This window comes from Glycomyces artemisiae, from assembly GCF_003002955.1.
GTDB classification, from domain to species: domain Bacteria; phylum Actinomycetota; class Actinomycetes; order Mycobacteriales; family Micromonosporaceae; genus Glycomyces; species Glycomyces artemisiae.
The window spans coordinates 228858-286528 of sequence record NZ_PVTJ01000005.1 but is presented as its reverse complement, the minus strand read 5'-3'; the positions used below and the strand labels follow the sequence as shown (position 1 = coordinate 286528).

Sequence of the window (57671 nt, the reverse complement as noted above, 5' to 3'; positions counted from 1 at the left end):
GGGGACGTAGACGCTCACGGCCACCACGTACTGCGGATCCTCGGCCGGCGCGAACCCCACGAACGAGGCCACGTTGCCCGGCGCGTACTCGCCGTCGACCACGAGCCCGCCCGTGCCGGTCTTCCCGGCCAGGTGGTAGTTCTCCAGCTCCGCGTTGCGGCCCGTGCCCGTCTCGGCCGCGATGGGCGCCTGGAGGAGGTACTGGAGCTGCTGCGCGGTCTCGGTCGAGATGACCCGCCGCGTCTCCGGCTCCTCCTGCTCCACCACGGTGCCGTCGGCCTCGATCTTGTGGTCGATGACCGTCGGCTGCACGTACACGCCGTCGTTCGCGATGGCCGCGTACAGGGCCGCCATCTGGATGATCGTCGCCGTGCCCTCGTGGCCGATCGGGACCGAGCCGTACGAGGTGCCCGACCAGTTCTCCGGCTCCTGGAGGATGCCCGTGGCCTCGCCCGCGACGCCCACGCCGGTGATCTCGCCGAGGCCGAACGCCCGCTGGTACTCGTACAGCTTCTCCTTGCCGATGCAGTCGGCGAGCTCGATCGTGCCCACGTTCGAGGACTGCGCGATGATCCCGGCCAGGCTCAGCACGGCGTCGCCGTGCTGGTAGGTGTCGTGGTACTCCTGGTCGCCCTTGGTGATCGTCTGGTCCACCTGCATCGTCCCGTCGGGGGTGATGCACCCTTCTTCGAGCGCCGCGGCGAACACGATCGCCTTGTGGATCGAGCCGGGGTCCACAGTGGCCTGCGTGCCGTAGTCGCGGTACGCCTCGTCGCTGTCGACCTCGAACGGGTTGGCCGCGTCGTACGTCGGCGTCGAGGCCATCGCCAGCATCTCGCCGGAGTGGACGTCCATGACCATCGCCGAGCCGAACGTCGCGTCGTGGTCGGTCACCGTCTGCTCCAGGATCTTCTGCACCTGGAACTGGAGGTCGGCGTCGATCGTCAGCTGGAGGTCGTTGCCCGGCTCCGGCGGCTCCTCCCGGTAGAACGCGCCCGGGATCGGCTGCCCGGACTGGCTGCGCTCGTACGAGACCTCGCCGTCGGTGCCCCGCAGCCACTCGTCGTACTCGGCCTCCATGCCGGTGAGGCCCTCGCCCTGGTCGCCGCCGGTGAAGCCGAGGAGGTTCGCGGCCAGGTCGTGGCCGGGGACCACGCGCCGCTCGTCGTCGCCGACGATCAGCCCGGGGTTCTTCAGGTCCTCGATCTGGTTCCCGACCGCGATGTCGACGCCGCGCTGAAGGTACGCGAACCGGATCGCGTCGCCCTGCGCGGACTCCTTCGTCGCGATGATCGGCTCGATCTCCGACGCCTTGCGGCCCAGGAGCGGCGCGAGCAGCGCGGCCAGCTCCGCCGGGTCGCCCTCGACCATGCCCGGGTCGACCGCGATGTAGTTCGACTCGATCGAGTAGGCGAGGCGGTTCCCGTTGCGGTCCAGGATCGCCCCGCGCTCGGCCGGGAGCGGCTCGGTCGTCAGCCGCTGGTTCAGCGCCTCCGCCGCGTACGCCGCGGAATCGGTGACCTGGAGCTGGATCAGGCGCGTGCCCGAGAGCACGAGCAGGATCATGACGAACGCCGCGGCCATGCGCAGGCGCCGCCGCGGGCTCCCCAGCTTCGGGAGCCTCGGCAGCGGCTTGACGGCGACCGGCCCGGTCTCGCGCGACAGCGGACGGCGCTGAGGGCCGACGTTCTCGGTGCGGCGGGTCGCGGTCGAGCGCACGGTCCCGGTGCGGCGCACCGGTTCCGAGCGCGCGGTCCGGCGGGTGCTCTGGGGGGCGGGGCGGGACTCGGTGCGGGCCTCGGGGATCTCGCCGGTCTCGCGCTGGCGCCGCTCGCGGGAGCGGGCCGCGGCCTCGCGGCGGCGCTTCGCCGCGAGGTCCTCGGTCCCGCTCTCCTGCTGCGCGGCCCGGTTGCGCTCGCGGCGCGCGGCCTCGCGGTCGCGCGCCCCGTTCTCCCTGGCCCGGTTGTCCTCTCCCGCCTCCGCCGCCTCGCGGACGGTGCGTCCGCGAGGCGTGTACCGGCGCGCCCGGCTGATCGAGGAGGGGTCGCGCCGGCGCGGGGGATCGGCTTCGGTCATCGAACTCCTAGTCCTCGTTCCAGGGCAGCTCGACGGTCTCGCCGCCCGGCAGGTACAGGTACGTCACCTTGTCGGGGCGGACCATCCCGAACAGCGAGGCCTGGGCCTCCAGGTTGTTCGGCGAGTTCAGGTTCGTCAGCTCGTCCGACAGCGCCTGCTCGGTCTGGTCCAGCTCGCCCGACCGGTTCCGCAGGTCCTGGAGGTGGTAGGCGTCCTCGTTGATGACCGAGTTGAGCAGCAGCAGGCCCACGATGCCCGCCACGACGAGGCCGACGATGCCGCCGACGAACGCCGGGCGCGGCACCTCGACCGGCTCGGGGGCCGGCTTCGCGGAGGTGCGCTCGCTCGTCTTCGTCCGCGGGATGACGACGGTCTCGCGCTGCGGCGCGGCCGGGGCCGCGGGGGCCTCGGCCGGCGCCTCGGCGGGCGCGGGCTGGACCGCGAGGTTCCCGTCGAAGGCAGGGGCGTCGGAGGCGTCGCCGACGAGGCCGCGGCGCCGCGAGGACGCGGCGCGGGCCCGGCGGCGGGCGGCCTTGATGATCTCCTCGGGGTCGGCCTGAGCGCGACGGTACTGGTCGCTCATGTTGCGCCTCCTGCTCCTGTGGACGGTGCGATGCGTTCGGCCGCGCGGAGCCGGGCGGGCGCCGATCGCGGGTTCCGGTCGAGTTCGGTCTGGGTCGGTTGCTGGGCCTTCTTCGTAAGGAGTCGAAAGGTGGGCTCGGTGCCGGGGAGGTCGACGGGCAGTCCGGCGGGGCTGTTGGACCTGGCGCGCTTCGCCAGCTCCTGCTTGGTGATGCGGTCTTCGAGCGAGTGGTACGAGAGGACGACGATCCGCCCGCCCGGGTTCATCACGTCGAGGGCGGCGGGCAGCGCCCGCTCCCACGTGTCGAGCTCGCCGTTGACCTCGATCCGGAGCGCCTGGAAGGTGCGCTTCGCGGGATTGCCCCCGGTCCGCTTGCCCGCCTGCGGGATGGCGTCCTTGACGAGCTCGGCGAGCGCGCTGCTGGAGGTGATCCGGGCCCGGTCGCGGGCCTTGACGATCGCCGAGACGACGCGGGTCGCGAACTTCTCCTCGCCGTAGGTGCGCAGGATCCTGACGAGCTCGCCGGGCTCGTAGGTGTTGACCACGATCTCGGCGGTGAGCTCGTCGTCGGGGTTCATGCGCATGTCGAGCGGCGCGTCCTGGCTGTAGGCGAAGCCGCGGTCGCGCTGGTCGAGCTGCATCGAGGAGACGCCGAGGTCGAACAGGACCGCGTCGAGCGCCTTGAAGCCGTTGTCGCGCAGCACGTCCGGGATCGCGTCGTAGACGGCGCGGGCCGGGACGAACCGGTCGCCGAACCCGGCGAGGCGCTTGGACGCGAGGTCGAGGGCGTTCGGGTCGCGGTCGACGCCGATGACGGTGAGTCCGGGGTGCGCGGTGAGCATCGCCTCGGCGTGGCCGCCGGCGCCGAGGGTGGCGTCGACGTACACGGCCCCCGGCCGGGACGCGGCGGGCGCGAGGTAGCCGAGCACCTCGTCCAGCATGACGGGCACGTGCGGGGCGTCGTTCATTCCGCTCACCTCCTTCTCACATTCCTTCGGGCAGGTCGCCCTCTTCGATGTCGGCGAAGGCCTCCTCGGAGGCCTCCAGGTACTCGTCCCAGGTCGGGGCGTTCCAGATCTCGACGCGGTTCGAGGCGCCGATGACGACCAGGTCGCGGTCGAGTCCGGCGTAGTCGCGGAGCCGCTGCGGGATGGTGACGCGGCCCTGCTTGTCGGGGATCTCGTCGTGGGCCGAGGCGAAGAACACGCGGCTGTAGGCGCGCGCGGTCTTGCTCGACATGGGGGCCTGCTGGAGGTTCTCGGCGATGCGGGTGAACTCCGCTTCGGGGAACACGTAGAGGCACCGCTCCTGGCCCTTGGTGATCACGACTCCTTCCGCCAGTCCTTCCCGGAATTTGGCGGGAAGGATGACGCGGCCCTTGTCGTCCAGGCGCGGGGTATGGGTGCCGAGGAACATCGGCGCCACCCCCCGTGACTCTCAGACTGCGCGGCCTCCCCGACCGCTCCGGCGGGTCACCTGCCCCGCCATTGCGCCCCACCTTACTCCACTCTCCCCCACCTTTGGGGGTTGTTTCCGCGTGGCATCCGTGTTGGGCGCGGCGTCGGGGCTGGTCAGAGGTGGTGGAGGGGAGTGGAGTGACGCTTGCGCAACAGGGGGGCCAAGAGGTGAGTTTCATTCATTGTTCACCCGTCCGAGTGGCCTGGGCCGCAAGGGTTCCGACGGTGCGCGACGCGATGCGCACGTTCCGTCGCCGATCCCGCGCACGGATCGTCCCCGATCGGTCACAGTGGAGGGCGGCGGCGGGCGGGCTCCGCCGGCGCGGGGCGCCTCACGCTTCACCGCCGCTCGTCACGCCTGCGCCGAGCCGTGTGACAAACTCTTCTCAGCAGTCGCCGTGTCCGTTCAAGCCGAAAGCGAGCCCGCATGAGCGCGAATCTGACCCCACGCGCGAAATTCGCCACCACGCTCCTCAGGACCGCGGCGGCGCTCTCGCGCGCCACGGGCCGGGGCGACGGCTCGGTGATCGGCGGCCGGGTCGGGTTGATCGTCGAACCCCGGCTGCTCGAACTCCTCGCCGAGGGGCGGCACGTCGTGCTCATCTCCGGCACCAACGGCAAGACCACGACCACGCGGTTCACGACGGCCGCGCTGGAGGCGATCGGGAAGGTCGCCACGAACTCGTTCGGCGCGAACATGCCGACCGGGCACACGACGGCGCTCGCGAAGGCCCCGAAGGCCGAGTACGCGGCGCTCGAATGCGACGAGCACTACCTGGGGCAGCTGCTCGACGCGGCGAACCCGAAGGTCGTGGCCCTGCTCAACCTCTCCCGTGACCAGCTGGACCGGGCCATGGAGGTGACCGCGCTCGCCGCGAAGTGGCGCCAGACGCTCCAGGCGTCGGGCGCGCAGTCGACGATCGTGGCGAACGCCGACGACCCGCTCATCGTGTGGGCCGCGTCGGTGTGCCCGCGGGTGGTGTGGGTCGCGGCGGGCCAGAGCTGGACCGCGGACTCGGCGATCTGCCCGAACTGCGGCGCGCACCTGGACCGGTTCGGCGAGTTCTGGCGCTGCACGAACTGCGGCCTGAACCGGCCGAGCCCGCAGTGGTCGGTCGCCCACCAGGGCGAGGCCGTGGTGGGCCCGGACGGGCGCCGCTACGACCTGAACCTCCAGCTCCCGGGCCGGGTGAACCGCGCGAACGCGGCGACCGCGCTCGCGGTGGCGAGCCTGTTCGGGGTGGACCCGGCGCAGGCGGCGCCGCGGCTGTCGGAGGTCGCGTCGGTCGCGGGCCGGTACGCGAAGGTCGAGCGGGACGGGCGGCACCTGCGGCTGCTGCTGGCGAAGAACCCGGCGGGCTGGCTGGAGTCGTTCGACATGATCGACCCGGTGCCGCCGGTGGTGCTGTCGCTGAACGCGCGCGAGGTCGACGGCTTCGACACGTCGTGGATCTACGACGTGGACTTCACGTCGCTGGCGGGCCGGAAGGTCGTGGTCACGGGCGACCGGCGCACCGACCTGGCCGTGCGCTTGGAGGTCGACGGGGTCGACTTCCTGGTCGTGGACGACATCAGGGCCGCCATCGCGGCGGTGCCGCCGGGCCCGGTGGAGGTCGTCGCGAACTACACGGCGTTCCAGGACATCCGCGCCGAATTCAACCGGGTCAACTAGCGAGAAGAGAGCGACCGACCGTGGCAATCAGCACCCTGCGCATCGTCTGGCTCTACCCCGACCTCCTGTCGACCTACGGGGACCGGGGGAACCTCCTCGTGCTCGCGCACCGGGCCCGCGCCCGCGGGATCGACGTGGAGCCCATGCAGATCCGCAGCGACCAGCACATCCCGCACACCGCGGACATGTACCTCATCGGCGGCGGCGAGGACGGCCCGCAGGCCGTGGCGGCCGACCGGCTCCTCCAGGACGGCGCGCTCTCCCGCGCCGCCGAGGCCGGGAAGCCGATCCTCGCGATCTGCGCGGGCTACCAGCTCCTCGGCTCCTCGTTCTACGCGAACGGCCGGGCCTACGAGGGCCTGAACATCCTCGACCTGCGCTCGGACCGGGGCCCGTCGCGGGCCGTCGGCGAGATCGCGGGCGACGCCCACCCGCAGCTGGGCATCGGCCCGATCACCGGGTTCGAGAACCACGGCGGGCGCACCCACCTCGGCGAGGCCGTGCAGCCGCTCGCGCGGGTCACCGCGGGCGTCGGCAACGACGGCGCGACCGAGGGCGCCTGGGCGGGGCACGTCATCGGCACGTACATGCACGGCCCGGGCCTGGCCCGGAACCCGAAGCTCGCGGACCTGCTGCTGGCGTGGGCGGTCGGCACCGATCCGGCGCAGCTCCCGCCGCTCGACGACACGTGGCCCGAGCGGCTGCGATTCGAGCGCTTCCAGGCGCTCCAGGCCGCGGCGCAGTAGCGGGCCGGGGGCACTGACCGGGACCTGTCGCGTGGTCCACTCGCATTAGGCTGGGCAAAACACCCGAAGCCAGTTAGTTTTGTGTGGCAACTAACTGACCCCTTGATGCGCGGAGGACCCATGGACTGGCCCCGAGGACTCGACGGCCTGAGCTACGGCGGCGACTACAACCCCGAGCAGTGGCCCGAGGAGGTCTGGGACGACGACGTCCTCCTCATGCGCGAAGCCGGGGTCAACCTCGTCACCGTCGGCGTGTTCTCCTGGGCGCGACTGGAACCGCGCGAAGGCGAGTACGACTTCGCATGGCTCGACACCGTCCTCGACAAGCTCCACGCCGGCGGCGTCCGCGTCAACCTCGCCACCCCGACCGCCTCCCCGCCGCCGTGGTTCACCCTCGCGCACCCCGACGCCCTGAACACGCGCCCCGACGGGGTCCGGCAGGTCCACGGCTCGCGCGACACGTACGACGTCTGCGCGCCCGCGTACCGGGAGGCGTCCCGGCGCATCGCCGCCGCCCTCGCCGAGCGGTACGCCGAGCACCCCGCGCTCGCGATGTGGCACGTCCACAACGAGTACGGGTCGGCGTCGTTCTCCGAGCACGCCGAGCGGGCCTTCCGCGAATGGCTCGAAGCGAAGTACGGGACGCTCGACGCGCTCAACGCCGCCTGGTGGGGCTCGTTCTGGAGCCAGCACTACGGGGAGTGGGACCAGATCCTCGCCCCGCGCGCCACCCAGTACCTCGCCAACCCCGCCCACGAGCTCGACTTCAAGCGGTTCACCTCGGACGCGATGCTGGAGCACTACAAGGAGCAGCGCGACCTCCTGCGCGAGGCGAACCCCGAGGTCCCGATCACCACGAACTTCGTGTTCGGCCAATGGGTCCCGGTCGACCCGTGGAAGTGGGCGGAGGAGGTCGACCTCGTCGCGTTCGACTCCTACCCGTCCCACCCCGACGAGCGCGCCGAGCAGCAGAGCGCCCTCCACGCCGACCTGTCCCGGTCCTGGGCCGGGGGCGGCGACTGGCTCCTCATGGAGCAGGCCGCGGCCACCGTGCACTCCAAGGACGGCAGCGTCGCCAAGTCCCCCGGGCGCATGGCCCGCCACTCGATGATCCACATCAGCCGCGGCTCCAAGGGCGCCCTGTTCTTCCAGTGGCGGGCCGGGCGCGGCGGCGCCGAGCAGTGGCACTCCGCGCTCGTCCCCCACGCGGGCAAGAACACCCGCATGTTCCGCGAGGTGGTGGACTTCGGGAACACGCTGCCGGGCATCGCCCACACCGTCGAAGCGCCCGTGGAGGCCACCGTGGCGATCCTGTGGAGCACCGAGTCCTGGTGGGCCACGGCCCGGCCGCACCTGCCCGCGCCCGTCGACTACCTGGAGAACGTCGCCCAGATCCACCGCGTCCTGCGCGACCGCGGCGTCGTGGTCGACTTCGCGTCCCCCGAAGGGGACCTGTCGAAGTACTCGACGGTGATCGCGCCGACCACGTACGTGCTCTCCAAGGCCGCGGCCGAGAACCTCCGCTGGTTCACCGCCGGGGGCGGGCGACTCGTCGCGTCCTACCTCACCGGCGCCGTCGATGAGCACTGCCAGGTGTGGCTCGACGGGTACCTGGGCGGGCTCACGGACCTGTTCGGCATCCGCGTCACCGAGCACCTCCCCCAGCCCGCCGGGGAGCGGCGCGCCCTGTGGAACTTCGGCGCCGCCGAGCGGTTCTGCGAGCTCGTGGAGCTGCGCGGCGCGCAGTGCGTCACCCAGTACGCCACCGGCGAGCTCATCGAGGGCCAGCCCGCCGTCACCGTCAATCCGTTCGGCGAGGGCGAGGCCTGGTACGTCTCGTGCAAGCTCGCCGACGACGCCTGGGACCGCCTCTTCGAGGAGCTCGAACTCGCCGGGCCCGGCGGGCGCGGCGTCGACGTCGTCGACCGCGGCGAGTGGCGGTTCATCGTCAACCACACCGAGAGCGAAGCGCAGGTCGGGCACGTCATCGTCCCGGCCGGATCGTGGGCGGTCGACAAGAAGCCCCAATAGGCCCGTTTCGGCCCGCCTCCGCGGAGGCGGGCCATACGCTCGGAACCATGGGCGACGAACGGCCGAGCGCTGCGGGCATGGGCAAGAGAGAGCTGTACACGCTCTTCGGCGCGCTCATGCTCACGATGCTCCTCGCGTCCCTCGACCAGACCATCGTCGGCACCGCGCTCCCCACGATCGTCGGCGACCTCGACGGCATGGGCGACTACACGTGGGTCGTCACCGCGTACCTGATCGCGACCACCGCTTCGACGCCGCTGTACGGGAAGCTCTCGGACCTGTACGGGCGGCGGCCGGTCATCCTCGTCGCCATCGTCATCTTCCTCACCGCGTCGGCGCTCGCGGGCCTGTCGCAGAACATGCTCCAGCTCATCGTCTTCCGCGGCCTCCAGGGCCTCGGCGGCGGCGGGCTCATCTCCCTCGCGTTCACCGTCGTCTCCGACGTCGTCTCCCCGCGCGAGAGGGGCAAGTACCAGGGGTTCTTCGGCGCGGTCTTCGGGATCTCCTCGGTCGCCGGGCCCGTGCTCGGCGGCTGGCTCTCCGAAGTGGACTGGCGCTGGATCTTCTACATCAACCTGCCGCTCGGCCTCGCCGCGATGATCGCCGTCGACCAGGTGCTGCGCCGCCACACCTTCCCGACCCGGCCGCGGCGCATCGACTACCTCGGCGCGGCGTGCCTCGTGCCCGCGGTCGTGTGCCTGCTCCTGGCCGTGACGTGGGGAGGCAATGACTACGCGTGGAAATCGGGCGTCATCATCGGGCTGTTCGCGGTGTCGGCGATCCTCACGGTGGTGTTCGTGGTGGTCGAGACCCGCGCGGAGGAGCCGATCCTGCCGCTGCGGATGTTCCGGCAGGGCACGTTCGCGCTCGCCAGCGTCATCGCGCTCGTCTTCGGCGTCGGCATGTTCTCGGGGATCGTGTACATCCCGCTGTTCTTCCAGATGGTCCGCGGCTACTCCCCGACCGCGTCGGGCCTGCTCATGATCCCGATGATGGCCGGGATGGTCCTCACCTCGGTGTCCTCGGGGTTCGTGATCTCCCGGATCGGGCGCTACAAGTGGTTCCTCGTCGCCGGGTCGGTCGTCATCACGACCGGGCTCGGGCTGTTCACGCAGCTCCACGTCGAGACGCCGCTGTGGCTCTCCGGCCTGTACCTGCTGGTCCTCGGCATCGGCATGGGCATGTTCATGCAGCCCTTGGTGCTCGCGATGCAGAACATCGTGCGGATCGAGGACCTCGGCGCGGGCACGAGCACCAACAACTTCGCCCGCTCGCTCGGCGGCGCGGTCGGCACCGCGGTGCTCGGCGCCGTCATGACCTCGAAGCTGAACGACGAGCTCGCCGCGAACCTGCCCGGCGCGCTCGCGGAGCTGACGCCGCAGGAGGCCGCCGGATTCGGGAAGACTGACCTGTCGGCGGTCATGGAGTCCCCCACGGTGGTCGCGAACCTGCCCGAGCCGGTGCGGCTCGTCGTGCGGCAGGCGTTCACCGACGGCCTCGACCTGGTGTTCGTCGTCGCGGCCGCCATCGCCGCCGTCACGATCGTGCTCACGCTGTTCCTGCCGAACCTGACGCTGCGCGGCGCGAAGCCGCCCATGGACGACGACGCTACGGCGTGCGAAGTGCGCGCCGAGACCGCCCCCTGACACCCCGCCTGGATGTCCCTACCGGACGAATTGAGGAGGAGACACGCATGGAAGTCCTGATCGTGGGCTCGGGCAACATGGCGCGCGGCATCGGGCTGCGCCTCGTGCGCGGCGGGCACCGCGTCCGCATCGCCGACCGCGAACCCGACAAGGCCGCCGACCTGGCCGCCGAACTCGGCGACAGCGCCGCGGGCGAGCCGCTGAACAACGCCGCCGGAGCCGAGGTCGTCGTGCTGGCGACCCCGTACGAGGGCAGCAAGGAGGTCGCCTCGATGTGGGCGGCGGACCTCGCCGGGAAGACCGTCATCGACATCTGCAACCCGGTCGACTTCAGCACCTTCGACGGGCTCGTCACGCCCGAGGGGAAGTCCGCGGCCGAGGAGATCGCCGCGGCCGCGCCCGGCGCGCGGGTCGTCAAGGCGTTCAACACGACGTTCGCGTCGCGCCTCGCCGAGACCGTCCCGCTCGACGTCTTCATCGCGGCCGACGACCCGGACGCCAAGAAGACCGTCACCGGCCTGTGCCTCGACGCCGACCTGCGCCCGATCGACGTCGGCGGCCTCAAGCACGCCCGCGCGCTCGAAGCGTTCCAGCTGCTGCACATGAAGGTCCAGGACCAGATCCAAGGCGGCTGGTCCACATCCCTCACCTTCGCCGCGGCCTGACCGCACCGCCGCGCGAGGCCCTCGCGCATTGCGCGGGGGCCTCGCGCGCTACACGGTCGAATCGACGACGAAGTCGCGGCCGAGGCCGAGCAGCACGGCGTCGGCGGTCAGCAGGGTCAGCCGGTGCTGGTACGCCTGCGAGATGATGAGCCGGTCGAAGGGGTCGTGGCGCAGAAGCTCCGGGAAGTCGCGGAGCCCTTCGGCGTGGTCCGCCGAGATTTCGAGGAGTTCGAGGCCGCTGGACTCGACCCGGTCGGCGAAGTCGTCAGGGATCTTCAGCTTGCCGAGCATGGACTTGATGGTCAGCTCCCAGACGGTCGCTACCGAGACGTGCACCGCCGACGCCGCCTCGATCCGCTGCCGGGCCCGGTCGCCGAGTCGGGGGTTGTCGTCCATCACCCACAGCGCGGTCTGGCTGTCAAGCAGGAGCATCGGTGTCCCCGTAGAACATCGACTGGATGTCGGGGTCGACGTCGAACACGGACTCGTCGTACTCGACCTGCCCCTTCAGACCGCCGAAGAGCACCGGCCGGTCGCGGTGCGGAATGAGGTCGACGACCGGCTTCCCCGCTTTCGCAATGACGATGTGCTCGCCCCGGGCAGCCCGCTCGATCAGCCGAGACAATTGGGTCTTGGCCTCGTGGATGTTCACGACGTACGCCATCACTCGATGATAGCCGACTAGACCAGACTTAGCTAAGTCTTCTGACTGCCGGTCGCAGTGCATTGGCACCGCGACCGGCGGGGTTCAGAGGATGGCGGTGACGCCGCCGTCGACGGCGAGGGTCTGGCCGGTGATGAAGGAGGCGGCGTCGCTGGCGAGGAAGACCACGGCGCCGGCGATCTCGGGCGGTCGGCCCCAGCGGCCGAGGGCGGAGCGGGTGCGGATCCAGTTGTCCCACTTGGGGTCGGCGACGAGGGCGGCGTTGACCTCGGTGGCGAAGGGGCCGGGGGCCACGGCGTTGACGGTGGTGCCGGTGGGGCCGAGGTCGGCGGCGAGGGCCCTGGTGAGGCCGTCGAGGCCGGCTTTGGCGGTGGCGTAGGAGACGTCGCCGACGCGGCCGAGCTGGCCGATCACGGAGGAGACGTTGATGATGCGGCCGGGGCTGCCGCGCTCGGCCAGGCCCGCGGCCACGCGCTGGGCGAGGGCGTAGGCGGAGACGAGGTGGACGTCGATCATGCGGGCGAGCTCGGTCGGGGTCACCTCGTCGAGGCCGCGGCGGTCGCGGTGGCCGACGTTGTTGACGAGGACGTCGACCGGGCCGAGGCGGTCGAGCGCGCGCCCGGCGGCCTCTTGGTCGGTCACGTCGAAGGGGGCGGCGACGACGTCGAGCCCTTCGTCGCGCAGGCCCGCGGCGACCGGTTCGACCGTGTCCGGGTCGCGGCCGTTGACCGCCACCCGCGCGCCCGCGGCCGCGAGGCTGCGGGCCATCTCGAACCCGAGCCCTCGAACAGAACCGGTCACCAGGGCGCTGCGCCCCGAGAGTGAGAAATCCGTGGGGTCGACCATCGCATCGCTCCTTGCTGAAACAGTCGTTTCAGTAAGGCTAGCGCGGCGGGATCAGGGGCGCGCCGGTCGGGGTCTCCTTGTGGCCCTTGAGCAGCCAGGTGCCGTAGGCGAGGAGGGTGAGCGTGATGACGATGTGCATGGCGAAGGGGACGGGCTCGGTGGTGAGGATCTGGGTGAAGTCGCTGGCGGCGTGGACGAGGATGAGCGGGAGGACCCACGCGAAGCGGACCTGGAAGGCGCCCAGGGAGAAGCCGTAGACGCTGGTGAGGACCAGGATGGTGAGGAGGTCCTCGGTGGAGGGGCTGCCGGTCGCCAGGAGCGAGAGGTGCTGGAGGCCGAACATGACCCCGGCGATGACGACGGCCCAGGTCGAGGAGAAGGCCGTGCGGAGGGTCTGGAGGACCGCGACGCGGGAGGTCAGCTCCTCGTTGACGCCGACGAGGAGGAGCGTCAGGGCCCAGAGGCCGATCCCCGGGGCTTGCGAGGCGAACCCGCCGGGGTAGGCGAGCCAGACCAGCGCCTCGATCACGAAGGGCAGCAGGAGGAGCGGCGCCTTCCCGGACTTCCAGAGCACGAACAGGCCCGAGTGGCGCCAGAGTTTGAGCCAGGTGACCACCCCGATGGCGAAGGCCGCGCACACGGCGTTCGCGAACAGGCCCTGGTACCAGCCGTGAATACCCAGATCCGGGGCGATTTCGAGGGCGCCGATGATGAGGCCGAAGCGGACGAGTTGGATCGCGGTCGCAAGGAGGATCGCGCGGACGGGCGAGGTGCGCAAGGCGGCGTCCTTCGTGGAGGGGGACGGGACGCCTCAGTGTAAGTCGACGCCGCCCGGGACGACGCGGATGCGGAAGGCTATGGCGCGGTAGGCGGTCTCGGTGAGGAGGGACTGCTTGGGTTCGGCGATGTCGCCGAAGTGGGCCGCCGGTTTGAGGTGGGCGAGGCGCGGGTCTTCGAGGATGCCGTCCACGACGCCGCCGGTGACGAGGAAGTCGAAGCGGGCGCTGCCGAGGACGGCGAAGACGGCGTCGCGGGCGCGCTTCTCGGCGGCCTGGGCCTGGCCTTCGCGGCGGCGTGCGAAGCGCTGCTGGGACTGGCCGCCCGCCTTGGTCTTGCCCTGGACGTAGGCGGTGTCGGTCTTGGAGACCTTCACGCGGCCGTCTTCGAGGATGCCGACCGAGTACGCGCCTTTCCTCGCGAGGAGCACGGCGATGCGCCGCGGTTCGAGGGCGTAGGCGCTCAGACGTTCGGCGGCCGTGAGCGGGTCGTCGTCGAGGAGCCAGCCGGCGGGGAGGCCGTCGGCCAGTGCCCACTGGGCACTGGCCGACGTTCCCTCGTTCGATTCGATCGTCCAGGCGTTGCCTTCGGCGTGGTGGGCGGCGATGCCGCCGTTCCTCGCGGCGAAGTTCTCGACCCAGCGCCTGAGGCGCTCGGGTTCGATCTCGACGATCCGGCCCCCGCCGGGGGCCGGGCGGGCCCTAGACGTTGAAGCCAAGTGCCCGGAGCTGGTCGCGGCCGTCGTCGGTGATCTTGTCCGGGCCCCACGGCGGGATCCACACCCAGTTGATCCGCAGGTCGGAGACGATGCCGCCTTCGGCGCCGGAGCACAGGGCGGAGCGGGACTGGTCCTCGATGACGTCGGTCAGCGGGCAGGCGGCCGAGGTCAGGGTCATGTCGAGGGTCGCCACGTTCGACTCGTCCACGTGCACGCCGTAGATGAGGCCGAGGTCGACGACGTTGATGCCCAGCTCGGGGTCGACGACGTCCTTCATCGCTTCGAGGATGTCGTCCTCTTTGGCCTTCACGGTGTTGTCGGTCATGCGTCGGTCCTTCCCGGGATCGAGGCTTCGGCGCGGACCAGGGCGTCCTTGAACGCCATCCAGCCCAGGAGCGCGCATTTGACGCGCATCGGGTATTTCGAGACGCCCGCGAACGCGACGGCGTCCTCCAGGGTCTCCTCGTCGCCCTCGCCCTGGCCCTTGGAGTTCATGAGCTCGGTGAACTCGGCCAGGCGGGCCAGCGCGTCGTCGACGGTGGCGCCGCTGACGAGCTCGTAGAGCACGGAGGCGGAGGCCTTGGAGATGGAGCAGCCGACGTTCTCGTAGGAGACGTCCCCGATCTTGTCGCCGTCCACGTGGACCCGGAGGGTGATCTCGTCGCCGCAGGTCGGGTTGACCTGGTGGGACTCGCCCTCGTAGGGTTCACGCAGGCCGGCGCCGCGCGGGTGCTTGTAGTGGTCCAGGATGACTTCCTGGTACAGCTCGTCGAGATTCATCAGGTGAACACCTTTCGCACCTTGCCCAACGCGTCCACGAGCCGGTCTATTTCCTCGTGCGTGTTGTACACGTACGCGGAGGCGCGGGTGGTGGCGTTGACGCCGAAGCGGTCGCAGGTGGGCTTGGCGCAGTGGTGGCCGACGCGGACGGCGACGGCCTCGGCGTCGAGGACCTGGCCGACGTCGTGCGGGTGGACGCCTTCGAGCGTGAAGGAGACGGTGGCGGAGCGGCCGATCGGGACGCGGGGCCCGATGATCGCGAGGCCGTCGACGGTCTCCAGGCGTTCGAGCATGTACCCGGCGAGTTCCTTCTCGTGGGCGCGCACGTTCTCCATGCCGAGCGCGTCGAGGTAGTCGACGGCGGCGGCGAGGCCGACGGCTTCGGCGATCGGCGGCGTGCCCGCTTCGAACTTGGCGGGCGCGTCGGCGAAGGTCGTCTGCTCCATGGTGACGGTCTTGATCATGGAGCCGCCCGTGAGGAACGGCGGCATGGCGTCGAGGAGGTCCGCTTTCGCCCAGAGGACGCCGATGCCGGTGGGCCCGAGCATCTTGTGTCCGGTGAAGGCGATGAAGTCGACGCCGAGTTCGGCCACGTTCACCGGGAGGTGCGGGACGGACTGGGAGGCGTCGAGGCCGACCAGGGCCCCCACTTCGCGGGCGCGGGCGGTGATCTGCGAGGTCGGGTTGACGGTGCCGAGCAGGTTCGCGACGTGGGTGAACGACACGAGTTTCGTGCGTTCGGTGATGACGTCGGGGACCGATTCGAGGTCGAGGCGGCCGTGGTCGGTGATGCCGATCCACTTGAGCGTCGCGCCGGTGCGCTGGGCGAGCTGCTGCCACGGGATCAGGTTCGCGTGGTGCTCCATCTCGGTCACGACGATCTCGTCGCCGGGGGCGAGGCGGAGCCTCGGGTCGGCGTGCGGGTCGAGCGTGGCGTTCTGGAACGCGTAGGCGAGCAGGTTGATCGCTTCGGTGGAGTTCTTGGTGAACACGACCTCGTCGGCGCTGGGCGCGCCGATGAAGGCGGCGACGCGGGCGCGGGCGCCCTCGTAGGCCTCGGTCGCTTCGGCGCCGAGGGTGTGCACGGAGCGCGAGATGTTCGCGTTCGAGTGCTCGGTGAACCGGCGCATGGCGTCGACGACCTGGACGGGCTTCTGCGAGGTCGCAGCGGAGTCCAGGTAGGCCAGGGTCCGGTCCCCGATGGTGCGCTTGAGGATCGGGAAGTCGGCCCGGATGGCCTCGACGTCGAGCTTGGTGACAGCCTCCACGGGCTCCTCCTGGTCTAGGCGGCCTTCGAGCCGACGTAGGACTCGTAGCCTTCGGCTTCGAGCTTCTCGGCGAGTTCGGAGCCGCCTTCTTCGGCGATCCGGCCGTCGACGAAGACGTGCACGAAGTCGGGCTTCACGTACCGCAGGATGCGGGTGTAGTGGGTGATGAGGAGGACGCCGGAGTTGGTGGTCTCCTTGGCGTGGTTGATGCCTTCGGAGACGACGCGGAGGGCGTCGACGTCGAGGCCGGAGTCGGTCTCGTCGAGGATCGCGAACTTGGGCTTGAGGAGCTCCATCTGGACGATCTCGTGGCGCTTCTTCTCGCCGCCGGAGAAGCCCTCGTTGACGTTGCGGTTGATGAACGCCTCGTCCATCTTCAGCTCGGCCATGGCGCCCTTGAGGTCCTTCATCCAGGTGCGGAGCTTGGGGGCCTCGCCGTCGACGGCGGTCTTGGCGGTGCGCAGGAAGTTGGAGACGCTGACGCCGGGGACCTCGACCGGGTACTGCATGGCGAGGAAGAGGCCGGCGCGGGCGCGCTCGTCGACGGTCATGGCGAGGACGTCGTCGCCGTCGAGGAGGACCGCGCCGCCGGTGATCTCGTACTTCGGGTGCCCGGCCAGCGAGTAGGCCAGGGTGGACTTGCCGGACCCGTTGGGGCCCATGATGGCGTGGGTCTCCCCGGAGTTGATGGTCAGGTCGACGCCGTGCAGGATCGGCTTGGCGCCCTCGTCGGTGTTGACCGAGACGTGCAGGTCGCGGATCTCAAGCTTGCTCATCGGTACTGGTTTCCTCTAGGCGGTTTCGCTGGTGGTCTTGGGCTTCAGGCTGAGGTAGACGTCGCCGTCGCGCAGCTCGACCGGGTAGGTCGGGACGGGCGTGGTGGCGGGCGGCCCGGACGGCTTGCCGGTGCGCAGGTCGAACATGGATCCGTGCAGCCAGCATTCGATCGAGCAGTCGTCGATGTCGCCTTCGGAGAGCGCCACGGCGGCGTGGGAGCACTCGTCGTAGAGGGCGAACACCTCGTCTGATTTGCGCACGAGCACGATCGACGTGCCGTGGATGTCGGCCGCGACGGGCTCGGACTCCGGCAGGTCGTCGAGCGCGCACACGCGCAGGAAGTCGGCGTCCGTCATGCCGCCGCCGCTCCGGCGTCGAGGCGGGCGACGACGAGTTCGGTGAGCTCCTCGCGGAGGGCCTCGTCGGGGACCTTCGCGACGATCTCGTTGAAGAAGCCCTTGACGACGAGGCGGCGGGCCTCGGCCTCGGGGATGCCGCGGGACTGGAGGTAGAACAGGTGCTCCTCGTCGAAGCGGCCGGTCGTGGACGCGTGGCCGGCGCCGGCGATCTCGCCGGTCTCGATCTCCAGGTTGGGGACCGAGACGGCGCGGGCGCCGTCGGACAGGACGAGGTTGCGGTTGATCTCGTACGTGTCGGTGCCGGTGGCGGCGTCCTGGATGAGGATGTCGCCGACCCAGACGGTGCGCGCGGTGTCGCCCTGGAGGGCGCCGCGGTAGTTCACGTTCGAGCGGCAGTCGGGGACGGAGTGGTCCACGAGCTGGCGCTGCTCCAGGTGCTGGCCGGTGTCGGCGAAGTACAGGCCGTACGCGTCGACGGAACCGCCGCGGCCCGCGTAGTCGACGGACAGGTACTGGCGGACCAGGTCGCCGCCGAGCGTGACCGCGATGTGGTCGAGCTTCGCGTCGGTGCCGAGGCGGGCCTTCTGGTGCTCGACGTGGGTGGACTCGCGGTCCCATTCGGCGAGGACGACGAGGCGCAGGTGCGCGCCGTCGCCGACGGAGACCTCGACGTTGTCGCCGAGGCGGGCGGCGCCGGTGTGGCGCACGATCAGGGTCGCGTCGGCGTGGTGCCCGATCTCGATGTACGTGTGGGCCCAGGTGGCGCCGTCGAGGCCGCCGCCGGTGACGTCGATCCAGACGGGCTCGGACACGGCGGTCTCGGGCGCGACGGACACGAGGAGGGCCTTCTCGGTCTTGGCCCAGGCGACCGCGCTGGGGCGGTCGAACGGGGTCAGGATCGAGCCGAGCCGCTGGTCGTCCTTGCCGACGGCCTGGGCGGTGACCCCTTCGGGCAGGCTGCGCACGGCGTACTCGGCGGCCTTCGCCGCCGGGGCGGTGCCGGTGTCGTCGAGCCCGGCGAGGCGCTTGACGGGCGTGTAGCGCCAGTCCTCCTCGCGGCCGTTCAGCGCCGGGAACTCGTCCGGCTCGAACGAGCGCAGGAGCTGCGACTTCGTCTTCGGGGGCACCTCGCCGAGGCCGTGGGTGTGCGGCTTCGGGGCCACTTCAATGCTCATAGAAAACTCTGGTTCCTAGTCTCCGGGCCGGGTCGCTTAACCGACCGCGCCTTCCATCTGCAGCTCGATCAGGCGGTTGAGCTCCAGGGCGTACTCCATCGGCAGCTCCTTGGCGATCGGCTCGATGAAGCCGCGCACGATCATGGCGGCCGCCTCGTCCTCGGTGAGCCCGCGGCTCATGAGGTAGAACATCTGGTCCTCGCCGATCTTGGAGACCGTCGCCTCGTGACCCATGTCGACGTCGTCCTCGCGGATGTCGACGTACGGGTACGTGTCGGAGCGGGAGATGGTGTCGACCAGGAGCGCGTCGCACTTGACGGTGGACTTCGCGTGGTGGGAGCCCTCGTCGACCTGGACCAGGCCGCGGTAGGAGGTGCGCCCGCCGCCGCGGGAGATCGACTTCGACACGATGGTCGAGGAGGTGTGCGGCGCGGCGTGCGTCATCTTCGCGCCGGTGTCCTGGTGCTGGCCCTCGCCGGCCATGGCGACCGACAGGACCTCGCCCTTGGCGTGCTCGCCGACCATGACCACGGCCGGGTACTTCATGGTGACCTTCGAGCCGAGGTTGCCGTCGACCCACTCCATGGTGGCGCCCTGCTCGGCGACCGCGCGCTTGGTGACCAGGTTGTACACGTTCGAGGACCAGTTCTGGATCGTCGTGTAGCGGACGCGCGCGTCCTTCTTCACGATGATCTCCACGACCGCGGAGTGCAGCGAGTCGGAGGAGTACACCGGGGCGGTGCAGCCCTCGATGTAGTGCACGAACGAGCCCTCGTCGGCGATGATGAGCGTGCGCTCGAACTGGCCCATGTTCTCGGTGTTGATCCGGAAGTAGGCCTGGAGCGGGATCTCGACGTGGACGCCCTTGGGGACGTAGATGAACGAGCCGCCCGACCAGGTCGCGGTGTTGAGCGCGGCGAACTTGTTGTCGCCCACCGGGATCACGGAGCCGAAGTACTCCTTGAAGATCTCCGGGTGCTCGCGCAGGCCCGTGTCGGTGTCCATGAAGACGACGCCCTGCTGCTCCAGGTCCTCGCGGATGGAGTGGTAGAGCACCGTGGACTCGTACTGGGCGGCGACGCCGGAGACGAGCTGCTGGCGCTCGGCCTCGGGAATCCCCAGCTTGTCGTAGGTCTTCTTGATGTCCTCGGGCAGGTCCTCCCAGGACTCGGCCTGCTTCTCGGACGCCTCGACGTAGTACTTGATGTTGTCGAAGTCGATGCCCGAGAGGTCGGCGCCCCAGTTCGGCATGGGCTTGCGGCCGAACAGCTTGAGGCCCTTGAGGCGCAGGTCGAGCATCCATTCGGGCTCGTTCTTGCGCGCGGAGATGTCGCGGACGACCTCCTCGGTCAGGCCGCGGCGCGCGTTCGCCCCGGCGACGTCCGAGTCGGCCCAGCCGTACTCGTACCGCTCCAGGGAGGCGAGCGCCTCTTCCTGGCTCAGGGGTTCGCTCTTCTGCGTGTCGGTCATCTGAAGTCTCACCTTCGACCTGTCGGGTTGTCGGTCTGGGCACGCTCGGGGGCGGGCAGCGGAACGGGTCCGCGTCCTCCGGCGCCGTGCGCGGCCCTGGGGCCGCTCTTGCCGGGCACGTGGGTGGTGCACACCCCGTCCCCGTTGGCGATCGTCGCCAGCCGCTGGACGTGGACGCCCAGCAGGCGGCTCATCACCCGCGTCTCCGCCTCGCACAGCTGCGGGAACTCCGCGGCCACGCCCGCCACCGGGCAGTGGTGCTGGCAGATCTGCCCGCCCGAGGCGATGACCGACGCCGTGGCGGCGTAGCCCTCGCTCGACATGGCGGTGGCCAGCGCCTGCGCGCGGGCCATCGGGTCGTCCGAGTCGACCGCGTCCATGGCGGCCCGGCAGCGGGCCTCCAGGCGCGCGACCTGCTCGGCGGCGAAGCCGCTGACGGCGCCTTCGCCTTCGAAGCGGCGGATCCACCGGAGCGCCTCCATCGCGAGGTCGTCGTAGGTGTGGCCGAAGGAGGTGCGGGCGGCGGGCGTGAGCTGGTAGCTCCTGGCGGGCCGTCCGCGTCCGGCGGTCTTGACCACGCGGGTCTCGACCTGGCCTTCGGCCTCCATCGCGTCGAGATGGCGGCGGGTGGCGGTGGCGGTGATGCCGAGGTCCCGCGCGAGGTCGGCGGCCGTGGCGTGGCCGCGTTCGAGCAGGAGGCGGGTCACTCGGCGGCGGGTGTCCCCGTCCGTCGAGTGGCTGGTCGCCCTCGTCACCATTTCCACAAGATAAATGTTACTTAATTCGCCGGGAACCGTCGAGACGGGCGATCGTGAGACGGGGCACGCAGGGTTGCCTAACCTCACACCAGGAGGGGACGGTCCGGCCCACACCGGGAGACCCGGACGGCGCCTGGGTATACCCAGCGGGTTAGGTTCGCCGGGTGAACCTGTTGCAGCGGTGGTTCAGCAAGCCGGGCGCGGTGCGCCGGTGGGCGCTGGCCAGTGTGATCGCGAATGTCGGCATCATCGTGACCGGCGGCGCGGTGCGCCTGACCGAGTCGGGCCTGGGCTGCCCGGAGTGGCCCAAGTGCACCGAGGACTCGCTCGTGGCGACCCCCGAGATGGGGATCTACGGCGCGATCGAGTTCGGGAACCGGGTCCTGACGTGGGTGCTCGTGGCGATCGCGGTCGCCGCGCTGCTCGCGGCGTGGCTGCGGGTGCCGCGGCGGTCGTCGCTGGTGAAGCTGGCGTTCGGGGCGTGCCTGTACGTGCCGGTGCAGGCGGTCATCGGCGGGATCACCGTGTGGACCGGCCTGAACCCGTGGGTCGTGGGCCTGCACTTCCTGGCGTCGATCCCGCTCGTGGCGCTCTCGTTCGCGCTGTACGTGCGCTCGGGCGAGCCAGACGGCGAGATCATTCCGCTGGTCCCCCGCCCGGTGGTCCTGCTGGGCCGCGGCCTGGTCGCGGTGGCGGCCGCGGTGATCGTGCTCGGCGCGATCGTGACCGGCTCGGGCCCGCACGCGGGCGACGCCGACACGCCGCGCAACGGCCTCGACCCGGCGCTGATGTCGCAGTTCCACGCGGACCTGGTGTGGCTGCTGGTCGGCCTGACGGTGGCCCTCATCGCGGCCCTGCACGCGGTGAAGGCCCCGCAGCACGCGATCCGCACGGCCTACGCGCTCCTCGCGATCGAGCTCCTCCAGGGCGTCATCGGCTACACGCAGTACTACCTGGACCTGCCGGTCCTGCTCGTGGGCCTGCACATGCTCGGCGCGGGCGTCCTCTGGGTGGCCGCGGTCGCGGTCCCCTTCAGCCTCCGCAAACGCGCCCCCCACGCCGACGCGGTCCCGCTCCACTACGAGATCCACGGCGAGCGCGAAGGCGACGTCATCCTCGAACGCGACACCGAACCCGCCGCGACAAGCTAGACGCGACACGCCTTCAAATGCACGGAAACGCGCCTCACCTCTGATATCATGATGATGTCCAACCCCGATGGATATTATGTGAGGTGCGAATGTCGCTGACGCAAGTCGACATCAACGACGAAGCGCTGGCCGAGGCCATGCAGCTGATGGGCACGAAGACCAAGAAGGAGACCATCAACCGCGCGCTTGAGGAGTACGCCGCTCGAACGAAGCGCCTTCAAGCGTTGAGGGAACTCGCCGAGATGGGGGCGCGAGGCGATTTCGACGCCGCCGCCGAGGCGCACCGAGCGGCCAAGGAAGCTTGGAAGGCCGCGTTCGCCGAGGAAGAGCAGGACGCATAGCCGACAGATGGTCTATCTCATCGATACCTCCGCAGTCTGGGAACTCCTTCGAGTGCCGTCCACAAGGGAAGTCTGGGAACAGGAGATCTCCGCGAAGACCGTGGGCATCTGCGATGCCACCAGAACCGAGATCCTCTACTCCGCTAGGAGTTCCCGGCACCGGGACCAGATGGCGGAGCGGCTCGACCTGTCGTTCGGCCACATTCCGGTGCCGAAGCGGGCCTGGGCCTGGATCGAATCCACGCAGTACAAGCTCACCCAGGTCGGCCAGCACCGCAGTGCGGACGTCGTCGACCTGCTCGTGTGCGCGACCGCGGCGCACCACGATCTGACGATCCTGCATGTCGACAACGACTACCGCGCGGTCGCATCGGTGATACCCGAAGTCCGACAACGGGACATCCGGCCCTAATGCACGACGGCCCCGGGCACTCGCCCGGGGCCGTGCGCTTTCCCGAGCGGCGCCCGCGGAAGAGGGCGGTGCGGCGGGGGCGCTTTAGAATTCCGGCGTGACAGAAGCGCTTTCGCGGTACGACCGCGTTCTCGGGTGTCTGGTCGGCGGGGCGGTCGGGGATGCCCTCGGGTATCAGGTGGAGTTCGACGCATGGCGGTTCATCGAGGAGGAGTTCGGACCCGGCGGGGTCACCGAGATGCGGTACAACCGGGTCTCGGACGACACGCAGATGACGCTGTTCACCGTCGAGGGGCTGCTGCTGGCGCAGCCGGGCGGGGAGGTCGAGTCGGTGCGGGAGGCGTACCTGCGGTGGCTGGAGACGCAGCGGGAGCCCATGCCGCCCTTGGCGTCCGAGGGCCTCGCGGCGCAGCCGTGGCTGTACGCGCGGCGCGCGCCGGGGAACGCGTGCATCTCCGGGCTCGCCCACGGCGCGAGGCCCGGGGTCAACCCGAACTCGAAGGGCTGCGGCACGGTCATGCGGTCGGCGCCGTTCGGGCTGCGCTTCTCCCCCGCCGAGGCGTACCGGCTCGCCGAGGAGTGCTCGATGCTCACGCACGGGCACCCGACGGCCGGGTCCTCCGCGGGCGCGTTCGCGATGATCACCGCGCACCTGATGAACGGGGAGGCCCCGCAGAAGGCCGTCTCCGAGACGATGCTGCACCTGCGCCGCACCCTCGACCGGTCCGAGACCGCCGACGCGCTCCAGCAGGCGTACGCGCTCGCCGGGACCGTCCCGCCCGGGCCGAACACGTGCGCACCGCTCGGGGAGGGCTGGGTGGCGGAGGAGGCGCTCGCCATCGCCGTGTACTGCCTGCTCGGGACCGACGAGGTGCGGGACGGGCTCGTCGCGTCGGTGAGCCACGGCGGCGACTCCGACTCGACCGGCGCGATCCTCGGGAACCTGTACGGCGCCGCGTACGGCCACGCGGCCCTGCCGCGGGAGTGGGCCTCGCAGGTGGAGGGCCGCGAGGTGATCACGGCACTCGCGGGGCTGCTCGCCGAGGCGTGAAGCGGAAACGGCTGCGCCGCATCCGAAGCGCCGATGTGCCAAGCTGACACGATGACCGCACATCCCCTCCGGGCCCGGCGCGAGGTGCTGTTCGCGCTCGGGTTCGCCCTCGTCCTCGGCGGGCTCTACTCGTGCTACGGGGCCCTGAACCACGGCCCCGCCGACTGGATCCCGCGCACGCCGCTCGACGAGCACATCCCGTTCGTGCCCGCGTTCGCGATCCCGTACCTCTCGGCGTTCCTCCTCGCGGTCCTCACCGCCGTCGTGTTCGCCGTCAAGTCCGCGGATCTGGCGCTGAGCACGCTGCTGGCGGGGATCATCCTGCTGCTCATCGCGTACACGTGCTACCTCACGGTGCAGACCTATGTGGAGCGTCCGGTCGAGATCGGGGAGGGGTTCCTGCCGGACCTGGTCCGGTTCGTGTACGGCAACGACGAGCCGTACAACGCGTTCCCGAGCCTCCACACCGGGTTCTCCACGGTGTTCGCGATCCACTGGCTCCGCTACGGCGGCAAGGCGGGCGTCCTCTGCACGGCCTGGTGCGCGCTCATCGTGCTCTCGACGCTGTTCATGCACCAGCACTACCTCGCCGACCTCGCCTCCGGGATCGCGGCCGGGACGATCGCCTCGCTCATCTCATGGCGCGCAAGGGGACTGTGGGCCCCGAAGGCGCCCGCCGAGTGAACCCGGCCGCCGCCCAGGGACCGCGCCCGACCGGCGGGAACGCCGTGGAGTTCCTGGTGGACAACGAGGACGCGTGGGGACGCCTGGCCGATGCCGTCGGGTCGGCGCGGGAGTCGGTGCGCTGCATGCTGTTCATGCTCGACGTGCCGCACGTGCGCATGGGCTTCGGGGAGCCGGTCGAGGGCCGGCCCGGCGCGCCCTGGAGCGTCAGGCTGGAGGAGCGGCTCGCGCAGGCCGCCGCGAACGGCGCCGAGGTGAGCGTCCTGCTCAACCACGTGCTCCCGGTCTGGTCCCCCGCGAACACCTCGCGGCAGGTGGAGCGGTTCTTCGAGCGGTACGGCAAGCGCTGCAAGGCGGAGGTGCGGATCAGGCGGCTGCGCACGCCGCAGGCCGTGCCGGTGCACGCGAAGCTGTTCGTCATCGACGGGGCCGTCGCGTTCTCGATCGGGTCGATCTTCGCGCAGGAGTACTTCGACGGGACCGGGCACCTCGTGGACGATCCCCGGCGCGGGCACCTGCGGTGGCGCAGTTCGGTCCTGGCGCCGACGCACGACGTGAGCGCGGTCGTGCGCGGCCCCGCCGTCGCCGACGTCGACGCCGCGTTCCTGCTCCACTGGGGACACGCCGGGCCCGCGGACCTGCCTCCGGCCGAGCCGCCCGGACCCGCGGGAACCCTTCAGGTGCAGGTGACCCGCACGCTCCACGGCGCCCGGTACCGCGGCCTGCCGGAGGGCGAGACGGGGATCTTCGAGTCGTACCGGCGGGCGCTGGAGCAGGCCGAGGACTTCGTGTACCTGGAGAACCAGTACCTGACGTCGGTGGAGGTCGCCGACGCCGTCGCCGCGGCGCTGCGCGGCAGCGAACGGCTGCAGGTGATCGCGCTGCTCAACGCCAGGCCCGACATCCCCGGGTACCCGCAGTGGCAGCGCGACGCGCTGGAGCGGCTGTTCCGCAGGGCCGGGGACGCCGCGGAGCGGCTCGGGGTGTTCACCGCGTGGAGCCACCAGGGCCGCTCGGTGATCCGCACCCACATCCACTCCAAAGTGGCCGTCGCCGACGACGCGTGGGCCACGGTCGGCTCGGCGAACCTCGACGGGCTCTCGCAGCTCGCGTCCGAGCACCTGGCGCGGGCCCCGTGGCCGGTGCGCCTGGGCGGCAGGCTCATCGGGGCGTTCGGGCCCGGCGAGGCCCGCCACGCGCGGGCCACGGAGGTGAACCTGTCGATCGCCGACTTCGACGGCACCGGAGCGAAGACGACGAACGCGCAGATCGGGGCGCTGCGGCGGCGGCTGTGGGCCGAGCACCTCGGGGTCGGCGCGGAGGAGCTGCGCGAGCGCCCCGCGGGCGGGTGGCTCGCTCTGTGGCGCGAACGCGCGGAGGCGAAGCGGCGCATGCTCGTCGAGGCGCCGGACCGTCCCGTGCCCTGCCGGGTGCTGCCGTTCCCCGGGGACGCGGGCGGGTTCCCCGGCGGGACCCAGGACTCGGCGGCGTACCTGCGGGCGCTCGGGGTCGACCCCGGATCACTCGACGTGCGGAAGCGGCTGCGCTCCTTCTCGTTCGCCACGGGGGCCTGGCAGAACTGAGGGCGGCGCCCACGCCTCGATCGCCGCGGCGACGCTCTCGTGGCGGAACACGTACGCGCCCCCGGCCTGACGGCGCAGCACGCCGCGGTGGTGGGCCTCTTCGAGGAACCGCATGACGTGCCACGGCAGGTGGCCCCGGGGCGCCAGCGCGAGCACCGCGAGTCCGAGGTGGACGAACGCCGCGGCGCCCGCCTTGCCTCCCTGGAGGGCGAAGAACCACTGGAGGCCGTAGAGCATCGCGCCCGCGAGGGCGGCGGCGAGCCCGAAGACCGCGCCCAGCAGCCAGTCGCCGGACATGAGGAGGCCGACGAGGAACGCGGGGAGGCCGTAGGCGGCGCCGAAGACGTAGCCGACGCGCAGGTCGCGGCGCAGGAGCAGCCGCGGGTTGGTGGCGGTCGGCTCGGCGTCGGGGGCGACCATCGCGTACATGGCGGCGATGGGGACGGCGAACGCGAAGCCGACGATGGGGCCGCGGGTCACGCCGATCATGGCGATCCCGGCGGCGGTGGCGAAGATGAAGATGGGGACGCCGCTCTTCAACGCGGCCATGAGGTGCTGCCCGTCCACCTGCACCTGGGTCTCGGCGGGGGCGGGCGGCTGGTTGCGGTAGCAGGCGGTGCCGAGGGCGACGGCGGCGACGACGGCGAGGAGCGCGGCGACCGCCATGGCCGCGGGCGTGCCGAGGCCGGTGCGGGGGAAGCCGATCGCGCCGCCCATGAAGACCGAGGCGAAGCTGAGGGCCGCGCCGACGGCGCATGCGGCGATACGGGTGGGGCGGCGCGCGAGGAGCGAGAGGCGCCACCAGCGGATCGGCTCGCGGTCGTCGCCGCGGGCGGTCCCGCCGGCGATGAACGCGAGCCAGCGCATGGCGTCCTCGCGGGCGACGCGGCCGTGGCGGCGGTCGTCTTCGCTGGGGGCCAGGGCGAAGCGGGTGGGGGCGAACTCGCGCAGGACGTGGGCCTTGAGGGTCTCGGGGTCGGTGAAGCCGGTGAGGCGGGCGGGGTCGGCGTCCGGGCTCGCACCGTCGAAGACCTTGGGCGTCAGGGCGAGGACGAGGGGCGTGGCGAGGGCGTCGGCGAGGGGCCCGCCGCCGTCGAGGGCGGCGAAGACGCCTTCCCAGCGGGGGCGTTCGCCGTCGAGGAGCGCGGCGTCGAGGTAGGCGCGGATCTGCTCGGTGTCGAGCCGCTGGAGTTCGATGACGACGGCGCCCGGGCGGCGGGCGTGCCGTTCGGCCTCCCAGTATTCGGCGCGGCGGGAGGAGACGACGACGCCGGGGAGGTGCCGGGAGTCCTTGACCGCTTCGATGAGCGCGGCGCGGCTGTGCACGGCGGTGCGCGGGGCCTTGGCGGGGGCCTCGTCGAGGGCGTCGAGGACGGGCAGGATGAGGCCGCCGCGGACGAGGCGCCGGGGCAGGTCGCGGCCGTGCTCGTCGGCGCCGAGCCAGGCGTGCTGGTCGGCGAGGCGGCGCACGACCCAGTCTTCAAGGCTCATGTCGGGGTCCCAGTCGGCGAGGGGGAAGAGGACGGGGACGGGCGCGTCGGAGTCGGCGGGGCGGGCGTCGAGGAGGGCGAGGGTCAGGTTGACCATGGACGCGGTCTTGCCGGACTCGGGGTCGCCGAGGACGACGAGGGTGTGGTGGTCGGTCTGGTCGTACAGCTCCTGGAGTTCGGAGAGGGCGCCGGTCTGGTCGCCCCAGGCGCCGCCGCGGCCGGGGGCGGTGCGCCAGCGGACGTCGATGAGGGCGTCGGCGCCGGGGGCGAGGTCGAGGCGGACCGCTTCGGGGGACCATTCCTCTTCGACCGCGGCGGCGAGGAGCACGAGCGCGTCGTGGAGGTCGGCGCGGTCCTCGGCGGCGCGGGGGGCGGTGCGCCGGAGGCGGAGGCTGCGGAGGCCGATGAACGCGCCGGGGACGACGAGGGCGACGGCGATGAGGAGGCGCAGGGTGAGGTTGCCCTGGAAGAGGGGTTCGGCGGCGGGCAGCACCAAGGGGATCGCGACGACGGCGAGGAGGCCGGTGGAGACGCGGGTGCGCAGGTTCGGGGGTTTGGGCTCCGCCACTGCTCGTCTCCTTCCGGGGAGGGTTCAGTGCGGTGTCTGGGGCACGTCTTCGCAGTATGACAGCTGGCGGCCACTCCGTGTTCCCTTGCGCCCGAGCGCGAGAACGGCCCGGCGGAGGCCGCCGGGCCGTTTCTCTCGGTGGTTCAGGCCGCGGCCTTGACGGCGGCGGCGACCGCGGGGGCCACCCGCGGGTCGAGCGGCGAGGGGACGATGCGGTCGGCGGCGAGGTCCTCGGCGGCGATGTCGGCGATGGCCTGGGCCGCCGCGAGCTTCATCGCCTCGGTGATCTCGGAGGCCCCGGCGTCGAGGGCGCCGCGGAAGATCCCCGGGAACGCGAGGACGTTGTTGATCTGGTTCGGGTAGTCGCTGCGGCCGGTGGCGACGATCGCGGCGTGCCCCCGCGCGATCTCGGGGTCGATCTCCGGCGTCGGGTTCGCGAGGGCGAACACGATCGCCTCGGGCGCCATGCCTTCGAGCGCTGATTCGGGGATCGATCCGCCGGAGACGCCGACGAGGACGTCGGCGCCGCGGAGGGCCTCGGTGACGTCGCCGCGGCGGCCGCCGCGGTTGGTGACCGCGGCGAGGCGGGCCTTCACGGAGTTGAGGCGGCCGCGTCCTTCGTGGATGATGCCGGTGGAGTCGCACACGACGACGTCGCCGACGCCGGCCTCGGTGAGGATCTTGGTGATCGCGACGCCCGCGGCCCCGGCGCCGACGACGGCGACCGTGAGGTCCTCGGCGCGGCGCTCCTGGAGGCGCAGGGCGTTGGTGAGCGCGGCGAGGACGACGACCGCGGTGCCGTGCTGGTCGTCGTGGAACACCGGGATGTCGAGCAGCGCCTTGAGGCGGTCCTCGATGTCGAAGCAGCGCGGCGCGGCGATGTCCTCCAGGTTGATGCCGCCGAAGGACGGCGCGATGGCGGCGACCGCGGCGACGATCTCGTCGGGGTCCTTGGTGTCCAGGCAGATCGGGACGGCGTCGACGTCGGCGAACTGGCGGAACAGCGCGGCCTTGCCCTCCATGACCGGGAGGGACGCGGCGGGGCCGATGTCGCCGAGGCCGAGGACGGCGGTGCCGTCGGTGACGACGGCGACCACGTTGGAGCGCCAGGTGTGCGTGCGCGCCAGGGACTCGTCGGCGGCGATGGCCTCGCACACGCGGGCCACGCCGGGCGTGTAGGCCACGGAGAGGTCCTCGCGGCTGTCGAGGGGGACGGTGGTCGAAGTGCGGAGCTTGCCGCCGCGGTGGGCGAGGAAGATCGGGTCTTGCAGGTCGATCACGGTGTGTGATGGCACGGGAAAAGCCTCATTGCTTTGCTTCGCGGTGGATCGCCGACTCTGCGGAGGGGACGGATGGTCCCGGTGGTGTCCGAGTGGCTGGTGTTGTGGCTGGGGATCTTCCCAAGAGACGGCTAGTGTAGCTCAGCGGTGACCAGCATGCGGACGGCGGCGGCGGTCCACGCGGCGCTCTTCGCGGCCTCGTCCTCGTTCCCCAACGCTTTGGACAGGTGCACGAAATCCGTTGCGGCCCTTTGGAGGCCGACCCGGTTCAGGGCCGCGGCGGCGGCCTCGACGCGGACCCGGGAGGGCTCGCGGGAGCGGCGCAGGCCCTGGTGCGCGAGGTCCGCGCACACGGAGACCGCGTCCTCGATCGCGGCCGAGACCGGCTCGGAGACGGCGGACTCCCCCGCGGCTTCGAGCTCCGCGGAGTCGTCGCCGGGGGCGAGGTCGGGGACGACCGGGCCGTCGGGGGTGAGGATCGCGGTGGGCTCGACGATGAGCTCCCCGCGGTGGCGGTGGAGGTGCCCGGCGACGGCGAGGGGACCAGAGTTCAGGGCCTGCTCGGCGGCTTCGAGGGCGCCCGGGGCGGCCGCGGTGTGCGCGACGACGACGCGCGCGGTGCCGCCGTCGGGGCCGGTGACGAGCGCGTGGAGGCGCTGCGAGGCCGGGTCGTAGCCGAGCAGCTCGGTCTCGGCGACGGCGAGGACCCGCAGGGACTCGGCGGCCACGCGCGGGCGCACCAGCGCGGGCGGGCGCTCCCCGAGCTCCGCGGCGAGCGCGTCGAAGTCCGTGGCGCGCAGCGAGGCCGGCAGGTCGTTCCAGGCGAGGCCGAGCGGCAGGACCTGGGTCTTGGCGAGGCGGCCGGTGCCGAGCTTCAGCGCGCGGGCGGCGGTGCGGGTGGCGGCCTCGGTGACGGTGTTCCCGGCCGCGAGGGAGCCGATGCGGCACCCGGCGAGGCGGCGGGCCGCGATGTCGGCGCCGGTGACCTGCTCGTTCTCGGGAACGGGCCAGTCGCGGCGGATCGACAGGACCATGCCGGTCTCGGGCTGGGCGAGGTACAGCTCCAGGGTGCGCCGGTCCCCTTCGGCGCCGACGCGGGCGCCGAGTCCGGTGAGCCGCACCAGGGTCAGCGGGGTCGCGTCCGCTTCCTCGGAGCCGAGGACGTGCGCGGCGGGGGTGCCTGCGGGGTGGGCGGCGGCCCGCGCGCGGGCGGGGATCTCGGCGAGGAGCACGGCGAGGCGGTGCGGATCGTAGGCGGCGGAACGGTCCTCGTAGCGCTGCAGCTGGTCGATGAGGTCGTTGACCGCGCCCGCGGGCCAGTGGGCGCGGCGGCGGGTCAGGGCCTTCGACTCGCGCTGGAGGGCCGCGCGCAGGACCGCGTCGGCCCCGGCCGCGCCGTCCAGGAGCACCTGGTGGACCAGGTGCACCGATTCGGCGAGGGTCTCCGAGGGGTCCGCGCCGCCGACGCTGACGGTGGCCGCGCCTTCATCGGCCTCGCGGAAGGCCCAGACGGCGAGGACGATCGCGGCGTCGCGGGCGGGGCCCGTGGCGTCGGAGTGGGCGTAGCCGACGTCGCCGGGGACCAGGAACTTGACGGTGGCCGCCGGGAGCTCCGCGGTCGCGTGCTGGTCAGGGCCGGGCCAGGTGAGGCGCGCGGTGTACCCGGCCTTGCGGGTGGCCTCGGCGGCCTTGAACGCATGCGGGCCGAACGCGGCGCGCAACTGGTCGTCGGTGATGACCGCGGGGGTCTTCACCGGACCGGTGTCGGCGGGGGCCTCGGCCGCCGCGGGCGCGGCCTCCTGCTCGCGCTGGTAGGCGAGGACCGCGCCGACGCGGTGGCGGCACTTCCCGGGGGCGCCGCACGAGCAGGTGGCCGCTTCGAGGCCGCCTTCGGCGGGGAGCACGGCGGTGGCGCCGTCGGGGAAGACCGCGGTGAGCGCGCCGTCCGCGAGGCTGAGCTCGGGGACGGTCCCGGCGTCGAGGTCCTTCGCGGCGCGCTTGACGAGGCCGCGGTTGGCAAGGGCCGCAAGCGCGTCAGGGGTGAGGGCAAGGAGGTCTTCTCTCACGTGCCGAGCCTTTCCGCTACGAATTCGACGAGGTGGGAGGGGGTCATCGCGCCGATGTGGGCGCCCACGTCCGACATGCGCCCCGCGAGGTTGCGGTCGTACGAGGGGTTCGCCTCCTCGTCGAGCGCGGCGAGGCCGAGGAACTGGGTGCCCTGCTCGCACAGCTGCTTCGTGGTGTGGACCAGGCGCGCTTCGCTGCCGCCCTCGTAGAAGTCGGTGATGAGCGCGACGATCGAGCGGCGCGGGTTCTCGATGAGCCCGGCCGCGTAGTCCACGGCCTTCGCGATGTCGGTGCCGCCGCCGAGCTGGACCTTCATGAGCAGCTCGACGGGATCGTCCACTTCGGAGGTCATGTCGACGACGCTGGTGTCGAACGCGACCAGGTGGGTCTTCAGGCCCGGCAGGGCGTACAGGCACGCGGCCGTCACCGCCGAGTGGATGACCGAGCTGGTCATCGACCCGGACTGGTCGACCAGGAGCACCAGCTGCCACTGCTCCAGGCGCTTGGAGGTGCGCGAGTGGAAGTGCGGGCGCTCGATCGCGACCTGGCGGTCCTCGGGGCTGTAGTGCTTCAGGTTGGCCTTGAGGGTGCGCTTGAGGTCGAAGTCGCGGGCGCGGCGGTGGAAGCTGGGCTTGCGGCTGCGGCTGCCGGTGAAGACCGTGCGCACCTGCACCGAGAGCTTCTCCACGAGCTGGCGCACGACCTCCTCGACGATGCGGCGGGCGGCTTGGAGCACCGCGGGGTTCATCAGGTGCTTGGTCTGGAGGACGGCCTTGAGCAGCGCCGGGTTCGGCTCGATCCGGTCGAGCACGTCGGGGTCGGTGAGCACGTCGTTGATCTGGTACCGCTCGATCGCGTCGCGTTCGAGCCGCTCGATCGTCTCCTTGGGGAACAGCCGGTGGATGCCGTCGAGCCAGTCCACGGTGGTCACGATGGAGGGCTCGTCGCCGCCTTGGCGGTCGGCGCCGCGAGCGCCGCCGCGGCGCACGCCGCGCTTGCCCAGGTCCTCGTCGCGGCCGTACAGCCAGTCGAGGGCGGCGTCACGGGCCGCGTTCTCCTGGCTCAGGCCGCCGGTGCTGCGCTCTGCGGCCGGGCCGAGGATGAGCCGCCAGCGTTCGAGGTCCGCGCTCATGAAGTCTCCGTTCCGAACAAAAGGTTCTCGCGTTCGAGCACGGCTTCCACGCGCGCTTCGAGCGCGAGCGAGCCCGCGACGGCCATCGGGTCGACCTCCAGGCGCGCGGTCAGCGACGCGGCGTCGCCGCCGCCCTGGAGGGCCACGACCCGCTCGGCGATGAGGCCGCGCTCGCGCGGCGGGAACATCGCGAACGCGTGGCGCAGCGCCGGAAGCGCTTCGAGGAACTCGCTCTCGTTCAGGTCCCCGACGAGCTCGTCGACCGCGGCGATGACGCCCTCGTCCTCGGCCACCACTTCTTCGCGGGCGAGCGAGAACAGCCCGGCGAGCCAGTCGCCCAAGCGGTCCGGTGCGGCGGCGCCTTCGGCGGCCGCGGCGGCGTCGGCGGGCGCGCCCAGGGCCCAGGCGAGGCCGAGGGCCGCGCCGCGCAGGTCCGGCGGGGCCTGCGGGTCGAGCGCGATCCGGTCGGCCGCACCGGTCACCGTGCCCGCGGCAGGGGCCAGGCCCGGCGCGTGGCGCACCGCGTCCCGCAGGGCCACAAGGGCATGGAGGCGCCCCGGCTCGGCGGGGCCGGGCGGGGCGTGGAGCCCCTCGACGAGCCACAGGATCCGGTCGCAGCAGGAGGCGACGACCGAGCCGTACAGGTCGCTCCCGGCGGTGCCGAACAGGTGGTCGTGGCGCCACAGCGCGAGCGCGACCGCGAGCGCCTGGCCCACGGCGGCCACGTCGCTGGAGTCGGCCACGGCCGCCTCGACGGCGGCGCCGAGCCGGTCGGTCAGGTGCGCGCGGCCGCACAGCGCGGCGTCGAACAGGATGGAGGCCAGCGCGTCCAGCGCGCCGTCGCGGTCGAGGCGCTGCTCCAGGATCGTCTGGGCCGCGTCGCCGAGGGTCGCGCCGAGCGCGCCCGCCTCGATGAGCGCGGGAAGCCGCTCCTCGCCGGGGCGGAGCGTCCAGTGCTCCTCGGCGGTGACGTCGGCGCCCGCGGAGGGGCCGTCGTCGCGGCGCACCCCGGGCACGCCGAGCAGCCGCAGGCAGTGCAGGACGCGGCTGCGTTCGAGGTCGCCGGGGCGGGCGAGGTCGAGGCGCAGGGACCCGTCCTTGTCGAGCCCGAGGCGCTCCATCTCGGCCTGCGCGTCGGCGACGAGCGGCGGCGCGGGCGTGTCGGGGTGGAGGCGGCCGACGCGCTCGCCGGTGAGGGCCGCGGTCATCTCGACGACCACCGGATGCGTTCCGGCCGTGAGGGTCCCGCGCCGCGTCCACGGCAGCGGGGCTTCGAGGTCGTCGCTGATGAGCGCGCTCGCGAGGCCGTCGAGGAGGTCGGTGCGGCCGGGCACGCGGTGCCCGCGCAGCCGCGCGAGCCCGTCGGTGAGCGCCCGCGCGCCGATGAGGTCCGATGTGGAGACGTGGAGTCCCTTGCCGCGCAGGCGGGTCGTGATGCGCTCCATGAGGGCTCCGGCGGCGACGGCGGGGCCGTCCTCCCAGAGGCGCTGGTAGAACTCCGGCGAGGGCATCCCGGACTGGTAGCCCGCGAACGCGTCGAGGCGCCGGAACGAGTACGGGACGAGGAACCCGCCGACCTCGGTGCCCTCGGGCGGGCGCGGCACCTCGGGGGCCGCGGTGTCGCCTGCGGCGGCGAGGCGGCGCAGCGCCGGGGCGTGGAAGCCGCCGCAGACCACCAGGACCGGGCCGTCGGTTCCGTCGAGCGCGGACCGGATCCACTGGGCCATATGGGCTTCGCGGACCGTGTCGGTGGCGTTGGCGTCGGCTTCGCCGCGCACCAGGTCGAAGTAGCGGTCGAGGCGTTCGGCGAGGCCCTCGGGGTCGGCGTTCTCGACCAGGTGGTCCCACAGGGCGTCCTGGTTGTCGGCGCTGAACGCGGCGCAGAGCCGGTCGGTGGCCTCGGTGTAGCGGCGCTCGGCGTCGGAGTAGCGGTTCTCGACGCCGTCGAACGCGTCGTGCCAGGCGGGGAGGTCGATGAACTTGACGTCGGCGCCGATGCGGCGGCCCTCGGTGAGCGCGGTCCACTCGGGCGAGTAGTCGCACAGCGGGGTCCAGGAGCGGCGCACCGAGGTGCCGGTGCTCGCGTACGAGTAGATCGCCACGGGCAGTTCGTGTTCGAGCGCGAGTTCGCCGAGCCGGTCGTTGAAGTCGGCCGGGCCCTCGATGAGCACGGCCGCGGGCCGCAGCTCCTCGATCCGCTCGGCGACGAGGCGGGCGCAGGCGGGCGAGTGGTGCCGCACCCCCTGCACGTGGAGGCGCGTGGTCATCCCGGCAGCAGGTTCCGGGCCTGGTACAGCGACTGCCAGTGCGGGCCTTTGCGTTTGGGGGCCTTCTGCTCCAGGTAGCGGCGCAGGCGCGCGAGGTCCTCGGTGGAGTCCTTGGCGGCGGCGCCGGCCATGCAGTCGACGATGTCGCCCGCTTCAGCGTTGCCGCCGCGCAGGTACCAGGCCTTGATGCCGACGGCGTGGGCCACGGACACGGCTTCGGCGGTGGACATGACGGCCTGGGGGCGGCCGCCGTTGGCGTCGCCGACGCGCAGGTCGCGGAAGACGCGGACGAGCACTTCGAGGACGTCGCGGGAGGGGGCCTGCGGGACGCCGGAGCGGGCGAGCGCGGTGGCGGCCTCGTGCTCGACGAGGTCGAGCTCGGTCTTGAAGTCGGCGATGGGGAAGACGGTCTCGAAGTTGAAGCGGCGCTTGAGGGCCGCGCTCATCTCGTTGACGCCGCGGTCGCGGGTGTTGGCGGTGGCGATGATGTTGAAGCCTTCGCGGGCGAAGACCATGGAGTCGCCGTCGAGCTCGGGGATGGCGAGCACGCGGTCCGAGAGGGGCGACAGGAGCGAGTCCTGGACTTCGAGGGGGCAGCGGGTGATCTCCTCGAAGCGGACGACGCGGCCTTCGGACATGCCGCGCAGGAGGGGCGCGGGGACGAGGGCGCGCTGCGTGGGGCCTTCGGAGACGAGGAGGGAGTAGTTCCAGGAGTAGGCGATCTGGTCCTCGGTGGTGGAGGCGCCGCCCTGGATGGTGAGGGTGGAGTCGCCGGAGACGGCGGCGGCGATGAGCTCGGACAGGAGCGACTTCGCGGTGCCGGGCTCGCCGACGAGCATGAGGCCGCGGCTGGTGGCGAGGGTGACGAGGCCCCGGTCGATGAGGGAGGGGTCGCCGACGAACTTCTTGGCGATGCCGCGGGACTCGTCGCCGACGATGAAGGTGCGGGCGGCCTGGAGGCTGAGGGCCCAGCCGGGCGGGCGGGGGGCGTCGTCCTCGGCGGCGAGCTTGGCGAGCTCTTCGGCGTAGCGCTGCTCGGCGGGCGGCCTCTGGAGGCGCGGTTCGGCGGTCTTGGCGGTCATGTGCGGCCTTCTACTCGTAGGACTGGTCGGTCGGGTCGGCGGCGTGGCCGGAGAGTCGGGTGAGGAGCGTCGCGGCGGCGACGGGGTCGAGCGCGCTGCCGGGGAGCGGGCGGGCGTGGGCGGGCCGGCGGTTCCGGTTCGCCTGGAGCCGCAGGTTCGTGAGGGTGTGGACGGTCGCGGGGTCGGGGTCGTGCCTGGCGGGTTCGGGATCGACGTCGCCGAGGATCCAGCCGCCGGGGACGGGCTGCTGGAGGCGCCAGACCCATTCGGCGGGCTCGTCGCCGGAGCGGTGCATCTGGGTCCAGCCGACGCGGCGGCCGAGTTCGCGGAAGGTGCCCTGGAAGCCGTCGTAGCGGGTGAGGCGGCCGGTGGCGAGTTCCTCGTCGGTGAAGCGGTCGCCGGGGAGGGAGAGCTGGTCGAACGGTTGCAGCAGTTCGTAGTCGGCGAAGAGGGCGATCCAGGCGGGGGTGTCGTCGCCGAGGAGCGCGGGGTGGGCGAGGCGGATCGCGGCGGGGTCGGGGTGGAACTCGCGGTCGTGGACGTCGGCGAAGCCGCCGTCCTCGGCGATGCGGAAGCCGGTGCCGTGCGAGTGCCAGACGAGGCGGCGCGGGAAGACCCCGGCGATGGGGTGGGCGTCGAGGACGCGGAGGTCGTCGAGGGTGAGGACGCGGCCGGTGAGCATCGCCGAGCGAAGCCGTTCGGCCTGCTCTTCGGCGGTGCGCTCGACGTTCTTGACGAGCGCCTTGTAGCGGGCCTGGGAGGCTTTGGCGAGAGCGGCGTCGTCGCGCTGGGCGGGTTTGGGGAGGGTCTTGCGGGGCTTGCCGGACTCGTCGGTGAGGTGCGGAGTGAGGAGCCGGTCGAACGCGAGGTGGAAGCGCCTGGGGCCGTAGTCGAAGATGAAGGTGTCGGGGTCGGTGAGCCCGTGGTCGGTGAGGAGCCGGTCGGCGAGGCCCTCGTAGGTGAGGCCGCGGGCCTCGGCGATGCGGGTCGCGTGCTCGCGGGCGCGTTCGGAAGCGGTGTTGGGGAACTTGAAGGACCGCTCGATGTCGCGCAGGGCGGTGAACGCGGCGTCGGTGCCGATGTGGGCCAGGACGTCGAGTCCGGTGAGGGCCCGGTCGTGCTGGCTGCGGCCGGGCCACTCGGCGACGTGCGGGGCGAGGACGGCGACGGTGGCGTCGTCGCCGAACGCGCCGAGCTGGTCGACGGCCCAGGAGTCCTTGCTGGGGGCTTCGGCGCGCAGCCACAGGTCGAACAGGGAGAGCGAGAAGCGTTGCAGGGACGCGGGGTCGCAGTGCTCGGCGTAGTCGTCGACGCCGGGGAACGGCAGGCGCGGGGTCCACAGGGCGAGCGCGGCGATGAGGTGGTGCACGGCCTCGGCGGGGAGGGCGGTCTCGTTGCCGCGCAGCATGACCGGGGGGAGCATGCCGGGGTCGGCCCAGGCGCCGGGCTTGACGGTGCCTGCGAGGGGGACGCGGCCGTCGGTGTTCAGGAGCGCTTCGATGCGGGGCCGGGCCGCGTCGGGAGTCTGGTCGAGGACGGCCCGGTCGCCGAGGCGGCGGGCGAGGTGGCGCAGGGCCGCTTCGCCGCCGTCGCGCAGGCGCTTGTCGGCGCCGAGGGCGCACGGGACGAGGTAGGGCACGGCGTGCTCGCCGTGGAAGTCGAGCCAGTCGGCGGCGTGGGTGCGCGCGGACTTGAGGCGCGCGAACCAGTCCGCGGCGAGGGCGGCGGCCTCGGCGCTGCGGACCGGCACGAGCGCGTACGCGTACTTGGGGGCGTCCTTGAGCTTCTTGAGGACCGCGGGGGCTTCGGCGGCTCCGCCGCGGGCGAGGCGGCCCAGGAGGCGGTCGGCGAGGCCGAGGCCCGTCTCGGTGTCGGAGGTCCAGTACTTGTCCTCGTCCCATTCGCCGAAGGCCGGATCGAGAGCCAGGGCCGCTTCGAGTTGCCCAGGGGCCCAGTGGATCTCGGTGCCCGCGGGGGCGGCGAGGCCCGGGACGGGCTCGGGGGCGCGGCGGCGCTTCCGCTCGGCCCACGGGGGCGCGACGAGGACGGCGGGGAGCGTGTCGGCGACCTGGGGCGCGGCTTCGCCGAGGAGCGCTTCGACGGCGGCGCGGTCGGCCTCTTCGAGGTCTTTGAGGACGTCGTCGAGGGGGACGCCCTCCTGCCGGAGGGCCCCGGCGAGGCGGAAGCGGTCGGCGGGCGCGGTGGCCGCGGCGCGGGCGGCGACGGCGCGCGCGAAGCGCCGCGGGTAGCGGACGGCGGCGTGCTTGACGGCCGCGAGCGCGCCGGGCCGGTCGACGCGCTCGACCACGAGGAGCGCGGCGTCGTCGCTGGGGAGCATCGCGATGGCCTCGAAGACGAGGGCGCGCTGCGCGAGGTCGAGGCTGCGCTGGTCGAGGGTCCGCACGAGCGCGCGGAGGACGGCCGGGCCGAGGTTGCGCACGAGCTCGGCGAGGAGGTTCGGGCGGACCTGGTGCGACAGCAGGCTGTTGAAGCGGAAGGACTTCAGGTGCTCGGCGCTGCTCGCGGCCGCCAGCACGGCCTGCTCGACGGCGGCGATCCCGGCGTACCCGGGTTGGATGTTGCGGGCGAGGCAGGCGGCGTCGACCCAGCCGGTCTCGGCGGGGAGCAGGACCGCGGCGGCGACGAGCTTGAGGACGGTGTCGGCGGTCTCCCGTGCGGCCGCGACGACGCGGAGGTATTCCTCGTCGTCCGCGGCGGCGATGAGGCCGCGCAGGAGCCGCAGCGCGCCTTCGGGGTCGGACCAGACCACGGTCCACTTGAGGCTCCCGAACTCGCCGGGGGCGACGGTGGGGAGGGAGTTCGGGGACCAGGTGCCCGGGGTGGTCCAGCTGGTGTCGAGGGCGAGGTCCTCGATGGCGGCGCTCACGGCGAACGGGAGGCCGTGGTCGGCGACCAGGGCCGCGAACAGCTCCCGGTTGTTGGCGGCGTGCTCGCCGCCGGAGTCGTAGAGCGCGCCGCGGTAGTGGTCGTCGAACCGCAGCACCGCGAGGACGGCGGCCGCGCCGAGCGGGTCCGGGGCCCCGCTCAGGTGGGCGAGGGCGGCGCGGCCCGCGGCCGGTTCGCAGTCGGGGTGTTCGAACGCGGCCACGAGGTCGTCGCGGCGGGAGGCGATCAGTTCCGCCACTTTCCGGGACGCCTCGGGGTCCGGTTCGACCGCTCTGCCCCGCTCGTCCCCTCGCCGCGGCAGGAGCCGCTCCGCCCAGTCCGCAGGAAGGATCAGTCGATCTTCTTGCGCTGCAACGGTTTCGCTCATGTCGTTCCTTCGCGGGGGCGGTCGGTTCCCTGAGATCATAGAGACAGGGTGCGACATGCCCTCCGGCGTCCGGTCATCGAACGGCGAGCCGTTCGAGGAGGGCGAGCAGCTCGGAGGCGGCGACGGGGTCGAGGCCGCGCGGGGCGGGGTCGTCCGCGGACTCGCCCATGCTGAGCCGCACCGCCTTCAGTGTCTGATGCGGCTCGGCGCCGGGCGCGGCCGGGTCGATGCCGGGGGCGAGGCCGAGCAGGAGGAACCCGTCGCCGGGCAGCTCGCGCTTGAGGCCGAGCGGCTCGCCGGGGTCGGAGAACGCGTCGCTGTAGCTCCACAGGGTGCGCGAGCGCCACAGCCCGATGAGGGGCCCGACGGGGACGCTGCGCCCTTCGAAGCGGGCGAGGCGGCCGGTCGCGGCCTCCTCGGGGGTGAGGGCCACGACGGGGCGCGCGAGCTGCTCGAACGGCTGCACCAGTTCGTAGTCGGCGAAGACCTCGGCCCACGCGGCGGTCTCGGCGGCGAGGAGGAGCGGGTGCGGCAGGCGCACCGCGGACCGCTCGGGCAGGCGGCGGCCGTTGTCGTGGACGTCGGCGAACGTGCCGTCCTCGGCCACCCGGAACGAGGTCCACTCGCGGCCCTCGGTGTACTGCCACACCACGCGGCGGGCGAGGTGGCGCATGAGGGCGTGGCGCGCGAAGTACCGCTCGAAGTCGGCGCGCGCCCACACCCGGCCCGCGGTCATGGCCCGCTCCAGGCGCTTGACCTGCTCGGTGCCCACGGACTTCAGGCTCCGCTTGAGCCGGTCGAACCGGGCCGCGGCGTCGGCCGCGGCCTCGGGGTCGTCGTCCGCGCCGGGCTTCGGGAGGCTCTTGCGCACCTTGCCCTTCGGGTCGATCACGAAGGGCTTGAGCTGCTCGTCGAAGCCGACGGTGAACGCGCGCGGCCCGAAGTCGAGGGCCATGCGGCCGTCGGCGTCGAGCTCGAAGTCCGGCACGAGCCGGTCGAGCAGCTGCTCCTCGTCGAGCCCGAGCCGGGCCGCGATCCGGTCGACTTCGGCGAGCGCGGCCTTCTTCAGTCCCTTGTAGCCGGAGGTGCGGGAGATGCGGTGGACCGCGGCGAGGGCTTCTTCAGTGCCGACGGCGCCGAGCAGTTCGAGGCCGCGCACGGCGCGCTTGTGGAGGCTCTGGCCCGGCCACTCGTGGATCAGCGCTTCGAGGCGCCGCACGCCGTCGTCGTCGGCGAAGCGCGCGAGCTGCGCGAACGCCCACGGGTTGCCGCGGTCGGCGGCGAGGTCCCAGGCGGTGAACACGGCCCAGGAGAGGTCGCGGAGGCTCGCGGCGTCGCAGTGCGCGATGGCGGCGTCGACGGCGGGGTGCGGGGATTTCGGGGTGTCGAGGGCCAGCGCGGCGATGAGGTTCGCGACGGCGGCCTGCGGGAGGCGGGCCTTGCGGCCCTTGAGGAGCACGGGCGAGGCGGCGCACATCGCGGACCAGGCCGGGGCGGTTTTGCGGGTCTTCGGCGGTTCCGTCAGGGCCGCGGGGACATCGGCGGTCTCGGGCGGGAGGCCGCGGCGTTCCAGGAGGGCGTCGATGCGGTCGCGGTCGGCGTCGTCGAGGGCGTCGCGGGCGGGGCCGCGCAGGAGCGGCTTGGACTCGATGAGGCCGGTGAGGCGGGTCAGGTCGTCGCGGTCGAGATCGGGGGCGTCGGCGGCGATGACGCGGAGCGTGCGCACGGGGAAGCGGTCGGCCACGGTCTGGAGCGCGTCCCAGGTGCGGCGCTCGGCGATGCCGCCGGTGAAGTACCTGACGGTGGCGTCGTCGGGGATCGCGCCTAGGACGCCGGCGAGGAGGTCCCGCTGGTCGGGGTCGAGCCCGGCGAGGTCGTCGGCGGCGGCGAGGAGCGGCGCGCAGTCGGGGCCGACGCCGTCGAGGAGCGTGAAGACGACGCCCGCGTCCACTTCACGGGCCGAGAGGCGGGTGATGCCGGAGGCCGCGATCTGATCCATTGAGGACACGCTTTGGAGGAGCATCCGGTCGTACCCGGCGAAGCGCCAGCCGGGCTGCTCGGCGCAGGTCAGGTCGACCCAGTCGGTGCGCGAGGGCGCCGCGTAGGCGCGGGCGCGGCGCTGGACGCGGTCGCGCCCTTGGGGTTCGAGGGCCGCTTCGACGGCCCGGTATTCGGTCTCGGGGAGGGTCGCGAGATGGACGCGGAGGCGCTGGAGCTCGGTGACGAGGTTCCGGTACGGGGCGGTCGGCGGGTCGTCGGGAGCGCGGGTGACCGCCAGGGGGCCTTCGGCGCGGGCGCGCCAGTCGCCTGCGCCGCTGTGGATGCGGGTCTCGATCCGCAGCGTGTAGTACTCCAGGAGGGCCGCGGCGGCGAAGACGGCGCCGTGCTCGCCGAGCCAGGCGTCGTACTGGCTGTACTCGCGGTCGCGCCAGAACGGGGTGCCGACGGCGACGTCGACGAGGAACGCGGCGGCCGCGCCGAGCGGGTCGGGGGCGCCGTCGAGGTAGGCGCGGAGCGCGGCGGTGATCTCGGGGTCGCCGGTCGGCTCGTCGGCGGCGGCGTCGAGGGGGTCGCGGCGCTCGTCGACGCCGATGTGGCGCCACCACTCGGTCTGGCCCTCGCGGATCGCGAAGGGGCGGGCCGCGCGCCCGCCGCGGCGCGGGAGGGCCGCGGCGAGCTGCTCGGGGGTGAGCGCGAAGGCGCGCTCGTCGGGGAGGTCCACGGTCAGTCCTTCGCGGTGACCCGGGTGAGGGCCGCGAGGACCTCGGAGGCGGTCACCGGGTCGATGTCGGTGGGGTGGTCGGGGTCCGGGTCCTTGGCGGTGGCGGACCACCAGTAGTTCTCGGTCGCCATGATGCGCACGCCCGAGAGGGTCTGGACCGGGTTCTCGGCGATCATGCCGACCCAGATGCCCGGGTCGAGGGCGACGGTGATGAATCCGCCCGCGGGGAGCGGGAAGTGGATGCCGGGCTCGACGCCGCCGTCCTCGGGCGCGGCGCGCTGCCAGCCCTTGCTCGTGAGGCCGAGGAGCTTCCCGACCTCGACCTTCGCGCCCTCGAAGCGGGTCAGGCGGCCGGTCGCCAGCTCCTCCTCGGTGAAGGCGAGGACGGGGCGGGAGAGCTGCTCGAAGGGCTGCAGGATCTCGTAGTCGGCGAAGATCCCGGCCCAGTCGGCGGCCCGCTCCCCCATGCGGACGGGGTGGTCGAGGCGGATCACGGCGCCGTCGGGGAGGTCGAACGCGTCGTCCTCGACGTCGGTGTAGGAGCGGTCCTCGGCGACGCGGAACGCGGTCGAGGCGCCGTCGGCCTCGGCGGACCAGACGAGACGGCGCGCGAGGTGCCAGGTGAGCGGGTGGTTGACGTAGTAGCGCTCGAACTCGTCGCGGGTCCAGGTGCGGCCGTTGATCATCGCCGCTTCGAGACGCTGCACCTGGTCGGCGGCGACCGTGCGCAGCTCCTTCTTGAGGAGCGCGAACCGCTTGTACGCGGCGTCGGCCTTCTCTGCATCGTCCTTCGCGCCGGGCTTGGGAAGGGACTTGCGGGGCTTGCCCGAGTCGTCGGTGACGAACGGCTTCAGCTGCTCGTCGAACACGACGGTGAACCTGCGCGGCCCGTAGTCGAGGACGAGCGCGCCCGCGTCGCCGAGCCCGAAATCGGGGAGGAGCCGGTCGGCGAGCTGCTCGCGAGTCAGGCCCAGGCCCTCGGCGATGGCCGCGATCTGGACGCGCGCCTCCTCCTTGAGCGCCTTGAACTTCACCTTCTCGGCGATCCCCTGGATGGCGCGCAGCGCCTCCTCGGAGCCGATCGCGCCGAGCACGCCGAGGCCGTTGACGGCCCGCTTGTGCTGGGCCTGGCCGGGCCATTCGCGCACGAGCGGGGCGAGGAGGCGCACGGTGTCGTCGTCGGCGAAATGGGCGAGCTGGGTGAGGGCCCAGCCGTCCTTCGAGGGCGCGCCCGAGGAGAGCCACAGGCGGAACAGGCCGCGGCTGAAGCGGGTCAGCGACGCGCGGTCGCAGGCCGCGGCGGCCACGTCGAGACCGGCGTAGGGGTACTCCGGTGTGGACAGTGCGAGGACGGTGATCAGGTGGCGCACCGACTCGCCAGGGAGCGCGCGGTCCCCGGCGGCGGTGAGGACCTGCGGCAGCAGCCGCGGGGCGGCCCACGCGCCGGGCTTCGGGACCTTGACGCCGCGCGGCTCCAGCGGATCGCCGTCAAGGAGCTCGCGGATCGCCTGCGCCGCTTCGGGACCGTACGGCTCGGCGGCCTCCGCGACCGCGTCCGCGCCGCACAGGACCGCCAGGTACCACAACGCGCCTTCGGCGTTGCCGCGCAGCTTCTTGTCCGCGCCGAGCGCGTCGGGGACGAGCAGGGCCGCGCCCGCGGCGCCGTGGCGCTCGAACCAGGCGACGGCGCTCGCGCGGGCCCCCTTGAGGCGCGCGAACCAGTCGGCGGCGATCCGGGCGCCCTCGACGGTCCGCATCGGCACGAGCGCCTCGTGGTACGTCGGGTTGGCGCGCAAGGCGGTCGCGAGGCCGTCGGCGGCGAGCGGGCCGAAGCGGGCGGCGATGACCTTGAGGTCGCCGGTCGAGTAGGGCGCGAACGCGCCGTCCCAGTGTTCGAGGGCCTGGAGCGCGAACGACATGGGCGCGTAGGTGAGCACGGAGCTGTAGTGGACGCGCGCGCCGCCGCGGCCGAGGCCGCGCTTGACGAACTTCGCCCAGTCCTTGTCGGTGTACCCGCGGAAGTAGTCGTACCCGGGCTTGCTCCACAGGTCGCGCTGGCCCTCGGCCCACACGAAGCGGGGCTCCTCCCGGGACTCCAGGCCCGCGATGACGGCGGGCTTGCGCTTGGCGCGCTTGACGGTCCACGGCGGGGCGGTCAGCAGCGGCGGCAGGTCGGCGGGGTCGGCGTCCGGGATCGGCGAGGGGGCGAGCAGGTCGGCGATCACGGCCGCGTCGTCGCCTTCGAGGGCGTCGCGGGCGGCGTTCGTCGCGTCGTCGGCGAGCGCCGCGAGGCGCGGGCGCAGCTCGGGGGCGCCGATGCGGGCCGCGGCGGCCACGGCGCGCAGCACCCGCCGGGGGAAGCGGGCGGCGGCCGCGGTGGCGGCCTCGAACACATAGGACTCGTCGAGGCGGCCGATGAGGTGGTCCATGGCCTCGTCGGAGGGCAGCCGGCTGATCGCGTCGAGGATGAGCCGCCGGTCGGCGGCGTCGATCTGCTGGCGCGAGGTCGCGGCCAGGACCGGGAGCGCGTCGGTCCCGAGGTTGTCGAGGAGCGCCGCGGCGACGTCCCGGTTGAACGCCCACGGTTCGAGCCTGGAGACGCCTGCGGCCGTGAGGAGGTCGAGGCGGTCGACGCTCATGCACAGGAGCATGTGCGCGACGGCGTCGCCGGTCCCCTTGTGCTCGCGGCACACTTCCTCGGCCCAGTCGGCCTGCTCGGGCATGACGATCGTGGCGACGAAGCGCGCGACGGGGTCGGTGCGGGTGAGGTCGAGCGCGGCGGCGGCCGCGTCGTACTCGGCGTCGTCGGCGGCGGCGAGGAGCCCGCGCAGGACCCTGAAGGACCTGGCGTACTCCCACCGGAGGATCCCGAGCTCGTGGATGTTCTTGCGGCGGACCTGGCGCTCCCGGACGGTGTGCGGCTTGTTCCAGCGGCCCGACGCGTTCCAGGCGTGGAGGACGAGGCTGTGCGCGCACGCGGCCGTGGCGAACGCGAGGCCGTGGTCCTGGACCCAGGCGTCGAGTTCGGGGCGGAGCGTCGAGTCGCGCTTGACCTCCATCGCGAGCAGCGTGGAGAGGACGGCCGCGCCTTCGGGGTCGGGGTCGCCGTCGAGGTGGCGCAGGCCCGCGGCGGCGAACTCCGTGTTGTAGGGCTGGGCCAAGGTGTACCGGAGGTCCGCGTCGCTGGACCCGATCCGGCCGCGGACCCGCTTGGAGGCGTCGGCGTCGAGGACGGGCGGCTCGCCGGTGCGCACGCCGCGGCGCGGCGGCAGGTCGGCGAGCCAGGCGGCGGGGATCTCAAGGCGGTCTTCGGAGGTCATGGGTCTGTCCTTCATGGTCGGGAGCCGGTGAGGCGGGCGAGGGCGCCGAGGGCCTCGGCGGCGGCGACGGGGTCGATGGGGCCGGTCGGCGGCACGGGGTCGCCGCCGAAGGTCTCCAGGTCGGCGAGGTGCACGGAGGCGATCGTCTGGGTCGGGTGCTCGGCGGTGTAGCCGAGGTCGATGCCGGGCGTGATGCGGAGGACGAGGAAGCAGCGGCTCGCGAGCGGGTAGGTGAACCCGGGGACGAGCCCGCCGTCGCCGGGGTAGGCGCGGTGCCAGCCGCGCCGGGCGAGGCCGAGGAGGCGGCCGGTGTCCACTGCGGCGCCTTCGAACCGCGCGAGGCGGCCGGTGGTCAGCTCCTCGTCGGCGAAGGCGGCCACGGGCCGGTCGAGCTGGTCGAAGGGCTGGAGGATCTCGTAGTCGGCGAAGACCTCGGCCCACCGGTCGGCGGTATCGCCGAGGAGCGCCGGGTGGGCGAGGCGCACCGAAGCCCCTGCGGGGAGGTCGAACGCGTCGTCGTCGAGGTCGCTGAACGTGCCGTCCTCGGCGATGCGGAACGCGGCGCCGTCGGCGAGCCACACGAGGCGGCGGACGAGGTGCCCGGTGAGAGCGTGGCCCACGAGGTGGCGGCGGAACTCCTCCGCGTCCCAGGTGCGGCCCTCGACCATCGCGACTTCGAGGCGGTTCACCTGCTCTTTGGCGACGGATTTGAGTTCCTTGCGCAGAGCCTGGAACCGCCGGTAGGCGTCGTCGGCGACGGTGGCGTCGTCCTTCGCGCCGGGCTTGGGGAGGCTCTTCCGGGCCTTCCCGGCCTCGTCGATCACGAAGGGCCGCAACTGCTCGTCGAACGCGACAGTGAAGGTGCGGGTCCCGTAGTCGACGGTGCGGACCGCGTCGTCGGCGAGCCCGAAGTCCGGCACGAGCCGGTCGGCGAGCTGCTCGCGCGAGAGGCCCAGCTCCAGGGCGACCCGGTTGATCTGCTCCATGGCCTCGTACATGAGGGCCTTGAACTGGACCTTGTCGGCGGTGGTCTGGATGGCCCGCAGCGCTTCTTCCGAGCCGATCGCGCCGAGCACGCCGAGGCCGGTGACCGCGCGCTTGTGCTGGCCGTCGCCGGGCCACTCGCGCAGGCGGTCCGCGAGGAGCCACACGGTCGCGTCCTCGGCGAAGTGCGCGAGCTGCGTGAGCGCCCACTGGTCCTTCGGGGGCGCGCCGACGGCGAGCCACTGCTCGAAGACCGCGCGCCCGAAGCGCGCGAGGGACGCCCGGTCGCAGGTCTCGGCGACCACGTCCAGGCCCGGATAGGGGTACTCGGGGGTCGCGAGCGCGAGGACGGTGAGCAGGTGCCGCACGGCGTCCTCGGGCAGCGCCCGGTCGCCTCCCTTGAGGAGGACCTGCGGGAACATGACCGGCACGGCCCACGGGCCGGGCTTGGGGAGCTTCACGCCGCGCGGTTCGAGGGGGTCGCCGTCGAAGAGCGTCGCCACCCCTGCGACCGCCTCGGGCCCGTAGGGTTCGGCGGCGGCGATGATCGCCTTGTCCCCCAGGCGGACCGCGAGGTGGAACAGGGCGGTCTCGGCGTACTTGCGCCGGTCCTTGTCGGCGCCGAGGGCATCGGGGACGAGGAACCGGGCGGCGGCAGGGCCGTGGCGCTCGAACCAGGCGGCGGCGCGGGCGCGGTCGGACTTGCGGCGGGTGTACCGCTCGGCGACGAAGCGGGCGGCGCCGAGGCTGCACGCGGGGGCGAGGACCTCGTCGAAGTCGCAGTACTCGGCGGCTTGGACGGCCTTGTCGATCGCGGTGGGGCCGTAGCGGGCGAGGATCGCGAGGATCTCGTTCTCACTGGGTTCGGCGTCGGACGCGAGCCAGCGCGCGTACAGCGGGTCGGCGGCGTCGGGAGGTCCGAAGGCGAGGACTCCGGACACGATGTGGCGGAAGCCGCCCGCGGTGATGCGGCGGGCCCTCCGGCGCCAGGACTCGGCCGACTCTGCGTCGTCCGCGAAGGAGGCGATGAGATCGAGCCAGCGTTCCCTCTCGCCGTCCTTCCACACGAGATGCGGTTCGCCGATGGGCTCCAGGTCGAGGACGGTGCGGGTGGGCTTGCGGCGCTTGACCGTCCACGGCGGGGCGGTGAGCAGCGGAGGCAGGTCGGCGGGGTCGGCGTCGGGGACGGTCCGCTGCGCGAGTCCCGCGACGGCGGTGCGCTCGGCGTCGGTGAGGCCGTCGAAGGGCCCGGCCGCGGCGGCGACGGCGGCGAGGCGGCCGCGCTGTGCGGGTGCGGCACCGGGTGCGGCGGCGGCGACGGCGCGCAGGACGGGGCCGGGGTGGCGGCGGGCGCCGTCGACGGCGCCGTCGAACGCGTGGGGCTCGTCGAGCTGCTCGACGAGGTGGACGGCGCCCGCGGGGAGCAGGGCGAGGCCCTTGGCGAGGAGGCGGCGGTTCTCGGCGCTGACGTACCAGCGGGAGTCGAAGGTGCGGGAGAGGAGGCCGACGGCCTTGTCCCCCATGGTGTCCACCGCGGCGGCGATGTGCTCGGCCGTGAGGTAGTACTCCTCGAACTTGTAGATCCGGGCGACCTTGAGGTGGGCGGGTTCGGAGACGAAGTGGTACAGGAACCGGTCGGTGGCGCCGGAGGAGCGGTGCTCGTCGTACTCGTCGCAGACCTCGGCGGTCCAGTCGGCCTCGTCGGGGAGGAGGAGCGAGGCGGCGAGGCGCTGCGAGGGGCCGCGGCGGTGCTCGGCGGCAGCGGCGACGACGGCCTTGTACTCGTCGTCGCTTGCGGCGGCGAGGTGCGCGCGGAGCGCGGCGACGGCGCCGTTGTCCATGTCGCGGTGGAGGGACCGGTACTCGTGCCAGCGGGCGTCGGTGAGGTGCAGGTGCCGCATCTGGGGGCGCTCGTCCTCGTCGTAGTACCCGAACAGCTGCACCGCATGGCGTTCGACGAACGCGCACACGGTCCAGGGTAGGCCGTGGGCGACGAGCCAGGCGTCGAGTTCGAGGCGGGTCCACTCGGCGGCGGTGTGCGGACCGACGTGCCGCAGCAGCTCGCCGGCGGCGACGGCGCCCGCGACGTCCGGTGCGCCCGAGAGGTAGTCGGTGATCGCTTGGCGGTGGCGGCGGTTGCGCTTCATGTGGAGGATCTGCGCGAGGAGGTCGGCGTGGACCTCGAACCGCTCGGCGAGGAGGTCGGGGGCGTCGGGGTCCGGGATGGTCGGCGTCCCGGGGCGCGTTCCGCGGCGCGGGAGGAGCTTCGCGGCCCAGGCCGCGGGGAGGTCAAGAGCAGTCATCTCGTCTTTCCGGGTGGGGTGCCGCCCCGAGGATACGGTCCGGGTGCGGCACCCCTTGCAGGTGAGCGGGTCAGGAGCGGCCGGTGAGGCGGGCCAGCGAGCCGAGGACCTCGGCGGCGGTGACGGCGTCGATGTTCGTGGGGTGCTTGCGCTTCGCATACTGCTCGTCCGACCACCAGTACTGCTCGGTGTCGGTAAGGTGCACGCCGCGGAGGGTCTGCTCGGGGGTCTCGCCGATCGCGCCGACGTAGATGCCGTGGTCGAGTTCGATCGTGACGAAGCCGCCGTTCGGCAGCTTGTAGGCGAGGCCCGGTTCGACGCCGCCGTCCTCGGGGGAGGCCCGCCACCAGCCGCGCTTGGTCATGCCGAGGAGGCGTCCGACCTCGACCTTCGCGCCTTCGAAGCGGGTGAGGCGACCGGTCGCCAGCTCTTCGTCGGTGAAGGCGAGCACGGGCCGGTCGAGCTGGTCGAAGGGCTGGAGGATCTCGTAGTCGGCGAGGATCTCGGCCCACGCGGCGACCTGGTCCCCCAGGTGGACGGGGTGGGCGACGCGGATCGCGGCATCGGCGGGGAGGTCGATGGTCTCGTCCTCCGCGTCGCTGAAGGAGCCGTCCTCGGCGATGCGGAATCCGGTGAAGACTCCGCCGGTTTCGGCGGTCCACACCAGACGGCGCGCGAGGTGCCGCGTGAGCGCGTGGTCGACGAAGAACCGCCGGAACTCCTCCAGCGACCATGAGCGGGTGGCGGTCATGGCCGCTTCGAGGCGCGCGATCTGGTCGGTGGCGACGGCCCGCAGCTCCTTCTTCAGGGCGGTGAACCGCTGGTAGGCGGCGGTCGCCAGGTCCGGGTCGTCCTTCGCGCCGGGCTTGGGGAGGACCTTGCGGGGCTTGCCGTCCTCGTCGGTGACGAACGGCTTCAGGGCCTCGTCGAACGCGACGGTGAACTTCCGCGTCCCGTAGTCGAGGACGAGCGCGGCGTCCTCGCCGAGCCCGAAGTCCGGCACGAGCCGGTCGGCGAGCTGCTCTCGGGAGAGCCCGAGGTCGGCGGCGATGCGCTCGATCTGGCGGCCCGCTTCTTCCTTGAGCGCCTTGAACTTGACGCGGTCGGCGATGACCTGGATGGCGCGCAGGGCCTCCTCGGAGCCGAGTGCGCCGAGCACGGCCAGGCCGGTGACGGCGCGCTTGTGCTGCGACTGGCCGGGCCATTCGCGGATGAGCGGGGCGAGCGCCCACACCGTCTCGTCCTCGCCGAAGTGCGCGAGCTGCGTGAGCGCCCAGGAGTCCTTCGGGGGCGCGCCGATCGACAGCCACAGCTGGAACACGGCGCGGCCGAAGCGCGCGAGGGACGCCCGGTCGCAGGCTTCGGCGACCACGTCGAGGCCCGGGTAGGGGTACTCGGGGGTCGCGAGCGCGAGGACGGTGAGCAGGTGGCGCACCGACTCGGACGGGAGGGCCTTGCCGTTCTTGAGGAGCACCTGCGGGAGGGTCGCCGGGGAGGCCCACGCGCCGGGCTTGGGGAGCTTGACGCCGCGGGGTTCGAGGGGGTCGCCGTCGAGGAGCGCGGCGATGGCTTGGGCCGCTTCGGGTCCGAAGGGCTCGGCCGCGGCGGCGGTCTCGGCGGCGCCGAAGCGCATGGCGAGGTGGAGGAGCGCGGTCTCGGCGTAGCGACGCAGCTTCTTGTCGGAGCCGAGGGCGTCGGGCACGAGATAGGGGACGGCGGCGAGGCCGTGGCGCGCGAACCACTGCGCGGCCGAGGCCCGCGCGGACTTGAGGCGGTCGAGCCGTTCGGCGGCGAGGCGGGCCGCGTCGAGGGACAGGATCGGGCCGGGCAGGCGCAGGAAGGTCGGGTCCTTGCGGGCGGCGGCGACGGCGTGGTCGGCGACGCGGTCGCCGTAGCGGGCGAGGATGCGCAGGACCGTGTACTCGTAGCCGTAGTAGTCCTTGTTCAGCCACCGGTGCAGGTGCGGCTCGGCTTTAGCCGGGTCGCCGAAGGCGAGGAACGACTCGATCTGCCAGTCGTAGGTGTCGGGGCCGGGCTCAGTCCAGTCCTCGTACGCGCCTTCGTAGTCCCAGGACTCCTTGAGGCCGAGCCACTCCTCCTGCTCGCCCGGAGCCCAGGCGAGCGTGATCCCCGTGGGGGCTTCGAGGCCCTCGATGACGACGGGCTTGGCCTTGGCGCGCTTGACGGTCCACGGCGGGGCGACCAGGAGCGGCGGCAGGTCGGCGGCGTCTGCCTCGGGGGCGCGGCCGTTCTCGGCCAGGAGCGCGTCGAGGGCGGCGCGGCCCGCTTCGTCGAGGAAGGCCCGGTCGGCCTCGGGGACGAGGGACGCGAGGGCGATGAGGCGGAAGCGGGCGTCGCCGGTGGTGCGGCCCGCGCGGGCGAGGACGGTGCGCAGGGCGCGCTGCGGGAAGCGCGCGGCGGCCTCGGCGGCGGGCTCGAACACGTGGGGTTCGTGGAGGCGCTTGACGAGGAGGTCCATGGCCGCGTCGGAGGGGATCGCGGCGACGGCCCGGTAGAGGGTCTTGCGAAACTCGGCTGGCAGGTGGCCGCTCTGGATCAGCGTGTGCTCGATGATCGGGAGCGCCCCGGTGCCGAGGCCGGTGAGAAGCGCGGCGACTGCGGCCGTGTCGGTGTAGTACTCGTTGAGGACGGTGATCCCGCCCGCGACGAGTTGGCCTGGGGCGCTGACGGAGTGGAGCATGATGGCGTCGCACCAGCCGTAGGAGCGGACCTGCGCGTACTCGGGCATGGCCTCGTCGGCCCATGCGGTCTCGTCGGGCAGGAGGATCGCGGCGGCGATGCGCTTGAGGGGCGTGTCGCGGACGGGCGCGACGGCGGCGACCACCTCGGCGTAATCGGCGTCGGGCAGGTCGGCGAGGACCGAGCGGATGGCGGCGAGGCCGCCCTGCTCGTGCTCGTGCATGAGGGGGCTCATGTAGTCGAAGTGGACGGGCACGAGGACGCGGTGCTCGTATCCGTTGCCGCTGCTGGAGCGCTGGTGGACGGCGAGGCGCTCGACGGCGGCGGCAACGGCGAACGGGAGGCCGTGCTCGGCGGCCCAGCCGTCGAACTCGGGGCGCAGCCAGGAGTCCGAGTGGCGGCTGTGGGCGTCGCACATGAGGGCGGCGACCGCGGCGGCGCCGCGCGGGTCGGCCTTCCCGGCGAGGAACGCCTCCGCGGCGTCCACGTGGTCGGCGTTGTCGGGGCGAGCCAAAGCGAGGCGGACCTTGGGGGCGCGGGCGTCGATCTTGCGGCGCAGCGTCTCCCCCGCTTCGGCGTCGAGGACCACGGGCTTCCCGGTGCGGCGGCCGCGCCGCGACATGGGGCGCGCGCCCCAGCCGGAGGGCAGTTCGAGCGAGTCTTCTTGGGGGGCAACGTGTTCAGTCATGCGCGTCCTTCGAGCGACCGGATTCAACGACCCGAGACTATGGCCCCGGTGCGACATCGACTCTGCCGAGCGGCATCGAACAACCCGTTCAGCATGGTCAAACGTCAGCATGGTCAATGGAGGGGACGCTCTTGGCGCTTCACTCGTGCCCGCGGGGTACGACCATCTTCAGCCACGCTTCTGGGTTGCGGGTGGTCTTGGGTTGGGGTTAGAGCGGGCAGCGACGAAGAGGTCCCATTGCGCTTGGGTTGGGTTGGCGGCCTTGGGGTCCGGGGTGGGTGGGCGGGAAGGCGAGCGGTGGTGCGGGTGGGGCTTGGTGAAACTTCCTCACCAAAGATCACCCTTCTGGGTGTTGACGCACTTTAGCACACAGCGTCACAATTGATACACACCAGCGAATACGCAGGGCACAACAACACAGGGGGTGATCCCGATGGCAGCCACTACGATCCACAGCCGGACCAGCAGCAGCGACCAGGCCCAGACCATCCGGACCCTCCTCGAAGCTGCCGCCTCGGCAGTGAACACGCACTACGCCCAGGTCCTGTCCGCGGTCATCGACGCCAAGCAGGCGAACCTCCACCGCACCGCCTTCGGCTTCTCCGCCCTGCGCGACTGGCTCATCTCCACCTTCGACTTCACCCACCGCACCGCCGCCGACATCGCCGCCATCGCCCGCCTCTCCACCAAATTCCGAGCACTCGTCGAAGCGGCCGTCTCGGGGCAGGCCAGGATCGACCAAGTCGCCTACGCCGTCAGGCAACTCGACCGGACCCCCGCGGTACGCCTGTTCGCACTCACCCCCTTCAGGGAACCGGTCCCCTCCCCCTTCGATGCCGACACCCTCTGCGCGACACCCGAACACCTCATCGCCCAGTACTGCACCCACGCCCCCTTCAAAGACCTCCAACGCCACCTTGACGAACTGGCCGCCCACCTCGCCGAAGAGTCCGAACTCCTTGACAGCCTCGGCGAGCAGTCCCTCCAATGGATCGAACTGGCCGAGACCGACAACGGCATGTGGGCCCTCTCCGGTGAGTTGTCGGGCGACACGGGCAGGCTCCTGGACAAGTACCTGAAGACCGCCTGCCCGCCACCCCGCCAAGACGAACAAGACCTCGACGGCGTGCTCCCGGCCCAGCCGAACCGGCATGCCGAGGCCCTCCACCAGCTCATTGCGGGCTACGGCACCTCCCCCGACGCAGTCAAGCGCCACGGCCACACCGCCACCCTCGACCTCACCGTCGACATCGACACGTTGCAGGGCAAGGACACCGGCCGCACCCCGCTCCTGGAAGGCCAGCCGGTCTCGGTCGCCAAAGCCCGCCTGATCGCGTGCGAAGCCGGGATCATCCCCGGGGTCTTCGACTACGACACCGGCGAGGCGATCGAACTCGGCCGCGCCGCCCGCCTCCCCAATGCCGCGCTGCGCCGCAAACTGGAGCTTGAGCAGCGCGAAGGGTGCGCCTGGCACGGATGCTCCAGGCCGGTCGCCTGGACCGAAGCCCACCACATCCAGCACTGGGCCGACGGCGGCGACACGAACGCGGCCAACCTGATCCTGCTGTGCCGGTTCCACCACGGCCGCATCCACACCACCGGCTGGACGATCGAGAAGACCGGCCCCGGCCAAGCCCTCATCACCCACCACGACCACCCCGCCACCGGTGATGGCACCGGGGCCACCCAGGCCGGGCAGGCCGGGGAATGCGGATGCTCCGACTGGCGCACCGATGCGGACATGGACACCGAAAACCAGGACACGGACTGGGATGTCTTCCCGACCGGGCTCTACCGCACCGAATGGTCCCCCACCCTCAAACCCGACCTCGACGCACGAGCCGAACAGGCCGAACGGCAAAGAGCCCTCGCCTCGATACGGGCAGCCAGAGCCAAATGCCGAACACGCCTCACACCACCGGCCAAAGAACCCGAACCGGGCAAGGCAAGCGGACCGACCGCACCGCCCCCGCCACCGCCCCCGCCCTCGTCCCCGCACTCACCCTCGCCCTCGCCCTCGCCCTCGCCCAGCCATCGGGAACCGATCCCGGCCGGCAGCCCAGGAGACCCGCCCTTCTGAACCCGCCCGCCCCGGACCAGCCAACCAGGGCGGGAGACACCAAGAAGGGCACATACGAAGACCAGACCCCAGGCCCGGCAGCCAAACCCGGCCCGCCTCCCACATCTCCCCGTCGCCGCCAAAAAACCCGCACCCCGACACACCCCAAAGCCGCAAAACCCAACCCCGCCCCACCACCCACCCCGTCGTCGCCGCCGAGAAAGACCCGCGCCCCATCACCACCCGAAAGCCACAACACCCGACCCCGCCATACCTGCCATTCCCGCCAAGGCCCAGCGCACCCGGCGCGGCCACGGCAATCCCGCGTCCCCACCTCTCCCCCTCGCCGCCAATAGAATCCGCGCTCCGCCAGTCGGAGAGTCCTCTCCTGACCGTCGCACTCCCCGCCTGCACCCTTCAGCGGTTACGGTTCCTCTGCTCGTCAGGACTGGACGGCGCAGCCCAGCAGTCGCATTCGTCGTGCGGGCCTTGTGCCCGGCGGCGCTGGTGACTTAAGCTCAACGAGTCCCATTCACCGGCATACCGTCCCGTTCATCGGGACTTCCGTCCTGGGAGGACCCCTTGACCGACTCCACGTTCCTCGACTTCACCAGTGCCGCAGAGACCTCCGATGCGAACGAGCGGCACTTCAGCGCGCTGCGGCGCGGCGAGGCGAGCACCGACCGGATCGCGTCGGTCCGGATCTCGGCGGCGACGCTGCCGCTCAAGGGCGCGATCAGCGACGCGAAAGTGCTGACCGGACGCCAGAAGCCGCTGCGCGACGTCGCGTTCCTGTTCGCGGAGATCCGCACCGAGGCCGGGCTTGAAGGCGTGGGCTTCAGCTACTCGAAGCGCGCGGGCGGCGCGGGCCAGTTCGCGCACGCGCGCGAGGTCGCGCCCGAGCTGATCGGCGAGGACCCCAGCGACATCCAGCGGATCTGGACGAAGCTGGTGTGGGCGGGCGCGTCGGTCGGGCGCTCCGGCCTTGCAGTGCAGGCGGTCGCGGCGTTCGACATCGCCCTGTGGGACCTCAAGGCCAAGCGCGCCGGGCTCCCGCTCGCGAAGCTCCTTGGAGCCCACCGCGACTCGGTGGCCTGCTACAACACCTCGGGCGGGTTCCTGTCCTCCTCCATCGAGGAGGTCATTGAGAACGCGCAGGCGACGGCGGCGAGCGGGATCGGCGGCGTCAAGATCAAAGTGGGGCAGCCGGACACGAAGCTGGATCTGCGGCGCGTGGCGGCCGTCAAGGAGGCGATCGGCGACCGGATCGACCTCATGGTCGACGCCAACCAGCAGTGGAACCGCAGCACGGCGGTGCGCATGGGCCGGGCGTTCGAGGAGTTCGACCTCACCTGGATCGAGGAGCCCCTCGACGCATACGACGCGGAGGGCCACGCCGACCTCGCCCGCGAGCTGGCGACGCCGATCGCCACGGGCGAGATGCTCACCTCCGTGGCCGAGCACGCCGAGCTGATCCGCCACCGCGGCGCCGACTTCATCCAGCCGGACGCGCCGCGCGTCGGCGGCATCACGCCGTTCCTGAAGATCATGGCGCTCGGCGAGGCCGCGCACCTGCGCATGGCCCCGCACTACGTCATGGAGCTGCACCTGCACCTCGCGGCGGCCTACGAGCACGACCCGTGGGTCGAGCACTTCGACTGGCTGGAGCCGCTGTTCAACGAGCGCCTGGAGACCGAGGGCGGACGGATGCTGGTCCCGGCCCGCCCCGGCATCGGAGTGAGCCTCAGCGATCAGGCGCGGGCCTGGACGACGGCGACCGAGGTCTTCGGCGCCTGACGCCGGACGGCCCGGCACGGCGACGTGCCGGGCCACTACGCTTGTGGACACCCGGCGCTCCCGCTTCGACGTGCGCCGCCAAGAACTGCGAAGGACCATCCCATGCCGCGCGCGGAGGCGCCCCCGAAAGGCTCGCTCGACCGGGCCCTGGAGATCTTCGACGTGCTCACGGTGCGCGGCGGGGCCACGACCGCGGAACTGGTCGCGGCCACGGGCGCGTCCCGCAGCGCGGTCTACCGGCTCGTGGAGCGGCTCCAGGCCGCCGAGTACCTCGCGCACGCCGACGGCCGCTGGCGGCTCGGGCCCGCCGCGGCCCGCATGGCGATGGCGGCCGTGCAGCGCATGGACGTGTTCGCCGCGGCCCCGCCGCTCCTGCGCGACCTCGCGGCCCGGACCGGCGAGACCGTGAACCTCGGGGTCCTCTCCGGCGACGAGATCGTGTTCGTGTTCCGGGAGCTGGGCCGCCACGCCGTCCAGGTCCGGTCGGAGCTGGGCGCCCGAAGGCCGCTGCACGCCACCGCGGTCGGCAAGGCGTACCTGGCGGGCCTCGACCCCGAGCGGGCCCGGACCCTCGTCGACGGCCTGGAACTGACGAAATACACCGGCGAGACGATCACCGACCCCGCGCGCCTGCGCCGCGAGATCGAGGCGATCCGCCTCCGCGGCTGGTCCGAGGAGCGCGGCGAGTTCGACGCCTCCAGCACGTGCTTCGGCGCGCCCGTGCTCGACCAGGCCGGGGAGGTCGTCGGCTCGGTGTCCGTCGCCGGACCGACCTCGCGGATCGCGGACGCCGCCTTCGGGCCGCTCGTGGCCGAGGCCGCCGGGACGGTGTCCCGCCGGCTCGGATACGTCCGGCCCGAAGGCGTCTGACCGCATTCAGTCCACCGCGGTCCGCTCGGTCTGCCTGGCGCGCACGGTCCGCAGGACCGGCACGACCACGACGGTGAGCACCAGGACCGCGACGAGCGTCCCCGAGACGGGGCGCTGCACGAACTCGGTGAGGTCGCCGCCGAACAGGCGCATCGACCGGCGGAACGAGGCTTCCAGGAGCGACCCGAGGACGAACGCGAGCACGAACGGCCCCGGCTCGAATCCGAGCTTGCACATCCCGTAGCCGAGCAGGCCGAGCCCGATCATGAGCAGCATGTCGAAGGCGTTGTTGCGGATCGAGTACGCGCCGAGCATCGTGATCACGACCGTCAGCGGCGCGAGGATGCCCGGCCGGACCTTCAGCATCCGCACGAACACCCCGATGAGCGGGATGCTCAGCGCGAGCAGCAGGAGGTTGCCGACGTACATCGAGTTGACGACGCCCCAGAACACGTCCGGGTGCTCGCTCATCAGGCCCGGCCCCGGCGTGATCCCCTGCAGCATCAGCGCGCCGAACAGGACCGCCATCGTGGCGTTCGCCGGGATGCCCAGCGTCAGCAGCGGGATGAACGAGGACGTCGCCGCCGCGTTGTTCGCCGACTCCGGCCCGGCGACGCCTTCGATGGCGCCCTTGCCGAACCGCGACGGCTCCTTCGCCACCCGCTTCTCGACCGCGTACGACACCAGCGACGACATCGTCGCGCCCCCGCCCGGCAGGATGCCGAGTACGAAGCCCGTCACCGAGCCGCGCAGGATCGCCATGCGCGAGCGCAGCCAGTGCAGGCGGCTCGGGACCGCGCGCCCGAACGACGGCACCGCGGGCTGGGGCCGGTCGCGGTGCTCCAGGTTGTACAGGATCTCCCCGACCCCGAAGAGCCCCATGGCGACGATCGTGAAGTCGATGCCGTCGGCGAGCTGGTCGGTGCCGAACGTGAACCGGGGCGTCCCCAGCAGCGGGTCGAGCCCGACCGTGGCGATGAGCAGGCCCAGCGCCGCCGCGGCGGCGCTCTTCCACAGCGAGCCGGAGCCGAGCGTGCCCACCAGGAAGATCCCGATGAGCGCCAGCACCGTGTACTCGGCCGGGCCGAACGCCAGCGCGGCCCCCGCGAGCGCGGGCGCGATGAACGTCAGCAGCAGGATCGAGGCGGTGCCGCCGATGAACGAGGCGATGGCGGCGACGCCGAGCGCGGGCCCGGCCTCGCCTTTACGCGCGAGCGCGTGCCCGTCCAGGGCGGTGACCACTGTGGATGCCTCGCCGGGCATCCGCAGGAGCACCGAGGTGATCGTGCCGCCGTACTGGGCGCCGTAGAAGATCCCCGCGAGCATGATGACCGCGGCGGTCGGCTCCAGCGTGTACGTGATCGGCAGCAGGATCGCG

At 72.4% G+C, this 57671-nt stretch carries 43 protein-coding genes (2 of these 43 cut by a window edge); 14 read left to right on the top strand and 29 right to left on the bottom strand.

Translation table 11 applies throughout. The features are described from left to right. The 4 genes in view from B0I28_RS14810 to mraZ are tightly spaced (at most 16 nt apart) and all read right to left on the bottom strand, a layout consistent with a single transcriptional unit that may run on beyond the window. Positions 1-2076, bottom strand: partial view of a peptidoglycan D,D-transpeptidase FtsI family protein gene (locus B0I28_RS14810; protein WP_106364612.1) — the 5' portion only. It extends 123 nt beyond the left edge of the window; the window shows 2076 of its 2199 coding nt (coding positions 1-2076); its start codon is at positions 2074-2076; its stop codon lies off the left edge, out of view. A gap of 7 nt (positions 2077-2083) precedes the next feature. Beyond that, positions 2084-2659, bottom strand: a complete 576-nt coding sequence (gene ftsL / locus B0I28_RS14805; RefSeq protein WP_106364611.1) for a cell division protein FtsL — start codon at positions 2657-2659, stop codon at positions 2084-2086. Beyond that, a complete protein-coding gene (rsmH, locus tag B0I28_RS14800) occupies positions 2656-3627 on the bottom strand; it encodes a 16S rRNA (cytosine(1402)-N(4))-methyltransferase RsmH (protein WP_106364610.1) in 972 nt (323 codons plus the stop codon). The genes ftsL and rsmH overlap by 4 nt, the downstream gene beginning before the upstream one ends. A 16-nt stretch (positions 3628-3643) precedes the next feature. Next, complete coding sequence (mraZ, locus tag B0I28_RS14795; protein ID WP_106364785.1) at positions 3644-4075, bottom strand: division/cell wall cluster transcriptional repressor MraZ; 432 nt, start codon at positions 4073-4075, stop codon at positions 3644-3646. Positions 4076-4543: 468 nt separating this feature from the next. Between mraZ and B0I28_RS14790 the strand changes: the two genes are divergently transcribed. The 5 genes from B0I28_RS14790 (at position 4544) to B0I28_RS14770 (ending at position 10876) form a co-directional block, all read left to right on the top strand. Next, positions 4544-5788 carry a Mur ligase family protein gene (locus B0I28_RS14790; RefSeq protein WP_219926770.1) on the top strand — a complete coding sequence of 415 codons (1245 nt, stop codon included), beginning with the start codon at positions 4544-4546 and terminating at the stop codon, positions 5786-5788. Positions 5789-5808: 20 nt separating this feature from the next. Next, positions 5809-6534 (top strand): type 1 glutamine amidotransferase, encoded by a 726-nt coding sequence (locus B0I28_RS14785; protein WP_106364609.1) that lies wholly within the window; start codon positions 5809-5811, stop codon positions 6532-6534. Positions 6535-6654: 120 nt separating this feature from the next. Then, positions 6655-8565 (top strand): beta-galactosidase, encoded by a 1911-nt coding sequence (locus tag B0I28_RS14780; RefSeq protein WP_106364608.1) that lies wholly within the window; start codon positions 6655-6657, stop codon positions 8563-8565. Positions 8566-8612: 47 nt separating this feature from the next. Further along, complete coding sequence (locus B0I28_RS14775) at positions 8613-10211, top strand: MDR family MFS transporter (RefSeq protein ID WP_106364607.1); 1599 nt, start codon at positions 8613-8615, stop codon at positions 10209-10211. 47 nt (positions 10212-10258) lie between these two features. Then, complete coding sequence (locus tag B0I28_RS14770) at positions 10259-10876, top strand: NADPH-dependent F420 reductase (protein ID WP_106364606.1); 618 nt, start codon at positions 10259-10261, stop codon at positions 10874-10876. Between the two features lie 48 nt (positions 10877-10924). Here the strand turns inward: B0I28_RS14770 and B0I28_RS14765 are convergent, their stop codons facing one another. From B0I28_RS14765 to B0I28_RS14705, 13 genes are all read right to left on the bottom strand, one after another. After that, positions 10925-11308 carry a type II toxin-antitoxin system VapC family toxin gene (locus B0I28_RS14765; RefSeq protein WP_106364605.1) on the bottom strand — a complete coding sequence of 128 codons (384 nt, stop codon included), beginning with the start codon at positions 11306-11308 and terminating at the stop codon, positions 10925-10927. Next, the gene (locus tag B0I28_RS14760; protein WP_106364604.1) at positions 11295-11540 is read right to left on the bottom strand and encodes a type II toxin-antitoxin system Phd/YefM family antitoxin; all 246 of its coding nucleotides are present in this window, start codon (positions 11538-11540) and stop codon (positions 11295-11297) included. Before B0I28_RS14760 ends, B0I28_RS14765 begins: the two co-directional genes overlap by 14 nt. Before the next feature lie 84 nt (positions 11541-11624). Continuing rightward, a complete protein-coding gene (locus B0I28_RS14755) occupies positions 11625-12386 on the bottom strand; it encodes an SDR family oxidoreductase (protein WP_106364603.1) in 762 nt (253 codons plus the stop codon). Between the two features lie 37 nt (positions 12387-12423). Further along, complete coding sequence (locus B0I28_RS14750; RefSeq protein WP_106364602.1) at positions 12424-13164, bottom strand: CPBP family intramembrane glutamic endopeptidase; 741 nt, start codon at positions 13162-13164, stop codon at positions 12424-12426. A gap of 33 nt (positions 13165-13197) precedes the next feature. After that, positions 13198-13881: an acVLRF1 family peptidyl-tRNA hydrolase gene (locus B0I28_RS14745; RefSeq protein ID WP_106364601.1), complete on the bottom strand. Its 684-nt coding sequence runs from the start codon at positions 13879-13881 to the stop codon at positions 13198-13200. Continuing rightward, complete coding sequence (locus B0I28_RS14740; protein WP_181245796.1) at positions 13865-14206, bottom strand: metal-sulfur cluster assembly factor; 342 nt, start codon at positions 14204-14206, stop codon at positions 13865-13867. The genes B0I28_RS14745 and B0I28_RS14740 overlap by 17 nt, the downstream gene beginning before the upstream one ends. Beyond that, positions 14203-14661 (bottom strand): Fe-S cluster assembly sulfur transfer protein SufU, encoded by a 459-nt coding sequence (sufU, locus tag B0I28_RS14735; protein ID WP_106364599.1) that lies wholly within the window; start codon positions 14659-14661, stop codon positions 14203-14205. The genes B0I28_RS14740 and sufU overlap by 4 nt, the downstream gene beginning before the upstream one ends. Next, complete coding sequence (locus B0I28_RS14730; protein WP_106364598.1) at positions 14661-15929, bottom strand: cysteine desulfurase; 1269 nt, start codon at positions 15927-15929, stop codon at positions 14661-14663. The genes sufU and B0I28_RS14730 overlap by 1 nt, the downstream gene beginning before the upstream one ends. A gap of 14 nt (positions 15930-15943) precedes the next feature. Further along, positions 15944-16705, bottom strand: coding sequence for a Fe-S cluster assembly ATPase SufC (gene sufC / locus B0I28_RS14725; RefSeq protein ID WP_106364597.1), 762 nt, complete (start codon positions 16703-16705; stop codon positions 15944-15946). A gap of 15 nt (positions 16706-16720) precedes the next feature. After that, the gene (locus B0I28_RS14720; RefSeq protein ID WP_106364596.1) at positions 16721-17062 is read right to left on the bottom strand and encodes a non-heme iron oxygenase ferredoxin subunit; all 342 of its coding nucleotides are present in this window, start codon (positions 17060-17062) and stop codon (positions 16721-16723) included. Next, entirely contained in the window at positions 17059-18240 is a 1182-nt protein-coding gene (sufD, locus tag B0I28_RS14715; RefSeq protein ID WP_106364595.1) for a Fe-S cluster assembly protein SufD, read from the bottom strand. Before sufD ends, B0I28_RS14720 begins: the two co-directional genes overlap by 4 nt. A 36-nt stretch (positions 18241-18276) precedes the next feature. Then, the gene (gene sufB, locus B0I28_RS14710; RefSeq protein ID WP_106364594.1) at positions 18277-19710 is read right to left on the bottom strand and encodes a Fe-S cluster assembly protein SufB; all 1434 of its coding nucleotides are present in this window, start codon (positions 19708-19710) and stop codon (positions 18277-18279) included. 8 nt (positions 19711-19718) lie between these two features. Further along, complete coding sequence (locus tag B0I28_RS14705; RefSeq protein WP_106364593.1) at positions 19719-20468, bottom strand: helix-turn-helix transcriptional regulator; 750 nt, start codon at positions 20466-20468, stop codon at positions 19719-19721. A gap of 164 nt (positions 20469-20632) precedes the next feature. Here B0I28_RS14705 and B0I28_RS14700 point away from each other — a divergent pair, with 164 nt between their 5' ends. From B0I28_RS14700 to B0I28_RS14675, 6 genes are all read left to right on the top strand, one after another. Continuing rightward, positions 20633-21619 (top strand): COX15/CtaA family protein, encoded by a 987-nt coding sequence (locus B0I28_RS14700; RefSeq protein ID WP_106364592.1) that lies wholly within the window; start codon positions 20633-20635, stop codon positions 21617-21619. Between the two features lie 89 nt (positions 21620-21708). Next, a complete protein-coding gene (locus tag B0I28_RS14695; protein ID WP_106364591.1) occupies positions 21709-21960 on the top strand; it encodes a type II toxin-antitoxin system VapB family antitoxin in 252 nt (83 codons plus the stop codon). Between the two features lie 7 nt (positions 21961-21967). Continuing rightward, positions 21968-22372 carry a PIN domain-containing protein gene (locus tag B0I28_RS14690; RefSeq protein WP_106364590.1) on the top strand — a complete coding sequence of 135 codons (405 nt, stop codon included), beginning with the start codon at positions 21968-21970 and terminating at the stop codon, positions 22370-22372. A gap of 97 nt (positions 22373-22469) precedes the next feature. Further along, the gene (locus B0I28_RS14685) at positions 22470-23423 is read left to right on the top strand and encodes an ADP-ribosylglycohydrolase family protein (RefSeq protein ID WP_106364589.1); all 954 of its coding nucleotides are present in this window, start codon (positions 22470-22472) and stop codon (positions 23421-23423) included. Positions 23424-23474: 51 nt separating this feature from the next. Beyond that, positions 23475-24107 (top strand): phosphatase PAP2 family protein, encoded by a 633-nt coding sequence (locus tag B0I28_RS14680; protein ID WP_181245795.1) that lies wholly within the window; start codon positions 23475-23477, stop codon positions 24105-24107. Continuing rightward, positions 24062-25690 carry a phospholipase D-like domain-containing protein gene (locus B0I28_RS14675; protein ID WP_146148108.1) on the top strand — a complete coding sequence of 543 codons (1629 nt, stop codon included), beginning with the start codon at positions 24062-24064 and terminating at the stop codon, positions 25688-25690. The genes B0I28_RS14680 and B0I28_RS14675 overlap by 46 nt, the downstream gene beginning before the upstream one ends. Here B0I28_RS14675 and B0I28_RS14670 read toward each other — a convergent pair. The 11 genes from B0I28_RS14670 to B0I28_RS14610 all read right to left on the bottom strand — a co-directional run bounded on the left by B0I28_RS14670 (position 25628) and on the right by B0I28_RS14610 (position 51567). Then, positions 25628-27748, bottom strand: coding sequence for an NACHT domain-containing protein (locus B0I28_RS14670; protein ID WP_106364586.1), 2121 nt, complete (start codon positions 27746-27748; stop codon positions 25628-25630). The two genes, B0I28_RS14675 and B0I28_RS14670, sit on opposite strands and share 63 nt — an antisense overlap. Before the next feature lie 143 nt (positions 27749-27891). Continuing rightward, positions 27892-29025, bottom strand: a complete 1134-nt coding sequence (locus B0I28_RS14665) for a malic enzyme-like NAD(P)-binding protein (RefSeq protein ID WP_106364783.1) — start codon at positions 29023-29025, stop codon at positions 27892-27894. Positions 29026-29159: 134 nt separating this feature from the next. After that, the gene (locus B0I28_RS14660; protein ID WP_106364585.1) at positions 29160-31094 is read right to left on the bottom strand and encodes a hypothetical protein; all 1935 of its coding nucleotides are present in this window, start codon (positions 31092-31094) and stop codon (positions 29160-29162) included. Next, a complete protein-coding gene (locus tag B0I28_RS14655) occupies positions 31091-32227 on the bottom strand; it encodes a VWA domain-containing protein (protein ID WP_106364584.1) in 1137 nt (378 codons plus the stop codon). Before B0I28_RS14655 ends, B0I28_RS14660 begins: the two co-directional genes overlap by 4 nt. Continuing rightward, a complete protein-coding gene (locus tag B0I28_RS14650) occupies positions 32224-34494 on the bottom strand; it encodes a DUF5682 family protein (RefSeq protein ID WP_106364583.1) in 2271 nt (756 codons plus the stop codon). Before B0I28_RS14650 ends, B0I28_RS14655 begins: the two co-directional genes overlap by 4 nt. Next, on the bottom strand, positions 34491-35576 hold the full coding sequence (locus tag B0I28_RS14645; protein WP_106364582.1) for an ATP-binding protein: 1086 nt from the start codon (positions 35574-35576) through the stop codon (positions 34491-34493). The genes B0I28_RS14650 and B0I28_RS14645 overlap by 4 nt, the downstream gene beginning before the upstream one ends. A gap of 10 nt (positions 35577-35586) precedes the next feature. Beyond that, entirely contained in the window at positions 35587-38721 is a 3135-nt protein-coding gene (locus B0I28_RS14640; protein WP_106364581.1) for a DUF4132 domain-containing protein, read from the bottom strand. 202 nt (positions 38722-38923) lie between these two features. Beyond that, positions 38924-41572 (bottom strand): DUF4132 domain-containing protein, encoded by a 2649-nt coding sequence (locus B0I28_RS27290; RefSeq protein WP_106364580.1) that lies wholly within the window; start codon positions 41570-41572, stop codon positions 38924-38926. A 2-nt stretch (positions 41573-41574) separates the two neighbouring features. After that, positions 41575-44892: a DUF4132 domain-containing protein gene (locus B0I28_RS14630; protein WP_106364579.1), complete on the bottom strand. Its 3318-nt coding sequence runs from the start codon at positions 44890-44892 to the stop codon at positions 41575-41577. Between the two features lie 11 nt (positions 44893-44903). Then, entirely contained in the window at positions 44904-48179 is a 3276-nt protein-coding gene (locus B0I28_RS27285; protein WP_181245794.1) for a DUF4132 domain-containing protein, read from the bottom strand. Between the two features lie 70 nt (positions 48180-48249). Further along, complete coding sequence (locus B0I28_RS14610) at positions 48250-51567, bottom strand: DUF4132 domain-containing protein (protein WP_146148106.1); 3318 nt, start codon at positions 51565-51567, stop codon at positions 48250-48252. A 433-nt stretch (positions 51568-52000) separates the two neighbouring features. Here B0I28_RS14610 and B0I28_RS14605 point away from each other — a divergent pair, with 433 nt between their 5' ends. The 3 genes from B0I28_RS14605 to B0I28_RS14595 all read left to right on the top strand — a co-directional run bounded on the left by B0I28_RS14605 (position 52001) and on the right by B0I28_RS14595 (position 56293). Then, positions 52001-53647, top strand: a complete 1647-nt coding sequence (locus B0I28_RS14605) for an HNH endonuclease signature motif containing protein (RefSeq protein ID WP_146148105.1) — start codon at positions 52001-52003, stop codon at positions 53645-53647. 636 nt (positions 53648-54283) lie between these two features. Then, complete coding sequence (locus B0I28_RS14600) at positions 54284-55423, top strand: L-talarate/galactarate dehydratase (protein ID WP_106364782.1); 1140 nt, start codon at positions 54284-54286, stop codon at positions 55421-55423. A gap of 102 nt (positions 55424-55525) precedes the next feature. Beyond that, a complete protein-coding gene (locus tag B0I28_RS14595) occupies positions 55526-56293 on the top strand; it encodes an IclR family transcriptional regulator (protein ID WP_106364576.1) in 768 nt (255 codons plus the stop codon). Positions 56294-56299: 6 nt separating this feature from the next. On the opposite strand, the gene B0I28_RS14590 is transcribed toward B0I28_RS14595, so the two are convergent. Beyond that, positions 56300-57671: the 3' portion of a tripartite tricarboxylate transporter permease gene (locus tag B0I28_RS14590; RefSeq protein ID WP_106364575.1), read on the bottom strand. It continues 131 nt past the right edge of the window; the window shows 1372 of its 1503 coding nt (coding positions 132-1503); the start codon falls outside the window, past its right edge; its stop codon occupies positions 56300-56302.

Coding starts and splice junctions, on each gene's coding strand:
- ftsL (WP_106364611.1), bottom strand. CDS start 2,659: ATGAGCGACCAGTACCGTCGCGCTCAGGCCGACCCCGAGGAGATCATC.
- rsmH (WP_106364610.1), bottom strand. CDS start 3,627: ATGAACGACGCCCCGCACGTGCCCGTCATGCTGGACGAGGTGCTCGGC.
- mraZ (WP_106364785.1), bottom strand. CDS start 4,075: ATGTTCCTCGGCACCCATACCCCGCGCCTGGACGACAAGGGCCGCGTC.
- B0I28_RS14790 (WP_219926770.1), top strand. CDS start 4,544: ATGAGCGCGAATCTGACCCCACGCGCGAAATTCGCCACCACGCTCCTC.
- B0I28_RS14780 (WP_106364608.1), top strand. CDS start 6,655: ATGGACTGGCCCCGAGGACTCGACGGCCTGAGCTACGGCGGCGACTAC.
- B0I28_RS14775 (WP_106364607.1), top strand. CDS start 8,613: ATGGGCGACGAACGGCCGAGCGCTGCGGGCATGGGCAAGAGAGAGCTG.
- B0I28_RS14770 (WP_106364606.1), top strand. CDS start 10,259: ATGGAAGTCCTGATCGTGGGCTCGGGCAACATGGCGCGCGGCATCGGG.
- B0I28_RS14765 (WP_106364605.1), bottom strand. CDS start 11,308: ATGCTCCTGCTTGACAGCCAGACCGCGCTGTGGGTGATGGACGACAAC.
- B0I28_RS14760 (WP_106364604.1), bottom strand. CDS start 11,540: ATGGCGTACGTCGTGAACATCCACGAGGCCAAGACCCAATTGTCTCGG.
- B0I28_RS14755 (WP_106364603.1), bottom strand. CDS start 12,386: ATGGTCGACCCCACGGATTTCTCACTCTCGGGGCGCAGCGCCCTGGTG.
- B0I28_RS14740 (WP_181245796.1), bottom strand. CDS start 14,206: ATGACCGACAACACCGTGAAGGCCAAAGAGGACGACATCCTCGAAGCG.
- sufU (WP_106364599.1), bottom strand. CDS start 14,661: ATGAATCTCGACGAGCTGTACCAGGAAGTCATCCTGGACCACTACAAG.
- sufC (WP_106364597.1), bottom strand. CDS start 16,705: ATGAGCAAGCTTGAGATCCGCGACCTGCACGTCTCGGTCAACACCGAC.
- B0I28_RS14720 (WP_106364596.1), bottom strand. CDS start 17,062: ATGACGGACGCCGACTTCCTGCGCGTGTGCGCGCTCGACGACCTGCCG.
- sufD (WP_106364595.1), bottom strand. CDS start 18,240: ATGAGCATTGAAGTGGCCCCGAAGCCGCACACCCACGGCCTCGGCGAG.
- sufB (WP_106364594.1), bottom strand. CDS start 19,710: ATGACCGACACGCAGAAGAGCGAACCCCTGAGCCAGGAAGAGGCGCTC.
- B0I28_RS14705 (WP_106364593.1), bottom strand. CDS start 20,468: ATGGTGACGAGGGCGACCAGCCACTCGACGGACGGGGACACCCGCCGC.
- B0I28_RS14695 (WP_106364591.1), top strand. CDS start 21,709: ATGTCGCTGACGCAAGTCGACATCAACGACGAAGCGCTGGCCGAGGCC.
- B0I28_RS14690 (WP_106364590.1), top strand. CDS start 21,968: ATGGTCTATCTCATCGATACCTCCGCAGTCTGGGAACTCCTTCGAGTG.
- B0I28_RS14680 (WP_181245795.1), top strand. CDS start 23,475: ATGACCGCACATCCCCTCCGGGCCCGGCGCGAGGTGCTGTTCGCGCTC.
- B0I28_RS14675 (WP_146148108.1), top strand. CDS start 24,062: ATGGCGCGCAAGGGGACTGTGGGCCCCGAAGGCGCCCGCCGAGTGAAC.
- B0I28_RS14655 (WP_106364584.1), bottom strand. CDS start 32,227: ATGAGCGCGGACCTCGAACGCTGGCGGCTCATCCTCGGCCCGGCCGCA.
- B0I28_RS14650 (WP_106364583.1), bottom strand. CDS start 34,494: ATGACCACGCGCCTCCACGTGCAGGGGGTGCGGCACCACTCGCCCGCC.
- B0I28_RS14645 (WP_106364582.1), bottom strand. CDS start 35,576: ATGACCGCCAAGACCGCCGAACCGCGCCTCCAGAGGCCGCCCGCCGAG.
- B0I28_RS14630 (WP_106364579.1), bottom strand. CDS start 44,892: ATGACCTCCGAAGACCGCCTTGAGATCCCCGCCGCCTGGCTCGCCGAC.
- B0I28_RS27285 (WP_181245794.1), bottom strand. CDS start 48,179: ATGACTGCTCTTGACCTCCCCGCGGCCTGGGCCGCGAAGCTCCTCCCG.
- B0I28_RS14610 (WP_146148106.1), bottom strand. CDS start 51,567: ATGACTGAACACGTTGCCCCCCAAGAAGACTCGCTCGAACTGCCCTCC.
- B0I28_RS14605 (WP_146148105.1), top strand. CDS start 52,001: ATGGCAGCCACTACGATCCACAGCCGGACCAGCAGCAGCGACCAGGCC.
- B0I28_RS14595 (WP_106364576.1), top strand. CDS start 55,526: ATGCCGCGCGCGGAGGCGCCCCCGAAAGGCTCGCTCGACCGGGCCCTG.